Origin of the sequence: Hydrogenophaga sp., assembly GCF_019264445.1 — a bacterium.
In the GTDB taxonomy this organism is placed as follows: domain Bacteria; phylum Pseudomonadota; class Gammaproteobacteria; order Burkholderiales; family Burkholderiaceae_C; genus Hydrogenophaga.
In genome coordinates this window covers 1-42,577 of the sequence record NZ_JAHVAB010000013.1, presented here as the reverse complement: position 1 = coordinate 42,577, position 42,577 = coordinate 1, and the positions used below count along the sequence as shown (strand labels likewise).

General features: G+C 67.8%; 42 protein-coding genes and 1 pseudogene. 13 read left to right on the top strand and 30 right to left on the bottom strand.

Annotated elements, in window-relative coordinates:
- Positions 1-23: 23 nt before the first annotated feature.
- The 7 genes from KXJ60_RS01470 to KXJ60_RS01440 form a co-directional block, all read right to left on the bottom strand.
- The gene (locus tag KXJ60_RS01470; protein WP_291123634.1) at positions 24-2,243 is read right to left on the bottom strand and encodes a xanthine dehydrogenase family protein molybdopterin-binding subunit; all 2,220 of its coding nucleotides are present in this window, start codon (positions 2,241-2,243) and stop codon (positions 24-26) included.
- A gap of 70 nt (positions 2,244-2,313) precedes the next feature.
- Positions 2,314-2,775 (bottom strand): 2Fe-2S iron-sulfur cluster-binding protein, encoded by a 462-nt coding sequence (locus tag KXJ60_RS01465; protein ID WP_291123632.1) that lies wholly within the window; start codon positions 2,773-2,775, stop codon positions 2,314-2,316.
- A 98-nt stretch (positions 2,776-2,873) separates the two neighbouring features.
- The gene (locus KXJ60_RS01460; protein ID WP_291123631.1) at positions 2,874-3,446 is read right to left on the bottom strand and encodes a TetR/AcrR family transcriptional regulator; all 573 of its coding nucleotides are present in this window, start codon (positions 3,444-3,446) and stop codon (positions 2,874-2,876) included.
- Positions 3,447-3,592: 146 nt separating this feature from the next.
- Positions 3,593-4,309 carry a hypothetical protein gene (locus tag KXJ60_RS01455; RefSeq protein ID WP_291123630.1) on the bottom strand — a complete coding sequence of 239 codons (717 nt, stop codon included), beginning with the start codon at positions 4,307-4,309 and terminating at the stop codon, positions 3,593-3,595.
- Between the two features lie 44 nt (positions 4,310-4,353).
- Complete coding sequence (locus tag KXJ60_RS01450) at positions 4,354-4,764, bottom strand: GNAT family N-acetyltransferase (RefSeq protein ID WP_291123629.1); 411 nt, start codon at positions 4,762-4,764, stop codon at positions 4,354-4,356.
- Positions 4,765-4,803: 39 nt separating this feature from the next.
- Entirely contained in the window at positions 4,804-5,253 is a 450-nt protein-coding gene (locus KXJ60_RS01445) for a hypothetical protein (protein WP_291123628.1), read from the bottom strand.
- A 54-nt stretch (positions 5,254-5,307) separates the two neighbouring features.
- Positions 5,308-6,114, bottom strand: coding sequence for a UPF0149 family protein (locus KXJ60_RS01440; RefSeq protein WP_291123627.1), 807 nt, complete (start codon positions 6,112-6,114; stop codon positions 5,308-5,310).
- Positions 6,115-6,191: 77 nt separating this feature from the next.
- Between KXJ60_RS01440 and KXJ60_RS01435 the strand changes: the two genes are divergently transcribed.
- Positions 6,192-7,811, top strand: a complete 1,620-nt coding sequence (locus KXJ60_RS01435) for an FMN-binding glutamate synthase family protein (RefSeq protein WP_291123626.1) — start codon at positions 6,192-6,194, stop codon at positions 7,809-7,811.
- Here KXJ60_RS01435 and KXJ60_RS01430 read toward each other — a convergent pair.
- The 16 genes from KXJ60_RS01430 to metC all read right to left on the bottom strand — a co-directional run bounded on the left by KXJ60_RS01430 (position 7,769) and on the right by metC (position 23,856).
- A complete protein-coding gene (locus tag KXJ60_RS01430) occupies positions 7,769-8,512 on the bottom strand; it encodes a hypothetical protein (protein WP_291123625.1) in 744 nt (247 codons plus the stop codon). The genes KXJ60_RS01435 and KXJ60_RS01430 overlap by 43 nt on opposite strands.
- Positions 8,513-8,596: 84 nt before the next feature.
- Positions 8,597-9,061, bottom strand: a complete 465-nt coding sequence (locus KXJ60_RS01425) for an anthrone oxygenase family protein (RefSeq protein WP_291123624.1) — start codon at positions 9,059-9,061, stop codon at positions 8,597-8,599.
- A 38-nt stretch (positions 9,062-9,099) separates the two neighbouring features.
- Entirely contained in the window at positions 9,100-10,233 is a 1,134-nt protein-coding gene (locus tag KXJ60_RS01420; protein WP_291123622.1) for a hypothetical protein, read from the bottom strand.
- Complete coding sequence (locus KXJ60_RS01415) at positions 10,223-10,645, bottom strand: putative toxin-antitoxin system toxin component, PIN family (RefSeq protein WP_291123620.1); 423 nt, start codon at positions 10,643-10,645, stop codon at positions 10,223-10,225. Before KXJ60_RS01415 ends, KXJ60_RS01420 begins: the two co-directional genes overlap by 11 nt.
- A gap of 49 nt (positions 10,646-10,694) precedes the next feature.
- Positions 10,695-12,065 (bottom strand): THUMP domain-containing protein, encoded by a 1,371-nt coding sequence (locus KXJ60_RS01410; protein WP_291123618.1) that lies wholly within the window; start codon positions 12,063-12,065, stop codon positions 10,695-10,697.
- The gene (gene rpoN, locus KXJ60_RS01405; protein WP_291123616.1) at positions 12,062-13,693 is read right to left on the bottom strand and encodes an RNA polymerase factor sigma-54; all 1,632 of its coding nucleotides are present in this window, start codon (positions 13,691-13,693) and stop codon (positions 12,062-12,064) included. The genes KXJ60_RS01410 and rpoN overlap by 4 nt, the downstream gene beginning before the upstream one ends.
- 4 nt (positions 13,694-13,697) lie before the next feature.
- Positions 13,698-14,441: an LPS export ABC transporter ATP-binding protein gene (lptB, locus tag KXJ60_RS01400; protein ID WP_291123633.1), complete on the bottom strand. Its 744-nt coding sequence runs from the start codon at positions 14,439-14,441 to the stop codon at positions 13,698-13,700.
- Positions 14,442-14,494: 53 nt separating this feature from the next.
- Positions 14,495-15,127: a lipopolysaccharide transport periplasmic protein LptA gene (gene lptA, locus KXJ60_RS01395; RefSeq protein ID WP_291123614.1), complete on the bottom strand. Its 633-nt coding sequence runs from the start codon at positions 15,125-15,127 to the stop codon at positions 14,495-14,497.
- A 132-nt stretch (positions 15,128-15,259) separates the two neighbouring features.
- Positions 15,260-15,913, bottom strand: a complete 654-nt coding sequence (locus tag KXJ60_RS01390) for a thiol:disulfide interchange protein DsbA/DsbL (protein WP_291123612.1) — start codon at positions 15,911-15,913, stop codon at positions 15,260-15,262.
- Between the two features lie 74 nt (positions 15,914-15,987).
- Entirely contained in the window at positions 15,988-16,680 is a 693-nt protein-coding gene (locus KXJ60_RS01385; RefSeq protein ID WP_291123609.1) for an SPOR domain-containing protein, read from the bottom strand.
- 14 nt (positions 16,681-16,694) lie between these two features.
- Positions 16,695-18,368, bottom strand: a complete 1,674-nt coding sequence (gene argS / locus KXJ60_RS01380) for an arginine--tRNA ligase (RefSeq protein ID WP_291123607.1) — start codon at positions 18,366-18,368, stop codon at positions 16,695-16,697.
- 37 nt (positions 18,369-18,405) lie between these two features.
- Positions 18,406-19,674 carry a D-amino acid dehydrogenase gene (locus KXJ60_RS01375; protein ID WP_291123605.1) on the bottom strand — a complete coding sequence of 423 codons (1,269 nt, stop codon included), beginning with the start codon at positions 19,672-19,674 and terminating at the stop codon, positions 18,406-18,408.
- A 24-nt stretch (positions 19,675-19,698) separates the two neighbouring features.
- On the bottom strand, positions 19,699-20,715 hold the full coding sequence (locus tag KXJ60_RS01370; RefSeq protein ID WP_291123599.1) for a tripartite tricarboxylate transporter substrate binding protein: 1,017 nt from the start codon (positions 20,713-20,715) through the stop codon (positions 19,699-19,701).
- 88 nt (positions 20,716-20,803) lie between these two features.
- A complete protein-coding gene (locus tag KXJ60_RS01365; RefSeq protein WP_291123597.1) occupies positions 20,804-21,583 on the bottom strand; it encodes an SDR family oxidoreductase in 780 nt (259 codons plus the stop codon).
- A 24-nt stretch (positions 21,584-21,607) separates the two neighbouring features.
- A complete protein-coding gene (locus KXJ60_RS01360; protein ID WP_291123595.1) occupies positions 21,608-22,543 on the bottom strand; it encodes a 4-hydroxy-tetrahydrodipicolinate synthase in 936 nt (311 codons plus the stop codon).
- A gap of 125 nt (positions 22,544-22,668) precedes the next feature.
- The gene (gene metC, locus KXJ60_RS01355; protein ID WP_291123593.1) at positions 22,669-23,856 is read right to left on the bottom strand and encodes a cystathionine beta-lyase; all 1,188 of its coding nucleotides are present in this window, start codon (positions 23,854-23,856) and stop codon (positions 22,669-22,671) included.
- A 126-nt stretch (positions 23,857-23,982) separates the two neighbouring features.
- On the opposite strand from metC, the gene KXJ60_RS01350 reads away from it, so the two are divergent.
- Both KXJ60_RS01350 and KXJ60_RS01345 read left to right on the top strand, forming a co-directional pair.
- Positions 23,983-24,444, top strand: a complete 462-nt coding sequence (locus KXJ60_RS01350; protein WP_291123591.1) for an Lrp/AsnC family transcriptional regulator — start codon at positions 23,983-23,985, stop codon at positions 24,442-24,444.
- A gap of 10 nt (positions 24,445-24,454) precedes the next feature.
- Positions 24,455-26,761, top strand: a complete 2,307-nt coding sequence (locus KXJ60_RS01345) for a molybdopterin-dependent oxidoreductase (RefSeq protein ID WP_291123590.1) — start codon at positions 24,455-24,457, stop codon at positions 26,759-26,761.
- 19 nt (positions 26,762-26,780) lie between these two features.
- Here KXJ60_RS01345 and KXJ60_RS01340 read toward each other — a convergent pair whose 3' ends face one another.
- Complete coding sequence (locus tag KXJ60_RS01340) at positions 26,781-27,692, bottom strand: LysR family transcriptional regulator (RefSeq protein ID WP_291123588.1); 912 nt, start codon at positions 27,690-27,692, stop codon at positions 26,781-26,783.
- A gap of 112 nt (positions 27,693-27,804) precedes the next feature.
- Between KXJ60_RS01340 and KXJ60_RS01335 the strand changes: the two genes are divergently transcribed.
- Genes KXJ60_RS01335 through KXJ60_RS01325 form a run of 3 tightly spaced genes read left to right on the top strand, consistent with a single transcriptional unit; the run spans position 27,805 to position 29,722 of the window.
- Positions 27,805-28,674, top strand: coding sequence for an alpha/beta hydrolase (locus KXJ60_RS01335; protein WP_291123586.1), 870 nt, complete (start codon positions 27,805-27,807; stop codon positions 28,672-28,674).
- Positions 28,675-28,709: 35 nt separating this feature from the next.
- A complete protein-coding gene (locus tag KXJ60_RS01330) occupies positions 28,710-29,090 on the top strand; it encodes a GFA family protein (protein WP_291123584.1) in 381 nt (126 codons plus the stop codon).
- The gene (locus KXJ60_RS01325) at positions 29,087-29,722 is read left to right on the top strand and encodes an NADPH-dependent F420 reductase (protein WP_291123582.1); all 636 of its coding nucleotides are present in this window, start codon (positions 29,087-29,089) and stop codon (positions 29,720-29,722) included. Before KXJ60_RS01330 ends, KXJ60_RS01325 begins: the two co-directional genes overlap by 4 nt.
- Before the next feature lie 9 nt (positions 29,723-29,731).
- Here KXJ60_RS01325 and KXJ60_RS01320 read toward each other — a convergent pair whose 3' ends face one another.
- Genes KXJ60_RS01320 through eat form a run of 4 tightly spaced genes read right to left on the bottom strand, consistent with a single transcriptional unit; the run spans position 29,732 to position 34,275 of the window.
- Positions 29,732-30,655 (bottom strand): HTH-type transcriptional regulator ArgP, encoded by a 924-nt coding sequence (locus tag KXJ60_RS01320; protein ID WP_291123581.1) that lies wholly within the window; start codon positions 30,653-30,655, stop codon positions 29,732-29,734.
- A 41-nt stretch (positions 30,656-30,696) separates the two neighbouring features.
- Complete coding sequence (eutC, locus tag KXJ60_RS01315) at positions 30,697-31,476, bottom strand: ethanolamine ammonia-lyase subunit EutC (protein ID WP_291123579.1); 780 nt, start codon at positions 31,474-31,476, stop codon at positions 30,697-30,699.
- A complete protein-coding gene (locus tag KXJ60_RS01310; protein WP_291123578.1) occupies positions 31,473-32,861 on the bottom strand; it encodes an ethanolamine ammonia-lyase subunit EutB in 1,389 nt (462 codons plus the stop codon). Before KXJ60_RS01310 ends, eutC begins: the two co-directional genes overlap by 4 nt.
- Before the next feature lie 22 nt (positions 32,862-32,883).
- Positions 32,884-34,275 (bottom strand): ethanolamine permease, encoded by a 1,392-nt coding sequence (gene eat / locus KXJ60_RS01305; RefSeq protein ID WP_291123576.1) that lies wholly within the window; start codon positions 34,273-34,275, stop codon positions 32,884-32,886.
- 217 nt (positions 34,276-34,492) lie between these two features.
- On the opposite strand from eat, the gene KXJ60_RS01300 reads away from it, so the two are divergent.
- A complete protein-coding gene (locus KXJ60_RS01300) occupies positions 34,493-35,467 on the top strand; it encodes a helix-turn-helix domain-containing protein (RefSeq protein WP_291123574.1) in 975 nt (324 codons plus the stop codon).
- Positions 35,468-35,478: 11 nt separating this feature from the next.
- Here the strand turns inward: KXJ60_RS01300 and KXJ60_RS01295 are convergent, their stop codons facing one another.
- A complete protein-coding gene (locus tag KXJ60_RS01295; protein ID WP_291123572.1) occupies positions 35,479-36,108 on the bottom strand; it encodes a hypothetical protein in 630 nt (209 codons plus the stop codon).
- Positions 36,109-36,146: 38 nt separating this feature from the next.
- Complete coding sequence (locus tag KXJ60_RS01290; RefSeq protein ID WP_291123570.1) at positions 36,147-37,019, bottom strand: hypothetical protein; 873 nt, start codon at positions 37,017-37,019, stop codon at positions 36,147-36,149.
- 216 nt (positions 37,020-37,235) lie between these two features.
- Between KXJ60_RS01290 and KXJ60_RS01285 the strand changes: the two genes are divergently transcribed.
- The 6 genes and pseudogenes from KXJ60_RS01285 to KXJ60_RS01260 all read left to right on the top strand — a co-directional run.
- A complete protein-coding gene (locus KXJ60_RS01285; protein ID WP_291123568.1) occupies positions 37,236-37,865 on the top strand; it encodes a LysE family transporter in 630 nt (209 codons plus the stop codon).
- A 16-nt stretch (positions 37,866-37,881) separates the two neighbouring features.
- Positions 37,882-39,558 carry an NAD(P)/FAD-dependent oxidoreductase gene (locus KXJ60_RS01280; protein WP_291123567.1) on the top strand — a complete coding sequence of 559 codons (1,677 nt, stop codon included), beginning with the start codon at positions 37,882-37,884 and terminating at the stop codon, positions 39,556-39,558.
- Between the two features lie 86 nt (positions 39,559-39,644).
- Positions 39,645-40,523 carry a class A beta-lactamase gene (bla, locus tag KXJ60_RS01275; RefSeq protein ID WP_291123564.1) on the top strand — a complete coding sequence of 293 codons (879 nt, stop codon included), beginning with the start codon at positions 39,645-39,647 and terminating at the stop codon, positions 40,521-40,523.
- A gap of 3 nt (positions 40,524-40,526) precedes the next feature.
- On the top strand, positions 40,527-41,468 hold the full coding sequence (locus tag KXJ60_RS01270; protein ID WP_291123562.1) for a carbon-nitrogen hydrolase family protein: 942 nt from the start codon (positions 40,527-40,529) through the stop codon (positions 41,466-41,468).
- Between the two features lie 140 nt (positions 41,469-41,608).
- A complete protein-coding gene (locus tag KXJ60_RS01265) occupies positions 41,609-42,328 on the top strand; it encodes an SLATT domain-containing protein (protein WP_291123561.1) in 720 nt (239 codons plus the stop codon).
- 48 nt (positions 42,329-42,376) lie between these two features.
- Positions 42,377-42,577: pseudogene (locus tag KXJ60_RS01260) on the top strand (helix-turn-helix domain-containing protein); the annotation flags it as partial.

Here is a 42,577-nt window from a genome sequence, read left to right as displayed (position 1 = left end):
GCGGCGCAGGGGGGAGCCCCCCGTCAAGCCATCTTGAACGGCAGCTCGCGCAGTGGCTTGCCCGTCAGGCGCGCAATGGCGTTGGCAAACGCGGGCGCCAGCGGCGGCAGGCCAGGCTCACCCACGCCGGTGGGCGCGTCGGCGCTGGGCACGATGTGCACGGCGATGGCGGGCATGTCGGTGATGCGCGGCACGGCGAAATCGCCAAAGTTGCTTTGCTCCACCACGCCGTCTTTCAGGGTGATGGCCGCGCCCGGCAGGCACATGGACAGGCCCATGAGCGCGCCGCCCTGGATCTGCGCTTCCACGCTCTTCGGGTTCACCGCAAGATTGCAGTGCACGCCGGCCGTGACCTGGTGCAGCTTGGGCGTGCCGTTGTCCACCGAGGCTTCCACCACGTAGGCCACCACTGAGTCGAACGACTCGTGCACCGCCACGCCCCAGGCGCGCCCGGCCGGCAGGGTTTTCTTGCCGTAGCCGCTCTTGTCCACAGCCAGCTGCAGCGCGGCGCGGTGGCGCACGGCCTTGCTGTCCATGAGCTTCATGCGGTAAGCCACCGGGTCTTGCTTCGTGGCGCGCGCGATCTCGTCGATCAGCGTCTCCATCACATAGCCCGTGTGCGTGGAGCCCACACTGCGCCACCACAGCACCGGCACATTGAGCTGGGGGTGGTGGGCCGAGAGGCGCATGGGCACGTCGTACGGCTTGCCCATGCCTTCGACCATGGTCTCGTCCACGCCGTTCTTGACCATCATGGGCGCGAAGAACGTGCCGGCCATGATCGACTGGCCCACGATGACGTGGTCCCACGCGAGCACCTTGCCCTGCGCGTCAAAGCCGATTTCGGCGCGGTGCACGTGCATGGGGCGGTAGTAGCCGCCGCGCATGTCGTCCTCGCGGCTCCACACGGTGCGCACCGCCGCGCTCAGGCCGGCGGCCTGCGTGGCTTTGGCGATGGTGCAGGCCTCGGTCACGAAGTCGCTGGTGAGCAGGCCGCGACGGCCAAAGCCACCGCCGGCCATCTGCACGTTCATCGTCACCTGCTCGGGCTTGATGCCCAGCGTGCGTGCTGCAGCGGCGGCGTCCAGCCCGGGCATCTGCGTGCCGGTCCACACCGTGGCCTGCGCTGAGGCGCCGCTGCCCTGGATCTGCACCGTGCAGTTCAGCGGCTCCATGGGCGCGTGCGCCAGGTAGGGGAACACGAACTCGGCGCTGATCTTGTTGGGCGCGGTGGCCAGCGCGGAAATGTCGGCGTCGTGCTTGAGGTTGCCGGTTTTGGCGGCGAGTGCGCGGTAGCTGGCAAGCTGCTGCGCGCTGTCGACCTTTTCGCGGCCGGCGTCGTTCCACTGCACCTTGAGGGCGTCGCGGCCCTGCTTGGCGGCCCAGTAACCCGTGGCCACCACGGCCACGCCTTCGCCACCGTCGTGCAGCGGAACGCGCATCACGGCCTTCACGCCGGGCACGGCGCGGGCGGCGGCATCGTCGAGCGCGGCCACCTTGCTGCCGAACACCGGCGGGTGCGTGAGCACGGCAGTCAGCATGCCGGGCAGGCGCACGTCCATGCCGAAATCCTGCTGGCCGCTGGACTTGGCTTGTGAGTCCAGCCGCGTGGTGGGTTGGCCAATGAGCTTGAATCGCGCGGGGTCCTTGAGCGTCACTTCCATCGGTACCGGCTGCTGCATGGCGGCCTCGGCCAGCTCGCCGTAGCCGAGCTTCTTGCCTCCGGGGCCGATCACCACGCCACGCTCGGTGGCCAGCGACGAGGCGGGCACGTTCCACTGCTTGGCGGCGGCGGCCACGAGCATGGCGCGGGTGCGCGCGCCGAGTTCGCGGTACTGCGTGTACGAGTGCTTCACCGCGGTGGAGCCGCCGGTGATCTGCATGCCGAAGGCCGGGTCGTTGTAGGCCGGGTCGGCGTTGCCGTGCACCGCCTTCACGCGGCTCCAGTCGGCGTCCAGCTCTTCGGCCAGCACCATGGCCAGGCCAGTGTGCGTGCCCTGGCCAAACTCCAGGCGGTTGATGGTGACGGTGACCACGCCATCGCGGGCGATCTTCACGAACGCGGCGGGCTGGCGGTCGGCCTTGAGGCCGGCGGCGGCCGGTGCCACGCCTTGCTGGGCGCCGGCCACCAGCGGGAACGCGCCGAGCGCAAAGCCCGATGCGGTGGCGAGCTTGAGGAAGCTGCGGCGCGCCAGGCCGGCGCCGTCGTCATCGGCGTTGCGCGCGGAAAAACGCTGCGCCATGGCCGGCGGCAGCAAAGACTGGATCTGGTCGGCAGAAAGATGGGTAGGCAGGTGCATGGGGGGTTCTCCTTCAGGCCAGCGAACGGGCCGCGTCCTTGATGGCGATGCGCACGCGCGCATAGGTGCCGCAGCGGCAGATGTTGCCGGCCATGGCGGCGTCGATGTCGGCGTCGCTGGGCTTGGGGTTGGACTTGAGCAGCGCGGTGGCGCTCATCACCTGGCCGCTCTGGCAGTAGCCGCACTGGGCCACGTCGGCCTTCACCCAGGCCTGCTGCACGGCCTGGCCCACGCGGTCCGTCGCCACCGCTTCGATGGTGGTGATCTTCTGGCCCGCCGCCGCCGAAATCGGCGTGACGCAGGAGCGGATGGCCGCGCCGTTCATGTGCACGGTGCAGGCGCCGCACAGCGCCGCGCCGCAGCCGAACTTGGTGCCCGTCATGCCCAGCGTGTCGCGCAGGGCCCAGAGGATCGGGGTGGATTCGTCGGCGTCGACGCGCACGTCCTTGCCGTTGATGTTGAGCGTGGTGGCCATGGGTGCTTTCTCCTGTCGTGGGGGTGGTGAGGGCTGGTTAATGAATGAACATTCATTCGGCATGTCAACGGAAAAGCTCGGGTTGTCTCATGCTCGGCTCAGGCCTTGATGCCATCCCAGCACAGGCCAAACGCCTGCGCCAGGGCCGCTTCGGTATCGGGCAGGTCGCCGCTGCGCAGCAGGCTGGCGGTGTCGCGCACCGAGCCAAAGAAGTGCGCCGCCAGCATCATGGTCGGCGCGTCCTTCACGATCTGCTGCTCGCGGGCCTCATCAAAAAAACGCAGGCACCCCGCCGCAAAGCGCGCGGAAAACTGCCGCGACGCCTCGCTGAACCAGGGGGAGTTGTAGTACTGGTCCATGAACACCGCCTCGGGCCCATGCGCCAGCCGGTGCCGCAGCAGCCGCGTCCAGTTCATCTGGAAGCGCGTGCGAAACGGCGTGGCCGCGTCGATGTCCACATCGATCAGCCCCACCAGCGCCCCCTTGACCTGCTCGTACAGCGCGTTGAGCAGCTCTTCCTTGGAGCGGTGGTAGACGTACAGCGTGCCGGTGGCAATGCCGGCCTCGCGCGCAATGCCAGCCATGGTCAACCCGCTCAAGCCAACGCGCTCGACCAGCGCCAGGGTGGCGCGGGCGATCGCCTGCTGCTTGTCGTCGTCTTTGGGTTTCATGGGTGGGCGCGATCTTAAGCGAATGAATGTTCAGTCGTCAATCGCGCGCTTGACGGAATGCCGACGACGTGCAGCACGCCAAACAAATCGGCAGCACTCCGCAAGCCAAGTGCTATTCCGATGGATGCCCCTGCTTTAGTAGAGAGCTAGCGATCTCCTGAAGGCCAGAAGTAGTGTGCCGGGCCGCATGGCCAGACAAGGCGTTCATTCGGCTCGCATTGCCGCTGGTGAAGGTCGAGTGACCATTCGCCCAATAGACCCTTGAGGGCGGCGAGTGCAGACACCGCGGCATCCCATGCGTGCTCAGTCGCGGTAACGACTGGGACTCCCAGTGCATCGCACAGAAGTTCTTCCATCAGAGCACGATCATCTTTGAAGTTATAGCGTCGACCTGACAAGTGCCAGTGCAGCACTTTGGGATGCGCCTCGGTTACAAGCAGTGCTGGCAGTGCAGCTCGGCACTGCAGTACAACTGCTGGTCCATTGAGCCCCATAGAACCATACAAGCCATTGGGGGTAACGACGCTTCGCGCTACCTGTGGATATTCGAATCGGAGGAATCGATCAGCGGGACGCCAACCACCAGGGCCGGTGCTCCAACAGGTCAATGTGTCCACACCGATAGCAGAAAGCCCTCGCAGTTGCAAAAAGAACTTGATGGTCTCTTCGGTAGTCTGCAGCGTTTCCGTTTGAAGCTGGACCGGTATCCCATCACGAAGACGCAGAACGGCAACACCGTGGCTCCCATCGCCGCCTGGGTCATAACCGACTACGCAACGATCGACGTTTGGCATAGGTAGAAAAGACTGTGTGCAGATGTTGGCCTTCTCGCGGAGCATTTCGTACTGCGTGAAGGCAATCATGCCTCCACGGCCTTGCTGTACGCAAAGAACACCTCATCGCGCTGCTATCCCAGTGCTTCGTAGGCAGCTTGAGCAGCCATGTTGGATTTGGCCGTGGTGAGGTCCATCCTGGATTTGCCCCGCTCAACGGCAAGCCTCTCCGCCGCTTTCAGAAGCACTGTGCCAGCGCCGGAGCGTCTCGCCTCGGGAACGACAAACAGGTCATAGAGCGAATAGATCGGCTTGGCTTCGACCGAGCAGAAAGTGGGATACAGCTGACAGAACCCCACAGCCTGCCCGTCTTCGCCAAAGGCCAGAAGCACAACCGATTCGTCGTTCCTCAAACGCGCATCGATGAACGCCCTGGCCAACATCAAGTCTGGTGCTTGCTCGTAAAACTGCCGGTAGGCGTCAAACAAAGGGGCTATGACATCCACGTCGGCAACAGTGGCAAGGCGGGTCTGGACGGAGCTCATTTGTTCAGGTGGTCGACGGTCGCTAGCAAGGCGCAGGCGCTATTTCTTACCTGCATTGTTTGGTCTTTCGATAGCCTTGGCTCCCAGTTCATACGAACCTGTCTCGGCGGGCAAAACGTGTTGCATCTTGCCGTCACGCTCCACCAACGCAAAGCCACCACCACTCTTGACGACTCGCCCCGCATTGGCTCCGCCTCTGGTCGCCGTGTTTTGCGAGTCGCAATTGGGGCAAAGCAATCGGAGGTTTGATGCACGGTTGTCTGTATTGACGCCATTCGCGTGCTCAAGAATCAACGCTAGAGGCGCCTCATTCCATATCAAGGGCGCAGAGAAAAAATGACAGCTGGGGTTGTCACACCGCTCGGGTACGGGCGGCTGTTGCGCGCTTCGCCAAGCCAAGTACTGCTTCTTCGCAATCCCATTGTTCCGCTTGCCCCCGTGGTAGCGCAGCGCATAGAACTGTGCCTTTTTTTCCCGATGTTTTGTCATGCTGAGATGCAGTCGCTCACAGGGCAGGGGTTGGGCTGCAACACCTGCAACTCCTCAAGCCCCATGACACTTCTTGTACTTCTTCCCGCTCCCGCAAGGGCAAGGGTCGTTGCGCCCCGGCGTGGCTTCCTTGCGCACGGGCTCGGTGCGCGGGCCCAGGCTCTTGCCGATCTGGTGCAGGTCGTACACGGCCCAGATGGCGGCGCCGAAGTCGTTGAGGCGGTCGTCGCTCACGCTGGGTGGGCCGTCTTCCGCGTGCATGTTCACGGTGGGCTTGCCGGTGTCGTCTTCGGTCAGGGCGACGATGCGGTCCAGCGCTTCGTCGAGCCAGGCGGCGGTGTCCTTGTCGCGCGGGGGCTCCCAGTCTTCGCCCCAGTTTTCCACCACGAACATGAAGCCCAGCGCCCACACCTGCGCATAGGCCGGCAGCTCCTGGTCTTTGAAGTCGGCGCGCTCGGCTTCAGGCAATGCAGCCACTGCGCCGCGCACGTCCATCAGCTCGGGGTGGTAGCTGCGCTCGTCTTCGAGGGTGTCCACGTTGGCGGCGAGCGAGGCGGCCACTTCCGCGCTGCGGCGTGACCACAGCTGCATGAACTGCTCGTATTGCGCGGTGTTGCTGAAGTGCGTGCCGTCTTCCTGCGGCGCGGTGGGCAAGGGGCCGGTGCCCAGCAGCACGGGCAGCCATTCGGCGGGCTCGATGGGGCGGCGCGTGCACAGCAGCGCGGCCATGGCGCCTTCGCAGAACTCCCATTGCGGCACGTCTTCGCCGCGTGTGCGCAGGTCGTCCAGGATGGCGTCGAGCGCGTCGTAGTCTTCGTGGTCCAGCGTGGCGGCGGGGTCGGAGGGGGTTTGGGTGGTCATGGTCTGCAAAGGCTGGGCGAGAGGCCGGGTTTTATGATGCCCCGCAGTGTATTCCCCACCCCCTCACGAAAGCCCGCATGCTGGACCGACTCAATGCCCTCTACCCCGTGCGCTACACGGCCTTTGCGTTGTGCGTGCTGATCGCGCTGCTGAGCCTGTTCGCGTGGGTGATCACCGGTGAGGGCGGGCTGCTGTTTCTGGTGTTCGCGGGCTTGTCGGCCGTGGGCGTGTGGGATGTGCGGCAGACCAAGAGCTCGGTGCTGCGCAACTACCCGGTGATCGGGCACCTGCGGTTCATGCTGGAGAAGATTCGGCCCGAGATTCGTCAGTACTTCCTGGAGAACGACACCGACGCCACGCCGTTCTCTCGCAGCCAGCGCAGCCTGGCCTACGCGCGTGCCAAGGGCGAAACCGACAAACGCCCCTTTGGCTCGCAGCTCGACATGAACGCCGACGGCCACGAGTGGCTCAACCACTCCATGCAACCCAGCACGCTGAGCACGCACGACTTCCGGGTGCTCATTGGCGGTGACGCCTGCAAGCAGCCTTACGACGCGAGCATCTTCAACATTTCTGCCATGAGCTTTGGCGCGCTCTCGGCCAACGCCATTCAGGCGCTGAACGCGGGCGCGAAGCGCGGGCGCTTTGCGCACGACACGGGCGAAGGCTCCATCTCGGCCTGGCACCGCCTGCACGGCGGCGACCTCATCTGGGAAATTGGCTCGGGCTACTTTGGCTGCCGCGACGAGAACGGGCGCTTCAGCCCCGAGCGCTTCCAGGCCAACGCAATGGACGCGCAGGTGAAGATGATCGAGATCAAGCTGAGCCAGGGCGCCAAGCCGGGCCACGGTGGCGTGCTGCCCGGCCCCAAGGTCACGCCGGAAATTGCCGCTGCGCGCGGTGTGCAGGTGGGCGTGGACTGTGTGTCACCGGCCTCGCACAGCGCGTTTTCCACGCCGCTGGAAATGATGCATTTCATCGCACAGCTGCGCGAGCTCTCGGGCGGCAAGCCGGTGGGCTTCAAGCTGTGCATTGGCCACCCCTGGGAATGGTTCGCCATCGTCAAGGCCATGCTGGAGACCGGCGTACGCCCGGACTTCATCGTGGTGGACGGCGCCGAAGGCGGAACGGGCGCAGCGCCACTGGAATTCACCGACCACGTGGGCGCGCCCCTGCAGGAGGGCCTGCGCCTGGTGCACAACACGCTGGTGGGCGTGAACCTGCGCGAGCACATCAAGGTGGGCTGCGCCGGCAAGGTGGTGAGCGCCTTCGACATCGCGCGCGCCCTGGCCATCGGCGCGGACTGGTGCAACAGCGCGCGCGGCTTCATGTTTGCGCTGGGCTGCATCCAGGCGCAGAGCTGCCACACCGGCCAGTGCCCCACCGGTGTGACCACGCAAGACCCGGTGCGCCAGCAGGCGCTGGTGGTGCCTGACAAGGCCGAGCGCGTTTTCCACTTCCACCAGAACACGCTGATGGCGCTGCAGGAACTGGTGCAGGCCGCCGGCCTGCAGCACCCCAGCCAGATCACCTCGCACCACTTGGTGCGCCGCGTGAGCGAAAACGAAGTGCGCCTGCTCGCCAACCTGCTGCCGTCCACGCCACCGGGTGCGCTGCTCACCGACCTGACCGCGCAGCACGCGGTGTTCACCACTTATTGGGAGCGGGCCAGCTCAGAACGGTTTGGACTGGCCTGAACAGCAGCGGGGGGCTCGACTCTGAGGTCATGAGACACCGCTGAAGCCTCCGACAGCAAAGGCTTCGGATGTCGGAACGCATGACCGTTCTGCGGAAAGTAATAGACCATGTGCGTGACCGGATCCAAACCAGCACAATTGCGAGCACCGCAAGTCAGGTACAGCAGGCGGCGCGATTGCCCGTCGATCTGAACCGTCACGATTGTGGAGTCGGGCAGAGTCCCCTCTAGTTGGGTCAGCACCTTTTCTGCAGCACGTTTCCCAAGACGATCAAAGTGCGCCAGCGAGTAAATGACGCACATGGCAATAGCCAAACTACAAAGCGCATGTCCGGCCAGTCTTCTTTGTGCGACTTCCATTGGAGTTCTGCCCTTGCCCCGCAAAAGCACTTTCTTCAATCTCAGAAAGGCACGCTTTCTTGGCCAGTTGCGGCGCAAGAAGCCATCGATGGCTGGTGTGGCCAGCACTGCAGACGCAAAGAGGGTGACGCTTGCGATGGCCAGCAACTGAAACGCAGGTACGAACGCGGTCAGGAAGCCGTGGTAAAGCGTCTGATGAAAGTTGCGGTCCAGCACGTCTGCATCGAGCCGCAAGACACCCATGAATCCACCGTAGTACGCAGTACTGACGCAATACAGGGCAGCCGTCACCAGCGCCAACGCCGTGCCACCATTCCAAAGTCGCCCTTTAGCTTCTGACATTTTGGTCCTCCCTCAACAGCGCCACATCATCGTGCAACGACTGATTGCCCTGTCTACAGCGCTGCGGCTTGCAGCAAAGACGGCTCAGGCGTACATCCCCAACAGCATGCAAAGGGATGATGCCAGCGCCGCCACCGTGCGCACATGGTTCCAGCGCGTCCATTCGCGCACATAGATCGGCCAGTAGGCGGTGGCTTCAGGCGTGTCGGCGCCCAGGCGCGCCAGGCGCTCGTTGCGCGGCACGTTGAAGGCCACGGTGACACCGAAGGTGCCCATGGCGTACAGCAGCCCGGCGGCGAGTTGCAAGGGGTGCGAAGACTGCAGCGCGAGCACCACGCACGCCACCGACAGCAGCAGCGTGCCGATGAACACGCCCATGAACCACGGGTTGATCACCACCACGTTGATGCGCTGCATGGCCGCCACGCCTTGTGCGGCGGGCAGCTGGGCCAGGGCCCGCATGACGAAGCTGGAGAAGGCGAAGAACACGCCGCCCACCGTGGCCGCGCCCAGGGCGGTGGCGAGCGACAGCAGGTCGATGGGGCTCATGGTCCGGCGTCTTGCGCGTGTGTGAAGGCTGTGCGCTCTCAGATGCGCGAGCCGTCTTCCAGAAAACGTTCTTCGCGCTCGAGCACGCCCTGCTCGGTGTAGCGCTTGCGCCGCTGGAGCACGCCGCGTTCGCCGTGCTCGTCTTCGCGGATGAGCACGCCGTCTTCGGTGTAGTACTTCTGCCAGCCCAAGAGGCGACCATTGCGCTCGAAGTTGACCGCTGCGGGCTTGCCGTTGTCCCAGAAGCTCTCGGTGGTGCGCTCCTGCTCGCGGCCCTGGCGGCGGATCTGCTGGCGCAGCTTCTGCTGGCCGTTCAGGTACCACTGCTGGATGCGTTGCTCGTAGCCGTCGGCCCAGGCGGTCTCTTGCGTGAGCTGGCCGCTCTCGGCCCATTCGCGCGCCACGCCTTCGCGCCCACCGGCGCTGTTGGGGTCGCGCTCGATGAAGTCGGTTTCTGAGCGCGGCTTGCCCGACGCGTAGAACACGCGCTTGATGCGCCGGCCGTCCTTGAGCTCTTCGGTGCGCACCAGGCGGCCTTCGCGGTCAAGCACGCTCTGGCGCTGCATCTGGCCGCGCAGGAAGCTCACCGTGCCTGCCGGTTTGCCGGCTTCGCGGTAGAGCGTGACGTCGCTCGCGCGGCCGGTGTGGCCGCACACCTCGCGGTCTTGCGGCACCACGCTCTGGGGCGCGCAGCGCAGCTCGGTGAGCGCGCCGTCGGCCAGGTAGCCGATGGTGAGCACCGTGCGGCGCTCGGCGGCAAAGTACAGCTCTTGCAGGTGGCCGGCTTCGGCAAAGTTTTTCTGCACGCCTTCGGCGCTGCCGTTGTCGAGATTTTCTTCCTTGCGCAGCGTTCCCTTGCCATCAAACGTGCGCGCCAGGCCGTGGCGGTTGCCGCGCTCGTTCACGCTGTATTCGCGCCGCTCGCCGCTGGCCAGCACCATCACCACGGGGCCCACAAACCGGCCATCGCGCAGGGTTTGCTCGCGCAGGCGCACTTGGCCGTCGTCGTCCACGCAGCGCATCACGCCGGTCTTGCCGGCGGTGGTGTTGCCGTTGTTGGGGCTCACGCTTTCGCCGTTGAGTTCACAGCGCGGCACGGCCAGGGCGTGGCCCGAGCACAGGGCCAGCACCAGCGCGAAGCTCAGCGACAACAGACCGCGTTCATGGCGCATGGGTGGGTCTCCATTCTCGACAGACATGCACGCCCACGCGAGCGAGGCGACGGGCCATGCAGAGCACGGCGTCGTCTTTGCTCACGAGGATGGCGCGGTGTTCGGCGGCTAGGTCGATGAACTTCTGGTCGTCGGCGTCCTTGCAGGTGTAGGCGGCCTTGGGGGCATCGGGCACGAGGCGCACGCTGCGGTCAAAGGCGTCGAGCACGGCCTGCGCGGGCCGCGCCTGCACCATCAGGCGGCGCGCGATCTGCGGATAGGCCAGCACGCGCGCCAGCTCTTCGCGCATGGCGGCGGTGGCGATCCATTCACCAGGCGTGCGCTCCAGCGCGTCACGCAGGGGCGCGGTGGCCGGGTCCTGAAACACGAAGAGGTCGAGCGCGATGTTGGTGTCGAGCACGAGCGGGTTCACGAGCGATGCCTCTTGGTCCAGAGATGCCGCGGATCCGGCTGCGCCGGTCCTAGGCATCGCCCCCTTGAGGGGGTCGCGCGGAGCGCGGCGGGGGTGTTTCTTGCCTTCGTGCCGTGAGGTCAAAGCGGAACAGGCGGCATTCGATGGGGCCGTTCCACAGCGGCACGCGGCGCGATTCCTTGAAGCGCATCTTGCCCGGCAGCTTGAGGTCGGGCGTGAGCAGCCAGGCGCTCCAGCCGGCGTAGTGGGTTTTCCAGTGGGCGGCGAGCTGGCTGAAGAAGTCGCTGCCGTCGCCGCCATCGGCCATCTGCGCGCTCTCGCGGCCCTGGCCCGCCGCAGGTGGTGGCGGCGCGCCCACGGTGAAGGTGCGTGGCGCGCGCGGGGCCATGCGCTGCGAACGCGCGCTGGCGCGGTCTTCGGCGTTCTGGCCGGCCACCCCGGCGGCGGCAATGCGCTCGCCATACGGCGGGTTGAGCAGCATGAGGCCAGGGCGCGCGGTAGGCGGCGTGCGCTGCAGGGCATCGCCACCGCGCAGCTCCACGGCGTGCGACACGCCCGCACGCTCGGCGTTGCGCTGCGCGAAGTCGACCATGCGGAAGGACACATCGCTGCCAAACACGATGGGAGCGTGGCCCTGCGGCCATTCGCGTTGCTGTTGCTTCGCGTCGGCCTTGATGGCCTGCCACACATGGGGCTGGAAGGGCAGGAGCTTTTCAAACGCGAAACGGCGCAGCATGCCCGGCGCGATGTTGAGCGCGAGCTGCGCGGCTTCGATCACCACCGTGCCGCTGCCGCAGCAGGGGTCGTACAGCGGCACGATCTCGTCCAGCGGCGTGTCGGCGCCGGCTTGCCAGCCGGTGGCCGCGATCATGGCGGCCGCCAGCGTTTCCTTCAGGGGCGCATCGCCCTTGTCTTCGCGCCAGCCGCGCTTGAACAGCGGCTCGCCCGAGGTGTCGATGTACAGGCTCACCGTTTCGGTGGTCAGGTGCACGTAGATGCGCACGTCGGGCCAGGTGGTGTTGACGCTGGGCCGCTCGCCGCGCTTGGCGCGGAAGCGGTCGCAGATGGCGTCTTTCACCTTGAGCGCCGCGAAATTGAGCGAGGTCAGCGGGCTGTGCTGCGCGGTGATCTCGACCTTGATCGTTTGCGCCGGTGTGAACCAGATTTCCCACGCCACGTCGGACGCGGCGTTGTACAGATCCTGCTCGTTGCGGTAACCGCCATGCCAGAGCTGCACCAGCACACGCTGCGTGAGGCGGCTGTGCAGGTTCAGGCGCATGGCATCGCGCCAGGAAGCATTGAGCGCCACACCGCCGCGCGCCTTGTAGGGCGAGGCTTCGCCGGTGATGCGCTGCACCTCGGCGGCGAGCATGTCCTCAACGCCAGCGGCGCAGGGAAGGAAAACTTGGAGTTGGTTCAAAGTGCTTTGCGCAGATTGGCGGGCGCTATGCGCAGCGCCTCGCGGTACTTGGCCACCGTGCGGCGCGCGCACTCGATGCCCTGCTCACGCAGGAGGTCGGAGAGCTGGTTGTCCGACAGGGGCTTGGCGGGCTCTTCGGCGGCAATGAACTGCTTGAGCAGCGCACGCACCGCGGTGCTCGACGCGTTGCCACCGGTCTCGGTGCCGAGCGACGAGCCAAAGAAATACTTGAGCTCGTAGGTGCCGAACGGCGTGGCCATGTACTTGGCGGTGGTCACGCGGCTGATGGTGGATTCGTGCAGGCCGAGTTCGTCGGCAATCTCGCGCAGCACCAGCGGGCGCATGGCGAGCTCGCCGTGCATGAAGAAGTTGCGCTGGCGCTCCACGATGGCGCTGGAGACGCGCAGGATGGTGTCGAAGCGCTGCTGGATGTTCTTGATGAACCAGCGCGCTTCCTGCAGGCGCTGCTGCATCGCGGCGTGACCGGCTTCGCCGCCGTTGTCGCGGCCGCCGCGGTTCTGGCGCATGGCGTTGGCGTACACGTCGTGCACGCGCAGGCGCGGCATCACGTCCGGGTTCAGGATCACCTTGAAGCCCCGGCCGGCGCGCGTGACGATGACGTCGGGCACGACCACGTTGCGCTCGACGTCGATGAAGCGGCGACCGGGCTTGGGCTCCAGGCGCGCAATCAGCCCGAGCGCGGCGCGCACGGTTTCGTCATCGATGCCGCAGAGGTTGCACAGGCGCTTGACGTCGCGCTTGGCCATGAGCTCCAGCGGCTGGTTGCAGATGGCCAGTGCGGCGCGCGCTTCGGCGGTGTTGCGCAGTTCCAGGATCTGCAGGCGCAGGCATTCGCCGAGGTCGCGTGCGCCCACGCCCGAAGGCTCCATGTGCTGCAGCAGCTGCAGCGCCACGGTCAGGCGCTGCTCGATGGCTTCGCGCGCTTCCAGCGCGTCGTTGGGATCGCCCGCGAGCTGGGGCATGCCCGAGAGGTGCAGCCAGGCGTCGGCGAGTTCGGCCAGGCTTTCTTCCAGGTAGCCGTCTTCGTTCAGCGACTCGATCAGGAAGTACAGCGCCGCGCGGTCTTCGTCGGACAGGCGCAGGCAGCGCGCCTGGTCGTGCAGGAAGTCTTGCAGGCTGACGGGGGCGCGCGCGAGGTCGGCGGCGCTGGCGGTGTCGTCGCTGTCGCCCGAGCCGTTGTTGCGCGCGGGCGCGTCGCCGCCCCACTCGCTGTCGTCGGGCGCCATTTCCACGGTGCCGTCGCCTTCCCAGCTTTCCTCCACCGGGGTCGCGCCATCGAGCTTGCTCTCCAGACCGTCGCCCTCACCGGCTTCGCTGCTGGTGCTGGTGGTGACCTCGGAGGGCGAGAGCAGCGGGCCTGGCGCATCGGGCAGCGAGGCCTCGGCGATCTGCTCGCCCGCGCTCACCGGCACATCGGTCTGGTCCAGCCCGAAGGTCTCGCGCTCGGCCATGTCTTCCGAGCGTTCGAGGAAGGGGTTTTCGTCGAGCATCTGCTCGACCTCCTGCGCCATCTCCAGCGTGGAGAGTTGCAGCAGGCGGATCGATTGCTGCAACTGGGGCGTGAGCGCCAGGTGCTGCGAAACCCGCAGGGAAAGGCCTTGCTTCACCGCCTCACATCCGGAAGTGTTCGCCGAGGTACACGCGGCGCACGTCGGCGTTTTCCACGATCTCCGAGGGGGTGCCGCTGGTGAGCACGTGGCCGTCGTTGATGATGTACGCGCGGTCGCAGATGCCCAGCGTCTCGCGCACGTTGTGGTCGGTGATCAGCACGCCGATGCCACGCGATTTGAGGAAGCCGATGATGCGCTGGATCTCGATCACGGCAATCGGGTCGATGCCGGCGAAGGGCTCGTCGAGCAGGATGAAGCGCGGGTCGGTGGCCAGGGCGCGGGCGATCTCCACACGGCGGCGCTCGCCACCGGAGAGCGCAGGCGCGGGCGAGTCGCGCAGGTGGTCCACGTGCAGGTCTTGCAGCAGGGCGTCCAGCCGGCTCTCGATGGTGGCCTTGTCCAGCGACTTGCCGTGCTCGTCCACCTGCAGCTCCAGCACCGCGCGCACGTTGTCCGCCACGCTGAGCTTGCGAAAGATCGAGGCCTCTTGCGGCAGGTAGCCCAGACCGAGGCGCGCGCGGCGGTGAATCGGCAGGCTCTGGATGGGTTGACCATCGAGCAGGATTTCGCCGGCATCGGAGCGCAGCAGGCCCACGAGCATGTAGAACGACGTGGTCTTGCCCGCGCCATTGGGGCCCAGCAGGCCGACCACCTCGCCTTTGAAGACCGCGAGCGACACGTCCTTGACGACCTTTCGGCTGCCGTAGGACTTTTGCAGGCCGCGCGCTTCAAGGCGGCTGACCACCGGGTTGGCGGGGCGGCGCTTGGGCGGCGCCGCCGGACTGGCTGACGCTTGCGTCACTGGCGCCCCTCTTCGAGCTGCGGGCTGGGCTTGAGCGTGGCCGGCGGCACAGGCACCGGTGCGGGGGCCGGCGCGCCTTCCTTCGGCACGGGCGTGAGCATGGCGCGCACGCGGCCGGTGGGGTTGAAGGCGGTGCGGTTGGCGGTGCCGCCGTCGACGGTGAACACGTCGGTGGTGTTGTTGTAGACGATCACGTTGCCCGTGGTTTCGTCGTTGAGCTGGGTGCCCTTGAAGCGCTTGAGCACGGCGTTGCCGGTGAAGCGCACGGTGTCGGCCTTGCTGTCGTAGTCGATGCGCTGCGCCGTGCCTTCAATGAACTCGTCCACGTTGTCGCGCTTCTGGCGGAAAAAGCCGGGGTTGCCGTTGACGATGCCGAACTGGTTGCCCTGGGCGTCCTGCCGCACCTCGACCTGCGCGCCGCGGATGACGATGGTGCCTTTGGTGATGACCACGTTGCCAGTGAACACGCTGGTCTGTCGCGCGTCGTCGTAACGCAGGGCATCGGCTTCGGCGTTCAGGGGCAGGTTGCGATCGGCCTTCTCCGCTTGCGCGGCACCGATGCACCACAAAGCGGCAGTGAGGCAGACCACCCGGGGCAGGGCGCGGCAAACAGAGGTGAATGAGGGCATGGGATTTGAGGGCACGAAACTTGCATTCATTGTAGCGGCGTGAACCCCGCTTACGGGGCCAAAGGGGCTCAGAAATCACAAGGCCCGCACGAGGCGGGCCTGGACTGCGAGACGGCGCGAGAGGCGCGGGGCTCAGCCTTTGGCGCGCACCTCGGCGATCAACGCATTGGCCACCACCAGCGTGCGCGGGCCCTGCCCCTGCAGGTAGTACCGGCCGGCGATACCCAGGGCCGGCGTGCCCTCGACACCATAGGCATCCTGCAGCTGCGCCGCGCGCTGGGCCTTCTGGCCGGTGGCGCCGCTGTTGAACATCTCGGTGAACTTCGCGCGGTCCACGCCCTGCTTGGCCACCCAGTCGATGATCGCGGGCGGCGTGGTCAGGGGCAGGCGCTCGGTGTGGATCGCCTCAAACGCCTTGGCGTGCAGCTTGTCCACCAGGTTCATGGCCTCCAGCGAGTAATACAGACGCTGCATGGGCACGAAGGCCGGGCTGAAAGCCACCGGCACGCGCTTGACCGTGACATGGGCGGGCTTCTTCTGGATCCACTCTTCGAAGGCGGGTTCGAAGTTGAAACAGTGGATGCAGCTGTACGCAAAGAACTCCAGCACCTCCACCTGACCCGCCGGGCTCTCCACCGGCACAGGCTTGGCGATGCGGACGAAGTCCGTGCCCTCTTTGGGGCCGATGCGTTGGGCCAGTGCCGGCGTGAAAGCCAGGCCACCAGCGGCCCCGACGGCGGCGGTGCCAGCGGCCAGCAGGGAACGGGAAAAATCGCGACGTTGCATGGAATGACTCCAGGGGGAACAAGCCCGGTTGGGGCGTGAGGGGCGGGCAAAAGTTCCCGCCCGCCGGGCGCAGCTCAGCGCTGCACGCGCACCAGGGCGGATTCGATGTTGTTGACCTGCAGCTGCTCCAGCGTCAGGTCGGCCATGGCCTTCTGGTTGAACGGCCCGACGCGCACGCGAAACACCGTGCGGCCGTTCTGCTCGCGTTCGCTCACCTGCGCGTCGATGCCGAGCATGGCGAGCTTGGCCCGCTGCGACTGGGCGTCTTCCGGTGTGCGGAAGGCACCGGCCTGCACGAAATACGTGAAGGGATCGGCACCCGGGGCGGGCGGCGTGGCCGCAGCCGGTGCGGCGGGCGTGGCGGCGGCGGGCTGGCCCGCGCGCGACTGCACCAGATCACCCAGCGGATCGCCAGCCGGGCGGCTGGCGCCTGCCGTGGGCGGCGGCAGCGCCTGGCCGTCGGCCGGTGGCACCACGATGGCACCGGGCGTTTGCGCGGCAGGCGCCGCAGGCGCTGCGGGCGCCGCCGCTCCAGGGGGGTTGGCTCCGCTGAGCGCGCGGTTGGGGTTCCAGCCCTTGTTGCGCTCAGCCTCCAGCGCGTCCTGGTCGGCATTGCGCGACACGTTGCGGTCGACAAACGGAATCGGCACGCGGGTGACGTACACCGCCACAGCGAGCGCAGCGCCCAGGCCCACGAGCAGGCCGATCACGAAACCCATGAGGGTGCCGCCGAAGCTGCTGCGGGTCGCGGAAGGTTTCTTTTTCATTGCGGGTTTCACCATCACATCTTCTGCGGAGCACTGACGCCCAGCACTGCCAAACCATTGTGCAACACCTGCGCCGTGGCCTTCACGAGCGCAAGGCGCGCTTTCTTGACGGCTTCATCGTCCACCAGAATGCGCTCGGCGTCGTAGTAACTGTGGTAACTGGCCGCAAGCTCGCGCAGGTAGAAGGTGACGTCGTGCGGCGCGAAGTCGCGTGCGGCGTCGCTCAGCATGGCGGGGTACTTGGCCAGCAGCAGCATCAGGGCCTGCGCGGGTGCGCTGTCGAGCGCGGCCAGGTCTGCGTCGGCCAGCGAGGCGGCATCGCCCCCCCACGACGCCAGCACCGAGCAGATGCGCGCGTGCGCGTACTGCACGTAGTACACCGGGTTGTCGTTGTTCTTCTGCACGGCCAGGTCCACATCGAAGGTGTATTCGGTGTCGGGCTTGCGGCTGAGCAGGAAGAAGCGCACCGCGTCCTTGCTGGTCCATTCGATGAGGTCGCGCAGCGTGACGTAGCTGCCCGCGCGCTTGCTGATCTTGACCTCTTCGCCGCCCTTGACCACGCGCACCATGGTGTGCAGCACGTAGTCGGGGTAGCCCTGGGGAATGCCCACGCCTGCGGCCTGCAGGCCGGCGCGCACGCGCGCGATGGTGCCGTGGTGGTCGGTGCCCTGGATGTTGATCACCTTGGTGAAGCCCCGCTCCCACTTGGCGATGTGGTACGCCACGTCGGGCACGAAGTAGGTAAAAGAACCGTCGGACTTGCGCATCACGCGGTCCTTGTCGTCGCCGTAGTCGGTGGACTTGAGCCACAGCGCGCCGTCCTGCTCGTAGGTCTTGCCGGCGTCCACCAGCTTCTGCACCGCCGCCGCCACGCGGCCGCTGCTGTACAGGCTGGACTCGAGGTAGTAGTGATCGAACTTGACCGCGAAAGCCTGCAGGTCCAGATCCTGCTCGTGGCGCAGGTAGGCCACGGCGAACTGGCGGATGCCGTCGAGGTCCTGCACGTCACCGCTGGCGGTGAACTCGCGGTCGTCGGCCTTCACGGTTTTCTTCGCCAGGAAGTCGTTGGCGATGTCCTGGATGTAGTCACCGTTGTAAGCGGCTTCGGGCCACTGGGCGTCGCCGGGCTTGAAACCCTGGGCGCGCAGCTGGGTGGAGTTGGCCAGCGTGCCGATCTGCACACCCGCGTCGTTGTAATAGAACTCGCGGTGCACGCTCCAGCCCTGCGTGCTGTAGAGGTTGCAGATGGCGTCGCCCAGCGCGGCCTGGCGGCCGTGGCCCACGTGCAGCGGGCCAGTGGGGTTGGCCGACACGAACTCGACCATGAGCTTGTGCCCGTTGGACGCCTGCGTGCCGAACGCCTCGCCGGCCTGCAGCACCTCGCGCACGATCTGCTGCTTGGCTTCGGGCTTGAGGCGGATGTTGAGAAAGCCCGGGCCGGCCAGGTCGATGTCGGACACCCAGCGCTGGTACACCGGCTGCGCCAGCAGCAGCTCGCGCAGGTTCTCGCCGAGCTGGCGCGGGTTGAGCTTGAGGGGTTTGGCCAGCTGCATGGCGGCGGTGCTGGCGAAGTCGCCATGGGCGGCGACCTTGGGCGACTCGAACGCGGCCCTGGCGCCCGCGCCGGGTGAAAGGCTGTCGAGCGCGCTGGCCAGGCCGGCCAGCAGTTCCTGTTTGATCTTGAGCATAGGGGCGCAATTTTACGGGGGCGCCCGCTGGCGCGTGTCAGCGCGGGGCGATGCCGAAGCGCTCGCCCGTCAGGCCGTCGAGGTCGATCTCGGGCACACCGCCACCCACCAGCGTGGCCACGATGCGGCTGGTGCCGCAGGCCTGCGTCCAGCCGTTGGAGCCGTGGCCGCTGTTGAGGAACAGGCCGCGCCAGCGCGTGGGACCGAGGATGGGCGGGCCATCGGGCGTCATGGGGCGCAAGCCCGCCCAGAAAGCCACGTTCGCCTCGTCCATGCCGTGCGGCACGAACTCGCGCACCACGCGCAGCAACATGTCACGGCGATCCGGGTGCGCCTGCAGCCCGTAGCCACCCAGTTCGGCCATGCCGGCGGCGCGGATGCGCGTGCCCAGGCGCGAAATCATCACCTTGTTGTGCTCGTCCATGAGCGCGGGGCGGATGTCGGGCGCGTCGGCGAGGCAGGGCACGGTGATCGAGTAGCCCTTGAGCGGGTACACCGGCAGGTTCATCCCCAGCGGCCGCAGCAGAAAAGGCGCTTGGTTGCCCAGCGCCACCACATACGCGTCGGCCTGCAGCCGGCCGGCCGAGCTGCGCACCCCGCTGACGCGGTCGCCCTCGGTCTCCAGGGCGTGCACGGTCGTGTTGAAACGGAAGTCGACTCCGCGCGCGCTCAGCCGCTGCGCCAGCGCCTGCGAAAACCGGTGGCTGTCGCCCGACGCGTCGGCGGGCAGCAGCAGCGCGCCGGCAATGGCCGCGGTGCGGCGCGCAAGTGCGGGCTCGCGGGCATCGACCTCATCGGGCTCCAGCCAGCGCCAGGGCACCTCGAAGTCGTCGAGCGCGCGTGTGGCCAAGCGGCCCAGTTCGGCTTCTTGCGGCGTGCGAAACAGCCACAGCGTGCCATCGGCATGAAAGTCGAAGTCGTGCAGGTTGGCCTCTTGGGCCAGGCTGCGCAGGCAGGCCAGGCTGTAGTGCGCCACGCGCTGCATGCGCAGCTTGTTGAGGCGGTAGCGCTCGGCGTTGCACTCGCCCACCCAGCGCGCGATCCAGCGCCACTGGTGCAGGCTGGCCTGCGGGCGAAAGCGGATGGGCGCGTCCGCCTGCAGCAGCATGCGCATGACCTTGCCCACCATGCCGGGCGCGGCCCACGGCCCGGCAAAGCTGGGGCACAGGCCGCCCGCGTTGCCGAAGCTGGTTTCGTCGGCGGGGCCCGCGTGGCGCTCGACCACGGTGACCTCGTGCCCGTCGCGCCAGAGGTACCAGGCCGTGGCCATGCCGACCACGCCGGCCCCAAGCACCAGAACTTTCATGTGCAGCTCAACGCGACCGGTGCGTCACTCGATCTTGATGCCGGCCTTGTCGATGATGGTCTGGTACTTGGCCGTCTCGTTGACGATGTACTTGTTGAAATCGGCCGAGTTGCGGAAGGTGGCTTCAAAGCCCAGGGCATTGAGCTTGCTCTTGAACGCGGGCGCCTTCGAGGCGCGCTCGGTGGCAGACTCCAGCGCCTTGAGCACGGGCACGGGCAACTTGGCCGGCGCCCAGATGCCGTACCACGAATAGAACTCGAAGCCGCGCAGGCCCGCTTCGCGCATGGTCGGCACATCGGGCAGCAGCGGGCTGCGTTCGCGGCCCGTTTGCGCAATCGCGCGCAGGCGACCGCTCTGCACATGCGGCAGCGACGACAGGAACGGGTCCATCATCGCGTGCACCTGGCCGCCGATGAGGTCTTGCAGCGCGGGCGCGGCGCCCTTGTACAGCGCAATCGGAATGCCCTTGTCGGCCAGGCCCACGTCGGCCATGAACTGCGCAATGCCCAGGTGGCCGGCCGAGCCGTAGCCACTGGTGACGAAGCTGTACTTGTTCGGGTTGGCCTTGACCACGTTGATCAGGTCGAGCACCGTGTTCGCCGGCACCTGCGGGTTCACGCTGAAGATCAGCGCGCCTTCGGCCACCATGCCGATGGGCGTGAAGTCCTTGATGGCGTCGAACTTGACCTGGCTCTTATAGAGCAGGGGCGCTGCGGCGTGGATGGACGCATTGAAGTACAGCGTGTAGCCGTCGGGGTCGGCACGCACCACCGATGCCGCGCCGATCAGGCCCGAGGCCCCGGGACGGTTTTCCACCACCACGCTCTGCTTGAGCTCCTCGGCCAGTCGCTCGGCCAGGGTGCGCGCCACGCCGTCCACCGCGCCGCCAGCGGCGTGCGGCACCACGATGACGATGGGCTTGGCCGTGGGGTACGGCACCTGTGCCAGGGCTTGGGGCGCGTGGAGCACGCCGGCGGCAGCCGCCAGGCCGGCAAGCGCGACGCCATAACGGGTGAACGCGCGGCGATGGATGGATTTCATGGAAGACCTCGAATGGTTGGCGATAGGAACGATGAGAGGGAAATCTGTCTCCACGCACACCGGTCGAACGCCGGCTTGAGACCGGGTATCAGAAGGTGCCGGGGTAGGCACCTCCGTCAATCAGGATGTTCTGTCCGGTGATGTAGCCCGCGCGAGCCGAGCAGATGAAGCCGCAGAGCGCGCCGAGTTCGTGGGCCTCGCCATACCGGCCGGCCGGGTTCTGCGTGCCGCGCTCGTGCCAGAGCTGGTCGAAGGTCTTGCCCGTGGTGTCGAGCATGCCCTGGATGTGGTGGCGCTGCGCGTCGGTGGCGAACACACCGGGCAGCAGGTTGTTGATGGTCACGTTGTGGCGCACGGTCTGGCGCGCCAGGCCGGCCACAAAACCCACCAGGCCCGAGCGCGCGCCGTTGGACAGGCCCAGCTCCAGCTGTGGCGTCTTGACGCTGCGCGAGACGATGTTGACGATGCGACCGAAGCGCCGCTCGATCATGCCGTCCACGGTGCGGCGCATCATTTCAATCGGGCCGATCATCATCGAGTCCACCGCGCGGTGCCAGTCGGCCGGCGCCCAGTCCCTGAAGTCGCCCGGCGGCATGCCGTCGGCGTTGTTGATCAGGATGTCGGGCGCCGGGCAGGCGGCCAGCGCTGCATCGCGCCCGGCATCGGTGGTGATGTCGGCCGACACCCAGCCCACCGGCGTGCCGGTTTCGGCGGCGATCTCCGCCGCCGCCTGCTCCAGCGTGGCCACGGTGCGCGCGGCAATCACCACGTGCACGCCTTCGGCCGAGAGCTCGCGCGCGCAAGCGCGTCCCATGCCCTTGCTGCCACCAAACACCAAAGCCTTGCGGCCCGCAATACCCAGATCCATGTCAGCGTTTCCTGGTGGGGGGCTTCAGGCGGCCTTGAGCTCGGGCGAGCTCCAGCCGTACTTCTTGTCCAGCCCCAGTTCCTTCACGATGCGCAGACCCTTGAGCAGCGCCTCGCCTTCGAGGTTCTTGAGCGGCTTGCGCAGGTTGCCTGCGGGCAGGCCCACCGCCTTCATCAGCGACTTGATGGCCACCGGGTTGATGGCCGAGTACGAGTAATGCAGCATCGGCAGCAGGCCAAGGTAGGCGTCGCGGAAGCTCACGGACACGTCGGGCGTGGTCCAGGGCTTGGAGATGGTGACCAGCTCGGCGGGCGCGATGTTGCCGGTCATGTTGGCCGTGCCGTGGCCGCCCAGGCTCATGGTGGGCACCACCAGACCCAGGTTGGGCGAGTCGCAGCACATCACCGACACGTCGGGCCGCGCCTTGAGCACCTGCGCCACCTGGCCCACGCGCGTGGTCGACTCCTTGTGCACCACGTAGTTGGGGTGCTTGAAGATGCGCAGCAGGTGGTCCCAGTGCAGGTCGGTCTTCACGCGCGGTGGGTTGTTGTAGAGGCCCAGCGGCAGGTCGGTGGCGTCGGCCACTTCCAGGAAGTAGTCGGCCAGGTCGTCTTCGGGGCCGCAGATGTAGGCCGGCGCGGCCAGGATGGCGCCGTCGGCACCGTTGGCCTTGGCGAACTTCAGGTAGTCGATGGTGGTCTGGGTGTTGTTGCCGGTGCAGCCGTAGAAGAACTTCATCTTCCCGGTCTTGAAGCGTGCGGTCTCGGCAATGATGGCCTCGCGCTCCCTCTGCGACAGCATGGACACCTCACCGGTGGAGCCCATGATGAGAACGGCGCTGGTGCCGTTGTCTTCCTGGAACTTCAGCAGGCTGCGGAACGCGCCGAAGTCGGTGGTGCCGTCTGCGTTGAACGGCGTGATCAGGGCCACGAAGGAGCCTTCGATTTTCATTTTGCTCATGGCGAAATACCTGGAGAGGGGTGGAACGAAGAAGAGGACCGTCAGTATGTGCCAAGGGGAGCGATGGTAGTCGTCACCCGGGCATTTGGCCGCGGCGCCTCAGACAGACTGGAAAGAAGCTTATGTCAGGCCGCGCGCAACCGGCGCGACATCGCCACCAGCGCTTGGTCGAGGTCGGCGATCAGGTCCTGGGGATCTTCCAGGCCCACATGCAAGCGCAATGCCTGACCGCGCCACGGCCAGCGCGCCGCGGTGTGGTCGCCGCCCGGCGTGAAGGGCACCACCAGGCTTTCGAAGCCGCCCCACGACACGCCCAGCCCGAAGAGCTGCAGGGCGTCGACGAAGGCGTGCATGTCCTGCACCGAGGTGGTTTTGAGCACCACGGAAAACAGGCCGCAGGCGCCCAGGAAGTCGCGCTTCCACAAGGCGTGGCCAGGGTGGCTGGGCAGCGCCGGGTGCAGCACCGCCTCGATGGCTGGATGGCCTTCGAGCCAGCGGGCCACCTCCAGGCCCGCCACATGGTGCTGGCGCAGCCGCACACCGATCGTGCGCAGGCCGCGCAGCGCCAGGTACGCGTCGTCGGGGCCGGTGGTCTGGCCCAGGTCTTGCGCGGCCTGCTTGATGAGGGGCCAGGTCTCGCGGGTGCAGGTGGCAATGCCGAGCATGGCGTCGGAATGGCCCACGATGTATTTGGTAGCGGCCTGAATGGACACGTCCACACCGTGCTCGAACGGCTTGTAGAACAGCGGCGTGCCCCAGGTGTTGTCCATCACCACATGCGCACCGTGGCGGTGCGCCACCTCGGCGATGGCGGGGATGTCCTGGATCTCGAAGGTCTCGGAGCCAGGCGACTCCACGTACACGACGCGGGTGTTGGGGCGCAGCAGCGCGGCAATGCCGGCACCGATGCGCGGGTCGTACAGCGTCATCTCGACACCGAAGCGCGCCAGCACCCGCGAGAGAAAACCGCGCGTGGGACCGTAGGCGCTGTCGGTCACCAGCACGTGGTCGCCCTGCTTGAGCAAGCCGGTGAGCACGGTGGTGATGGCCGCCAGGCCCGAGGGAAACAGCTGCGCGCGGTGGCCGCCTTCGAGCTGCGCGATGGCGTCTTCCAGGGCGTGCGTGGTGGGCGTGCCGAAGCGGCCGTAGGTGGTGGCGCCGGGCACATCGGCGGCGCGGTCGGCCTTGCGCTGCTCCCACTCGGCCATGCTCGACGACAGGATGGTCGAGCCACGGAAGATGGGGGTGTTGACCAGGCCACCGAAACGCTGGGGGTCGCGGCCCAGCAAGGCCAGGCGGGTGTTTTCTTGCATGTGATGGAACTCCTTGAGCAGCCAGTCTAGGAGCGGGGGCGCGAACGATTTTTTCGAAATTGATGGCGCATCCGCCCAGCAAGTGAAAAAAATTTACCATCGCCCCACCCACACTCAGAGGCCCTTATGGACAAGAAAGACCGAGCCATCCTCGCCCTGCTCCAGACCGACGCGCGGCTGGCGGTGAGCGACATCGCCGAGCGCGTGAGCCTCTCCACCACCGCGTGCTGGAAGCGCGTGCAGCGGCTGCACGAGCAGGGCTACATCCGCCAGCAGGTGTGCCTGCTCGACAGCGCCAAGCTCGGCCTGGGTGTGACGGTGTTCGTGTCCATCAAGACCAGCCACCACGACCTGCAGTGGCTGCGCCGCTTCGCACTGGGCGTGCGCGACCTGCCCGAGGTGGTCGAGTTCTACCGCATGAGCGGCGACACCGACTACCTGCTCAAGGTGGTGGTGCCCGACATCGCGGGCTTCGATCTGGTCTACAAGAAGCTCATCCAGATCGTGGAGCTGTTCGACGTGAGCTCCAGCTTCGCGATGGAAGAAATCAAGTACACCACGGCCCTGCCCCTCAACTACGCCACCTGACCCCCGCACCATGAACCAGCCCCGCCAGCGCTTCCCGTCCCTCTCGCATTGGGGCGCCTTCACGGCCGTGGTGGAGGGCGGGCGGGTGGTGGACTGCGAGCCCTTTGCGCGCGACCCGGCGCCCTCTCCCATCCTGCGCTCCATGGCGGGTATGGTGCATTCGCCGCTGCGCGTGGCGCGGCCTGCGGTGCGCGAGGGCTGGCTGCGCCAGCGCGAGGGCAGCGACCGCGCCGCGCGCGGCCACGACCGCTTTGTGGAAGTGGACTGGGACACCGCGCTGACCCTCGTGGCCGACGAGCTGGCGCGCGTGCGCACGCAACACGGCCACGACGCCATCTTTGGCGGCTCCTACGGCTGGTCGTCCGCGGGCGGCCTGCACCACGCGCGCACGCTGGTGCAGCGCTTCCTGCACAGCGGCGGCGGCTGCGTGGGCCAGGCGGGCAACTACAGCTGGGGCGCGGCGCAGTTCCTGCTGCCCCACGTGATCGGCACCTTCACGCCGGTCACGGGCCGCGTGACCGACTGGCGCAACCTGCTCGCCCACACGAAGCTGTTCATTGCGTTCGGCGGCCTGCCGCTGCGCAACACGCAGGTCACCTCGGGCGGCGCGGGTGAGCACAGCAGCGCGGCGTGGATCGCACAGGCGGCGCGCGCGGGCATCGAGTTCGTGGTGATCAGCCCCACGCGCAACGACGTGCCCGAGGGCATGGCCGCGCGCTGGATCCCGATTCGCCCCAACACCGACACCGCGCTCATGCTGGGCATGGCCCACACGCTGCTGGCCGAAGGCCTGCACGACGCCGACTTTCTGCAGACCCACTGCAACGGCTTCGAGGCCTGGGCGCGCTACCTGCAAGGCACCGACGACGGCGTGCCCAAAAGCGCCGCGTGGGCCGCCGCCATCTGCGGCGTGGAGGCCGACACCATCGCCGAGCTCGCGCGCAGCGCCGCGCGACAGCGCACCCTGATCAACTGCACCTGGTCGCTGCAGCGCGCCCACCACGGCGAGCAACCCTACTGGGCCAGCATCGCGCTGGCCGCCGTGCTCGGCCAGATCGGCCTGCCCGGTGGCGGCTTTGCGTTTGGCCACGGCTCTGTCAACGGTGCCGCCACGCCCCGGCCCGACGTGGCCGCGCCCCGGCTGTCCGCCGGCACCAACCCGATTGGCCGGCAGATCCCCGTGGCGCGCCTGGCCGACATGCTGCTGCACCCCGGGCAGGCGTACGACTTCAATGGCCGCACGGGCACCTACCCCGACACCCGCCTCGTCTACTGGGCCGGCGGCAACCCGTTTCACCACCACCAGGATCTCAACCGCCTGCTGCGCGCCTGGCAGAAGCCCGAGACCATCGTCGTGCACGACAGCTGGTGGACGCCCACCGCGCGGCGCGCCGACATCGTGCTGCCCGCCACCACCACACTGGAGCGCAACGACGTGGGCGGCTCCTCGCGCGACCGCTACCTGCTCGCCATGAAACAGGCCATTGCCCCGGTGGGCCAGAGCCGCAACGACTTCGACATCTTTCGCGAACTCGCCGCGCGCGCCGGGCACGAAGCCGCCTACACCGAAGGCCGCGACGAAGCCGCCTGGGTGCGCGCCATTTACGACAACACCGCGAGCAACTGGCGCGCCGCCGGCTTCGACCTGCCGGACTTCGACACCTTCTGGGCCAATGGCACGGCCGAGCTGCCCGAACCCGAGCGCGACATGGTGCTGTTTGAAGCCTTTCGTGCCGACCCGCAGGCGGCGGCGCTGGGCACGCCCTCGGGCCGCATCGAACTGCACTCGGCTGCCATCGCCCGCTTCGGCTACGCCGACTGCCCGCCCCAGCCCACCTGGCTGGCGCCCGAGGAATGGCTGGGCGCCGACGGCGCGCGCCAGTGGCCGCTGCACCTCATCAGCTCGCAGCCGGCCGACAAGCTGCATTCGCAGCTCGACGCCGGCGTGCTCTCGCGCGAGCACAAGCTGCACGACCGCCAACGCGTGCGCCTGAACCCGGCAGACGCGCAGGCGCGCGGCATTGCCGACGGCGATCTGGTGCGCGTGTTCAACGCGCGCGGCCACTGCCTGGGCGGCGCCACGCTGGACGACGCGGTCATGCCCGGTGTGGTCGTGATGTCCACCGGCGCGTGGTTCGACGGCCACGGCGACGACCTGGAGCGCCACGGCAACCCCAACGTGCTCACCGCCGACCGCGGCACCTCGCGCCTGGCCCAGGGCTGCAGCGCCATGACCGCGCTGGTGGACGTGGCGCGCTGGCAGGGCGATGCGCCGCCGGTGCGCGCCTTCGACGCGCCGGCGCTGGCCACCGCCTGAGCCGCACGGCGGCGGCGTTTCAGGCTGCGGTATCCGGCGCCTCGTCGGCGTCGAACGATGCCACCGCGTGATCGATAAAGGTGCGCACCTTGGGCGCGAGGTAACGGGTGCTCGCGAACACCGCATGCACCGGCACGGGCGGCGGCTGCCAGCCGACCAGCACCGGCACGAGCCGCCCCTGCGCCAGCGGCAGCTCCGCCACCTGGTGTGGCAGCAAGCCGATGCCCAGTCCCTGCACCGCGGCATCACAGACGGCAAACCGGCTGTTCACCCGCAGCCGCGCCCTGCCCTCGGTGTTGACCGGACACGCCTCGTCGCCACGGCGCAGCAACCACACCTGGCGCTGGCTGCCCGCGTTGAACGCCAGCAGGGCGTGCTGCAAAAGCTCTTGCGGCGCCTGGGGTGAGCCCTGTCCGGCGAGGTAGCCCGGGCTCGCGTACAGCCCGTAGCGCAACTCACCCAGGCGGCGGGCTGCCAGACTGGAATCGGGCAGCGTGCCGACGCGAATGGCCAGATCAAACCCTTCGTGAACGAGGTCGATCAGGCGGCTGGTGAAGTCGGCCTCAACCGACACCTGGGGATACCGCGCCAGATAACCGTGCACCCAGCGCTGCGCGGCGATCTGCCCGAACTCCGCTCCGCAACTGAGCTTGAGCAACCCGCGCGGCTCGGCGAGCGTGGCCTGGGCCGCGCGCTCGGCTTCTTCCACGGCGCCCAGGATGCCCACCGCGCGTTCATAGAGATCGCGCCCGACCTCCGTCAGCGACAGCGAGCGCGTCGAGCGCTCCAGCAGCCTCACGCCCAGCTTGCTTTCCAGCCCAGACACCACCCGGGAGACGTGGGCCTTCTGCGTGTTCATGGCCAGCGCGGCACCGGTGAAGCTGCCGGCCTGCACCACTTTCACCAGCGTGTTGAGTTCCTGAATGTCCATGTCGGCCCCTGCGATTTGTTGCCTGAAACAGCAACAAGCTGTGTTTGATTGAGCTATTTATCTTGGCCATTAAAACCTTAAAACTCAGTTCTCCCCAGCCTCTGGAACCCTCATGAGCCCGAAAGACAACAACCCTCGCGCCAAGCCAGCCGCCCAGCAGAATTTTTTGGCCACGGCCGCCAGCGTCCTCGCGTTGACCACCCTCAGCGCTTGCAGCACCGTCGCGCCGGCGATGCCGACGGCAGCCACGGCCACGGCGCGCCCCATCGTGCTGGTGCACGGCGCCTGGATGGGCGCCAGCGCCTGGGACCGCGTGGCGAGCGACCTGCGCCAGCGTGGGTTTCGCGTCACTGCGGTGGAGCTGCCCGGCCACGGCGCAGACACCACGCCAGCCGCGCAACTCTCGCTCGACGGCTATGTGAAAACGGTGCTTGCCGCGTTGCCGGCACAGGGTCAGGCCATCGTCGTGGGGCACAGCATGGGCGGCATGGTGATCTCGGCCTTGGCCGAGCAAGCACCCGAGCGTGTGGCCGAACTGGTGTACGTGGCGGGCTACCTGCCGCAACACGGTGAAAGCCTCTACAAGATCGCCATGACCGACGCCGACAGCCGCGTGGGCGCGTACTGGACGCAAGCCGATCCCAAGGCCTACACCCCCGCCAGCCTGCGGCCCGAGGGCATCGCCGAAGTGTTCTGCGCGGACTGCAATGAAGCCGACCAACGCACCCTGGTGAGCAGCCACAAAGCCGAAGCCGTACCCCCGCTGGGCACGCCCGTGTCGCTGAGCGCCGCACGCTTTGGCCGCGTGCCCCGCAGCTACGTGCACACCCGGCAGGACAACGCCGTGTCGTTCAAGCTGCAGCAAAACATGCTGGCGCGCGCCGGCGGTGTGCGGCAAACCTGGGAGCTGAACACCTCGCACCTGCCCATGCTCACCCAACCCCGTGCGCTGGCCGACATCCTGGCCGACGTGGCGCGCTGACCCCGACAGACCGACCTCTTTCACAAGGAACTCCCATGGACAAACTTCAAGGACATTGCCATTGCGGCGGTGTGCAGGTGAGCGCCCCGGCCAGCGCGTTCGGTGTGGTGGCCTGTCACTGCGAGGACTGCCAGCGCCTGCACGGCAACTACTTCGCGATGCTGGTGGCCCCGGCGAGCGACGTGGTGTGGTCGGGCGATCTCGCGCCGCAGTGGTACGACTCTTCGGCGCAGGCGCAGCGTGCTCACTGCCCACGCTGCGGCTCGCGCCTGGCCAAACGGCCCGTGGGCGGCGAGCGCGTGATGCTGAGCACCGGGCTCTTTGGCCGCCACCTGCAGCGGCGCATCGAAAAGCAGGTGTGGACCGAGTCGCATCCCGCTTGGTACGCGTTGCCGGCCCCGAAGGAGGCGCCATGAACATCGCCTTCATCGGTCACGGCCAGGTGGGAGCGCCACTCGCAGACCACCTGCAACGCGCGGGCCACCACGTCACGCTGGCGGCCAAAGACCCCGCCTCGGCCAGCACGGTGCGGGCGCTGTGGCGCAACCCGAACCTGCAAGTGGCCACACCCGGCACGGCGGTGGCGGGCGCCGACGTCGTCTTTCTCGCCACGCCCTTTGCCGCCAACCAGGCGGCGCTCTCGGAGGTGTCGGACGCGCTCCGAGGCAAAGTGCTGGTGGACTGCACGAACCCCGTCGGTCCGGCCATCACCCACGCGCTGGGCAGCGCCCAGTCGGGCACCGAGGCCGTGCAGGCTGCTGTGCCCGGCGCGCGCGTCGTCAAGGCGTTCAGCATCTACGGCTTCGAGAACTTCGAGGACAACGCCTATCCCGGCCACAGCGTGCGGCCGGTGATGATGCTGTGCGGCGAAGACGCGCAGGCCAAAGCCACTGTGAGCACCCTGGCCGGCGAGCTCGGCTGGACGCCCCTGGACGTGGGCGGCCTGGCGCAGGCCTTGCACCTGGAGCACATGACGCTGCTGTGGGTGCGCATGGTGCGGGTGCAGGGCGTGTCGCCCCACACGGTGTGGGGCATGTTGCAGCGCTGAGCGCTGGCGTCAGCCTGCGCCCGCCGAGGCCGGCACCGGCCGCAGCCGCTGCGCCGCCGCGGCTTTCACCGCCGCCGTGAGCCGCTGGGCCGAGGGCGACTCGTGCGCCCAGTGCTGCCAGTACAGCAGCACATCGACCGTGGCGCCGGGCAGGATTTCCTGCAGCTCGGGGCGCTGCGCCAGGTGCTGCTCGGGCACCATGCCCCAGCCCAGGCCGAGCTCGATGGCGGTTTCGAACGCCTCCACGGCGGGCGCGAAGTGGCGCGGGTAGTGCGGCTGGCGCAGGCCGAAGTGCTGTTCCAGAAACGCGTCTTGCAGCGCGTCCTTGCGGTTGAAGATGATGGCCGGCTGCGCCAGCAGCTTGTGCACCGACACCGCGCCGCGCGGCGTGCGGCAGCGTTGCGCCACGGCGGGGGCGGCCACGCAGCGGTAGCGCATCACGCCCAGCGGCTCGGCCACGCAGCCGCGCATGGCGGTGGAGAGCGCGGTCACGCAGCCCATCACGTCGCCGCTCTTTAGCGCGCTGTGCGTGTGGTCCTGGTCGTCGATCATGATGTCGAGCAGCAGGCGGTGGCGCTGCAGCATGGCGGCCACGCCGGGCAGAAACCAGCCGGCCACCGAGTCGGCGTTGATCGCCACCGACAGGCTCTGCCAGCGCACACCGCCCTTGGAAGGCGCACCGCCTTGCAGGCCATCGAGCAGGTCGGCCTCCATCAGCCGCACCTGCTTCACATGCGCCAGCAGCGCCTGCCCGGCGGGCGTGGCATGCACCTGCTTGCCGCGCACCAGCAGCCGCTGGCCCAGCGTGTCTTCGAGCGACTTGATGCGCAGCGACACCGCCGCGAGCGTGAGCGAGAGCGCTTTGGCGGCCGGGCCAAAGCCACCGTGTTCGATCACGGCGTTGAGGGCCTCGAGTTGGCGGGCGTCGAGCATGGCGATTGAGAAAAACTCAACCCGATGGGGTTTGGTTCTGTTCAGTTTAAGCCGGGCAGCGCCGCCAGCGGCAGGCCGCTGTGGTCCTTGAGCCCCACGCCCGTGAGGCCCAGGCGGCGGCTCTCTTCAAACAGCCAGACCAGGCGGCGCGCGGCGGTCTCCACGTCTTGCCCGGCGGGGCGCACGTTGGAGATGCAGTTGCGCTGCGCGTCGCTGCAGCCCACGCGCGGCGCATGGGTGAGGTAAATGCCCACGCTGTCGGGCGAGCTCAGCCCGGGCCGCTCGCCCACCACCATGGCCACCGCGGCAGCGCCCAGGCGCTCGCCCACCTCGTCGGCCACCGCCACGCGCGCCTGGCGCACCACCACCAACGGGCCGAGGCGAACGGCGGGGTGGAGCGCGCGGCGGATGGCGCCGAGCAGCGCCGCGCCGTGCAGCTGGATGCCCAGGGCCGAGAGGCCATCGCCCACCACCAGCACCAGGTCGGGCGCGGGGGCACCCGTGTCGCCCGCTGCGCCGAGGCGCGCCACGCTGTCGGCGTCCAGCCGCCGTCCGAGGTCGGGGCGCAGCAGGTATTCGTGGCGGTCCCGCGCCTGGCTGTGCAGCAGCACGGGCGGCGACGGCCAGCCCTGCGGCGCGAGTTCGGCGCACAGGGCCTCGGTGTCCAGCGGCAGGTGAATGGCGTCGCGGGCCTGCGCGTGGGCCAGCGCGAAGTCGAGCACTTCGCGCGTGGGCAGGCTCACGCCGGTGCGCCCCAGCGCGATGCGCGCCGGGGTGTGCTGGCGCAGGTGCGCCCAGAGGTCGCGGCGGGGTGTGGTCATGGGGGCAGCGTCCAGAGCGAGGACGGCAGCGCGGGCTGGCGTGGCGCGGGCAGCAGCTGGCCCTGCGCGTCGCTCACGCCCACGCGCTGCAGCCAGGCCTCGAACTCGGGCGCGCGCTTCAGGCCGAGCATCTCGCGCAGCACCAGCGCGTCGTGAAACGAGGTGCTCTGGTAGTTCAGCATGATGTCGTCCGCGCCGGGCACGCCGATCAAGAAGTTGAGCCCCGCGGTGGCGAGCAGCACCATGAGGTTGTCCATGTCGTCGCTGTCGGCTTCGGCATGGTTGGTGTAGCAAATGTCGCAGCCCATGGGCAGGCCCAGCAGCTTGCCGCAGAAGTGGTCTTCCAGCCCCGCGCGGGTGATCTGCTTGCCGTCGTACAGGTATTCCGGCCCGATGAAGCCCACCACGGTGTTGATGAGCAGCGGCTCGTAGCGGCGCGCCACCGCATAGGCGCGGGCTTCGCAGGTCTGCTGGTCCAGGCCATGGTGGGCGTTGGCCGAGAGCGCGCTGCCCTGCCCGGTTTCGAAGTACATGACGTTGCGCCCCACCGTGCCGCGCCCCAGCGCCTGCGCCATGGCGTGCGCTTCGTCGAGCAGCGCGAGGTCAATGCCGAACGACGCGTTGGCCGCCTGCGTGCCCGCGATGGACTGGAACACCAGGTCCACCGGCGCGCCGTGCGACATGGCCTGCATGGTGTTGGTGACGTGGGTGAGCACGCAGGTTTGCGTGGGGATCTCGCCGCGCGCCAGCACATCGGCCAGCACGTGGTTGAGGCGCACGAGGTCGGGCACGCTGTCGGACACCGGGTTGATGCCCACCACCGCGTCGCCCGCGCCGTGCATCAGGCCGTCGATCATGCTGGCCACGATGCCGGCGGGGTCGTCGGTCGGGTGGTTGGGCTGCAGGCGCACCGAGAGGTGGCCGCGCAGGCCCTGCGTGTTGCGAAAGCGCGTGACCACCTCGCAGCGTTTGGCCACGAGCATCAGGTCCTGGTTGCGCATGAGCTTGCTCACGGCGGCCACCATTTCGGGCGTGAGGCCCGGGGCCAGCGCGCGCAGCGCACCAGGCGTGGCCTGGGCCGAGAGCAGCCAGTCGCGAAAGCCGCCCACGGTGAGCGAGGCCACGGGCGCGAAGGCCTGCGCGTCGTGGCTGTCGATGATCAGCCGCGTGACCTCGTCGTCTTCGTAGGGAATGAGCGCTTCGTTGAGAAAGGTGGACAGCGGCACGTCGGCCAGCACCCAGCGCGCGGCCACGCGCTCTTGCTCGGTGGCGGCGGCCACGCCGGCCAGGCAGTCGCCCGAGCGCAGCGGCGTGGCCTTGGCCATGACTTCGCGCAGGCTGCCAAAACGGTGGCTGCGCGCTCCGAGGTTGACGCTCAGGTTCACAGGCGGGTGGTCCTTGTGGCGTTCACTCCACCACGCCCAGCATGGCGTCGAGCGGGGCCGCGTCGCGCTGCGCGGTGGTGAAACGGAAGTACAGGTAGGCCAGCGCCATGAGCACGAGGAACAGCACGGAGATCATGGCGTTGAAGTACACCACCGCAAACAGGCACACCACCCCGCACACCAGCGCAATGCCGGGGAACAGCGGGTAGAGCGGTGCGCGGTAGGGGCGATCGAGCTGCGGCTCGCTCTGGCGCAGCTTGAACAGCGAGGCCATCGACACGATGTACATCACCAGCGCGCCGAGCACGGCCATGGTGACGATGTTGGCCGTGAGCGGCTGGCCGCCGAAGGTGATCCACTGGTCGCTGAACACCGCCACCACGCCCACCACACCGCCGCCCACGAGCGCGCGCACCGGCGTCTTGAAGCGCGGATGCACCTTGGCGAAGTAGGCCGGCAGGTAGCCGGCGCGGGCCAGCGCAAACATCTGGCGAGAGTAGCCCAGAATGATCCCGTGGAAGGAGGCGACCAACCCGAACAGGCCGATCCAGATCAGCATGTGCAGCCAGCCGCTGGACTCGCCCACCACCATCTTCATGGCCTGGGGCAGCGGGTCGTTGATGTTGGAGAGCTTGGTCCAGTCGCCCACACCCCCGGCCATCACCATCACGAGAAACGCCAGCGCCACCAGCGTGAGGATGCCGCTGATGTACGCGATGGGAATGGTGCGGCGCGGCTCCTTGGCTTCTTCGGCGGCCATGGCCGCGCCCTCGATGGCGAGGAAGAACCAGATGGCAAACGGGATGGACGCGAAGATGCCGGCCCAGGTGCCCATGGTGAATTCGCTGGAGCCGGCCCAGCCGTTGGCCGTGAAGTTGGCCAGCGACCAGCCCGGCGCCACCACGCCGGCAAACACCAGCAACTCGGCCACGGCGAGCAGGGTGACCACCAGCTCGAACATGGCGGCAATGCCCACGCCCAGCGCGTTGAGGGTGATGAAGATCACATAGGCACCCAGCGCCGCCACCTTCGGGTCGAGCGAGGGGAACTGCAGGCCGAGGTAAGCGCCAATGGCCAGCGAAATGGCCGGCGGCGCAAACACGAACTCCACCAGCGTGGCAAAACCTGCAATGAAACCACCGGTGGGCCCGAAGGCGCGCCGCGCATAGGCAAACGGCCCGCCCGCGTGGGGAATGGAGGTGGACAGCTCGGTGAAGCTGAAGATGAAGGTGGTGTACATCAGCGCCACAAACAGCGTGGCCACCAGAAAGCCCAGCGTGCCGGCGCTGGCCCAGCCGTAGCTCCAGCCGAAGTACTCGCCTGAAATCACCAGGCCCACGGCAATGCCCCACAAAGAGAAGGCGCCCAGCACGGGCTTGAGTTCCCGCGAGACCAGCTTGGGTGTTGTTGACATGTTGTTGCTCGCATCAAGAGGATGACGCCCGAAACGGCTCGGGCAGCCGGCTCGCATCTTGTGCGGCGCGCCGCGCGGGCCGGTATCCCGTTTGGGCAAGCAGGGGGCGGCCGGTGGCGTTTTTTCCGATTCGGGATAGCGCACCGGCACGGGGCGTGCGGTGGCATGAAACTTGATGCACCCTGGCCGTTGGGAAACCGCCGGGAAGGAGCACGCCATGTTGGTGCAGCCAGACGCTGCCGCTGCCTGCTTTCGCATCAAGCGCACGCAGGACGTGGACATTCACGCCCGCAACCTCGCGTCGTGGGAACAGCACTACGAACAGACCTCGCCCGGCGCCTTTGAAGGCGAGGTGCGCGAGCTGCTCGACCACGACCTGCAGGTGTTTGAAGAAGCCGCCAGCTGCGCCACCAGCCAGCGCTGCCGGCCATGGCAAGGCGGCGTGTGGGTGGGCCTGGCCGTGCCCGAGCACGGCGCCGGTCTGCGCTTCATGGGCCGGCCATCGCACGGGCTGCAGCTCATGCTGGCCGGTGGCGACACCCCGTTTGACCTGCAGGTGCCCGCCGGCCACGGCCTCTACGGCATGGTGCTCGACAAGCAACAGCTCGCCCGCCACATACAGGCCCTGCACCAGCAAGCCCTGCCCGCCGACTGGGCCGACGTGCCCCGCGTGCAAGCCCTCACCGCGCTGCAGCGCTACCGCCTGGCCGGCATGGTGCGCGAAGTGCTGCGCTGCCTGCAGGCCCAACCCGAAGCCCTGCACCACGAAGCCAGTCGGCGCTCACTGCGCGAAGCGCTGCTCACCGTGCTGAGCGACGTGCTCGTGCCCCACATGCTGAGCAACGCCGTGAGCCCGCGCCAACTGCGCCGCCAGGAGCTGGTGCACCGCGTGCGCGAACTGGTGTTTGAACACCCCGAGCAACCCCTGAGCGTGGCCGAGCTGTGCACGCGCCTGCACGTGACGCGGCGCACGCTGCAAAACGGATTTCAGGAAGCACTGGGCACCAGCCCCGCCACCTACCTGCGCACCGTGCGCCTCAACGCCGTTCGCCGCGCCCTGCGCACCCAGGGCACCGAGGCCACCATTGCCGACACCGCCGCCCGCTGGGGCTTCTGGCACATGGGCCACTTTTCGCAGGAGTACAAGGCACTGTTTGGGGAGACGCCTTCGCGGACGCGGGTGGTGGGGTGACGCAGCGCTGGTCAACCCCCGGCCGTTTGCGCCGCCGGTTTTTGACCCGCGCACACCGACGCAGCGTCCGCGGCCAGGCCAGACAGGGCGTCGGTCATGGCATGGTTGAGCGTGGTCATGAACTCACCGTTGCCGTTGGCCCAGTTCAGCTTGGTGCCCAAGCCGTGGTAATGGCGAACATCCTCGGATCCACCATTCGGATAGCGCGCGCGCAGCACCACGTGGGACAAGAGGTTGAGGCCCGCCGACCATGTGTGCGCCAGCTGGAGATCGACGGCGACAACCGCCAGGGCAGTGCCTGCTCCAGCGGGCTTCTCTCCGATGTAAGGCTGGAATCCGCGCCCCTTGAGCGTCTTGAGCGCTTCAACGGTCCAGTCGCGCCCACTGGCGCCGCGAATCGACTGCATGAACAGCGGCGTGGACAAGGGGCCGGGCATCGCAAAACTGACGTTACCGACATATTCGGGATAACGACGCAGGTCCTCCACCTGGGTCACATACAACGCGCAGCCGTTCACCAACCGCACAGCGTTTGCAGCGGCGGGCGTGCCTGGCGAAGCGGGCGCGCCCGCCTGGACGGGCTCTTCGTAGCGCATGGGCAGCGGCTCGTCGTCGGTCAGGGCATGGGCGGCGAGTGGCAAAGACAAACACACCACAAGCGCGTGGCGACCAGGCAATTTCATGATTCGGTCTCCGTGCCGATGGACAACAGCGCGCCCTCGTCGCTGCGAAGAAACTGGCGCACAGGTGTTTCGTCTATGAGCCTCATGTCCTTGACCGGTACCCAGACGCCCTGCGTCCAGACGCTGGCCGAACGGAGTGGCCCACTGCGGGCCGCGCTGGCGGCTGGTGCAGCCGCCAGATCGGCGGCAACCATGCGAAGGCTCTCCTGCATCGATTCGCGCATCAGCGCTCGCAGCCGGCTGCCCTGGTTGTCGGTCAGGCGTTTCATGAGCGCCTCTCGGGTGCCGCCGGTCAGTCGGGTCTGGTAGACCACGCCGGCTCGATAGGTCGATTCGGGCTTGCCGTCCTGCCAGAGCTGCACCGTGCTGCGTGTGCTGAAAACGCTCAGGTCGGCTGCGATTTCGTAGTGAACCCACATGAGCAGATAGGAAGGCGATTTGCCCGTGGCCGCGATGCGTGCCTCGTGCTCGCGCCGGCCGGGCATGCCGGCGAGCACCTGGGCCGAGCTGAGCTTCAGCGGAAAGGCGGTGGTCTGCTGGAGCGCATTGACCGCGGCAGTGGCTTCGACGCGGTAGTCCACCTCGAGCAGCGGACCCACCGTGGCCTGGATCTGCGACGCCATGTCCTTCTGCCGCGATCGCTGGACAGACGAGTCGATCAGTGCGCCGATCAGTCCGCCACCCAGCGCCGCGCTCACATTGGAACCTTGAGCGGTGAACATGAAGGTCTCTTGCGCCACCACGACACGCAGATCGGCTTCCTTGATGCGTGCCCGTTCCTCGGAGGCCAGGGGTTTGTAAAAGGGTGCACACGCGCCCAGAGCCATCAGCGCACTGACCGCCACCAGCCAACGAAAGACGATGCTCATTCGAATCCTTGGTTGTGTTTGCCTGGCAGGAGGCCGAAGCATGCGCGGGAGGATACATCAGGTAACAAATGGCCTCGTCACCCTCCAATATCAAGAAGAATTTGATCAACCAAATTTCAAATTGATTTCATTTAATCAAATACAGCAAACAGGCACACTCCCGCCCATTCACCCGCCACCCCCTGCGTGGCCCCCCAGGTTTCCGGAGCTGTTGTCATGACCCTCGCCTTCCCCACTTTCACCGCCGGCATGGTGCTGAGCATGTCGCTGATCATGGCGATTGGCCCGCAAAACGCGCATGTGCTGCGCATGGGTCTGCAGCGGCAGCACCTGTGGCTCACCGTGCTCACCTGCGCCCTGGCCGACGTGGTGCTGATTGGCCTGGGGGTGCTGGGGCTGGCGCAGCTCGGTGGCCTGTCGGACAAGCTGATGGGCGCCCTGGTGGGCGCTGGCGCGCTGTTCCTCACGGTGTACGGCTGGCAGGCATTTCAGCGCTTTCTGCGCCCGCGCGCCCTGGAGCTGGACGACAGTGGCCGCGTGGCGGCCGAGCCGGTGTCGCCGCGCAAGGCGGTGCTGTCTGCGCTGGCTTTTTCTTTCCTGAACCCGCACGCCTGGCTCGACACCGCCGTGCTCATCGGCACGGCTTCGCTGGCGTATGGCCAGGGCAGCACCACCTTTGGCCTGGGCGCGGCCACCGGCTCGCTGGTGTGGTTCGTGACCCTGGGTGCGGCGGCTTTCTGGCTGGGCCGCCGGCTCAATTCGCTGCACGTGTGGCGCGCGCTGGACGGCCTGGTGGCCTTGATGATGTGGGGCACGGCCCTCTGGTTGCTGCGCAGCCTGTTCTGAACCCGGAGGCGCCCGCATGCCCAGCACCCCGCGCAGCGCCTGCGCGCCCGTCACCCTCTTCGGGCCCGACTTCCCGTTTGCCTTTGACGACTGGATCGCCCACCCGCAGGGCTTGGGCGAGATTCCGCCCGAGCGGCTGGGGCAAGTGGTGGCGATTGTGGGCGCGGGCATGGCCGGCATGGTGGCGGCTTATGAGCTGATGAAGCTGGGCCTCAAGCCCGTGGTGTACGAGGCTTCGCGCATGGGCGGGCGGCTGCGCTCGCAAGCGTTTGAAGGCGGCCAGGGTGTGGTGGCCGAGCTGGGCGGCATGCGCTTCCCGGCGTCGAGCACCGCCTTCTTCCACTACGTGAACCGGCTCGGCCTGCACACGCGGCCGTTCCCCAACCCGCTCACGCCCGCCGCCTGCTGCACCGTGGTGGATCTGGAAGGGCAAACCCACTGGGCGCGCACGCTGGCGGACCTGCCGCCGCTGTTTGCCGAGGTGGCACAGGCCTGGGCCGAAGCGCTGGAAGAAGGCGCGGGCTTCACCGGCCTGCAGCAGGCGCTGCGCGAGCGCGATGCACCCGCCCTCAAAGCCCTGTGGGACCGGCTCGTGCCGCTCTGGGACGACCGCACGTTTTACGACTTTGTGGCCACCTCGCAGGCGTTCTCGAAGCTGTCTTTCCAGCACCGCGAGGTGTTTGGCCAGGTGGGCTTTGGCACCGGCGGCTGGGACTCGGACTTTCCCAACTCCATGCTGGAAATCCTGCGCGTGGTGCTCACGGGTTGCGACGAGAACCAGCACCTCATCGTGGGCGGTGCGCAGCAGGTGCCTCTGGGCCTGTGGCAACACGCCCCCGCCGCCAGCGAGCTGCGCCACTGGCCCGCCGGCACCACGCTGGCCAGCCTGCACCGCGGCGCGCCGCGCGCGGGCGTGACAGCCATTGCCCGCGCCGCGAGCAACGAACTCGCCGTGACCGACACCTGGGGCCACACGCGCACCTACCCCGCCGTGCTCACCACCTGCCAGAGCTGGCTGCTGACGACGCAGATCGCGGTGGAAGAGTCGCTGTTTTCGCAGAAGCACTGGATGGCGCTGGACCGCACGCGCTACATGCAGTCGTCCAAAACCTTCGTGATGGTGGACCGCCCTTTCTGGAACGACCTGAAGGCCAACGGCTGGCCCACCATGGGCATGACGCTCACCGACCGGCTCACGCGCGGCACCTACCTGTTTGACAACGGGCCCGACCAGCCCGGCGTGATCTGCCTGAGCTACGCCTGGATGGGCGACGCGCTCAAGATGCTGCCGCACAGCACCGAGCGACGCGTGCAGCTCGCCCTGCAGGCGCTGCAAAAGATCTACCCCGACGTGGACATCGCGAGCCACATCATTGGCGACCCGATCAGCGTGTCGTGGGAAGCGGACCCGCATTTCCTGGGCGCCTTCAAGGGCGCGCTGCCCGGCCACTACCGCTACAACCACCGCATGTACAGCCACTTCATGCAGGACGACTTTGCGCCCGCAAAGCGCGGCATCTTCATCGCGGGCGACGACGTGTCGTTCACACCCGCGTGGGTCGAAGGCGCGGTGCAGACCTCGCTCAACGCGGTGTGGGGCATCGTGAAGCACCTGGGCGGCCACACGCACGCGAGCAACCCCGGGCCGGGCGATGTGTTTGCCGAGCTGGGGCCGATGGCGCTGCCCGACTGAGGCCCATGGCCGCTCGTACGCCGTTCGCCCACACACCGTTCACCCTGAGCCTGTCGAAGGGCCAAAGCCCAGCTAGAGTGCGCACCATGATCCAACGCCGCCACTTCTCCACCGCCACCGCGCTGGCCCTGACCAGCGCCTTCTTCGTCCCCACCCGCGCCCGCGCCGCTTCTGACCTCAGCGCGCAGCTGCAGCAGCTCGAAACCACCGCGCAAGGCCGCCTGGGCGTCACCATCCTCGACACCGCCACCGGCCAGCTGCACGGCCACCGCGCCGACGAGCGCTTCATGATGCTCAGCTCCTTCAAGGCGCTGGCCAGCGCGCTGGTGCTCGCGCGGGTGGACCGCGGCCAGGAGTCGCTGGAGCGGCGCATCACCTACACCAAGGGCGAGCTCGTCACCTACTCCCCGGTCACCGAGCGCTTCGCCGACACCGCGCAGGGCATGAGCCTGGGCGGCCTGTGCGAAGCCACCATCACCACCAGCGACAACAGCGCGGCCAACTTCATTCTGGACAGCTACGGCGGCCCCGCCGCGCTCACCCGCTTTGCGCGCGAACTCGGCGACGACACCACGCGCCTGGACCGCCGCGAAACCGAGCTCAACACCGGCACCGCCGCCGCCCTGCTCGACACCACCACGCCACGCGCCATGGCGCTCACGATGCAGAAGCTGCTGCTCGGCAACGCGCTCTCGCCCGCGTCGCGCCAGCAGCTGCAGCAATGGCTGGTGGCCAACACCACCGGCGACAAGCGCCTGCGCGCGGGCCTGCCCACCGGCTGGCGCGTGGGCGACAAAACCGGCACCAACCGGACCGACGCCAACGACATCGGCATCGCCTGGCCCACCCACGGCCGCGCGCCACTCATCATCACCGCCTACCTCGCCGAAAGCACGGCGAGCAGCACGGTGAAAGAAGCCACCCTGGCCAGCGTGGCCCGCCTGGCCGCCAGCCTGGTGGCCTGACCCATGCCCACGCCTCCCGCCGTTCGGGCCGAGCCCCCTCCCGCTGGAGCCGAACCTGCTTCCGTTCGGACCGAACCTGTCTCCGTTCGTGCCGAGCCCACCTCCATTCGAGCAGCGTCCACCTCCGTTCGAGGCGAGCCCACCTCCGTTCGGGCTGAGCCTGTCGAAGCCCTCACCCTCGCGCTCTGGCAGAGCCCCTACGCCCCCACACCCGCCCACGCACTGGCCGCTCTCGACACCGCCGCCGCCCAAGCCAGCGCACAAGGCGCCGCCCTGCTGGTGTGCCCGGAAATGTCGCTCACCGGCTACCAGATCGGTGCCGCACACATCGCCGCGCTCGCCGAGCCAGCCGACGGCCCGCTCTCGCAAGCCGTGGCCACCCTCGCGCAGCGCCACCGCGTAGCCATCGTCTACGGTTACCCCGAACGCCACACCGAAGGCCGGCCCTACAACGCCGTGCAGTTCATCGACGCGGCCGGCCAGCGCCTGGCCCACTACCGCAAGACCCACCTGTTTGGCGACGTGGACCGCGCGCAGTTCAGCCCCGGCCCGCAGGCACCCGCCGTGTTCGCGTGGCGCGGCTGGCGCCTGGGCCTGCTGGTCTGCTACGACATCGAATTCCCCGAACCCGCGCGCATGCTCGCGCTGCAGGGCGCCGACGCCGTGCTCGTGCCCACCGCCAACATGATCGAGTTCGACGAAGTGCAGCGCGTGCTGCTGCCCGCCCGCGCCCTGGAAAACCGCCTGTACGTGGCCTACGCCAACGCCTGCGGGCCAGAAGGCAGCACCACCTACGGTGGCCTGAGCACCGTGTGCGGACCGATGGGCGCCGTGCTGGCGCAGGCGGGGCGCGGTGAAGCGCTGCTCCTGGCCACGCTGGCGCGCAACGACCTGACAGAAGCCCGCCCCAGCTCGCAGCTCCCGCACCGGCGCACCGATCTGTAGTCGGCCGCCGGGTCTGGCCAGGCGCCCAAACACTGGGGCAAATTTCAGGGTTAATACCTAGACCAAAAGTGTCTATTTCTCAAGATCATTGAGCGCGACAGGCGGCGGATGTGACCCCGCGCCCCCATCCAGCAGCGCTCATGCAACCGACCCCCCACCCACTCGTTCACGCCGCACAGCGCCTCTGGGGCTGGCTCATGTCGTCGCACACCTCGCCCCACACGGGCAACAACCCGACCGAGCGGTTCATCGAGTCGATGAAGACCACGGCCAGTGCGCGGTTTGCGGCGTCGGTGCGGCTGCGCTACAAGAGCAAGGCCTACTTCATCACGTCCACCATCTTTTCCCTGGGCCTGATCCTCATTGCGCTGCTGCAGCTCACCGGCATACCGCTGAAGTTCAACAACCAGGTGCTGACCGCAATGACCGCCTTTCTGGCGGTGTCGGTGCTGGTGTACTCGGTGACGGCCGGCACCGCCCACCACGAGGTGCGGGCCGAGCAGCTCAACGAATGCGGCGACCGCATCAAGAAGCTGGTGCGCTCCATCGAACGCGAATACAACGCGGGCGGCAACCAGCTGGCGAGCGACAAGCAGGCCGTCTACGAGCACGAGTACCACCTCATCATCACCGACACCGAACCCCACCACCGCAACGACTTCCGCCGCACCCTGCTGGACATGAAGGGACCTGCCGGCGTCACCGGGCTGGTGCGCCTGATCGAACTTACGCAGTACTACTTCCTGCGCTTCATCGAGCACATTCCGCATCTGGCTTTGCTCAGCATCGAGATCGTCTTCATGTCGGACATGCTGGGCTACAGCGCCATGCTCAAGCCCTTGCTCAACGCACCGATCTAGCCGCACACCCATCGCCATCACCCAGGCCGGACGGTGTAGCCTGCGGCCATGGACTCCCTGATCTCCGCCAGCGCCCGGGCCCTCGCCGCCGGCGATGCGCTCGGCGCGCTCAAGCGCGTGGCGCTGCGCGACGACCCGCCCGCGCTGGCCTTGCGCGGCATTGCCATGGCGCAGCTGGGCGAGCACCCGCGCGCGCGGGAGCTGCTGCGCCAGGCGGGCCGGCGCTTCGGGGCACACGAAGCGGTGGCC

Bases quoted from the DNA above. Each gene is read 5' to 3' on its own strand.
- KXJ60_RS01465 (WP_291123632.1), bottom strand. From the start codon at position 2,775: ATGGCCACCACGCTCAACATCAACGGCAAGGACGTGCGCGTCGACGCC.
- KXJ60_RS01425 (WP_291123624.1), bottom strand. From the start codon at position 9,061: ATGAGCCCCATCGACCTGCTGTCGCTCGCCACCGCCCTGGGCGCGGCC.
- eutC (WP_291123579.1), bottom strand. From the start codon at position 31,476: ATGACCACACCCCGCCGCGACCTCTGGGCGCACCTGCGCCAGCACACC.
- KXJ60_RS01280 (WP_291123567.1), top strand. From the start codon at position 37,882: ATGCCCAGCACCCCGCGCAGCGCCTGCGCGCCCGTCACCCTCTTCGGG.
- KXJ60_RS01460 (WP_291123631.1), bottom strand. From the start codon at position 3,446: ATGAAACCCAAAGACGACGACAAGCAGCAGGCGATCGCCCGCGCCACC.
- KXJ60_RS01330 (WP_291123584.1), top strand. From the start codon at position 28,710: ATGGACAAACTTCAAGGACATTGCCATTGCGGCGGTGTGCAGGTGAGC.
- KXJ60_RS01285 (WP_291123568.1), top strand. From the start codon at position 37,236: ATGACCCTCGCCTTCCCCACTTTCACCGCCGGCATGGTGCTGAGCATG.
- KXJ60_RS01265 (WP_291123561.1), top strand. From the start codon at position 41,609: ATGCAACCGACCCCCCACCCACTCGTTCACGCCGCACAGCGCCTCTGG.
- KXJ60_RS01290 (WP_291123570.1), bottom strand. From the start codon at position 37,019: ATGAGCATCGTCTTTCGTTGGCTGGTGGCGGTCAGTGCGCTGATGGCT.
- KXJ60_RS01345 (WP_291123590.1), top strand. From the start codon at position 24,455: ATGAACCAGCCCCGCCAGCGCTTCCCGTCCCTCTCGCATTGGGGCGCC.
- KXJ60_RS01335 (WP_291123586.1), top strand. From the start codon at position 27,805: ATGAGCCCGAAAGACAACAACCCTCGCGCCAAGCCAGCCGCCCAGCAG.
- KXJ60_RS01325 (WP_291123582.1), top strand. From the start codon at position 29,087: ATGAACATCGCCTTCATCGGTCACGGCCAGGTGGGAGCGCCACTCGCA.
- KXJ60_RS01445 (WP_291123628.1), bottom strand. From the start codon at position 5,253: ATGACAAAACATCGGGAAAAAAAGGCACAGTTCTATGCGCTGCGCTAC.
- eat (WP_291123576.1), bottom strand. From the start codon at position 34,275: ATGTCAACAACACCCAAGCTGGTCTCGCGGGAACTCAAGCCCGTGCTG.
- KXJ60_RS01320 (WP_291123581.1), bottom strand. From the start codon at position 30,655: ATGCTCGACGCCCGCCAACTCGAGGCCCTCAACGCCGTGATCGAACAC.
- KXJ60_RS01470 (WP_291123634.1), bottom strand. From the start codon at position 2,243: ATGGCGCAGCGTTTTTCCGCGCGCAACGCCGATGACGACGGCGCCGGC.
- KXJ60_RS01420 (WP_291123622.1), bottom strand. From the start codon at position 10,233: ATGCGCCATGAACGCGGTCTGTTGTCGCTGAGCTTCGCGCTGGTGCTG.
- KXJ60_RS01430 (WP_291123625.1), bottom strand. From the start codon at position 8,512: ATGTCAGAAGCTAAAGGGCGACTTTGGAATGGTGGCACGGCGTTGGCG.
- KXJ60_RS01340 (WP_291123588.1), bottom strand. From the start codon at position 27,692: ATGGACATTCAGGAACTCAACACGCTGGTGAAAGTGGTGCAGGCCGGC.
- KXJ60_RS01360 (WP_291123595.1), bottom strand. From the start codon at position 22,543: ATGAGCAAAATGAAAATCGAAGGCTCCTTCGTGGCCCTGATCACGCCG.
- KXJ60_RS01455 (WP_291123630.1), bottom strand. From the start codon at position 4,309: ATGATTGCCTTCACGCAGTACGAAATGCTCCGCGAGAAGGCCAACATC.
- KXJ60_RS01385 (WP_291123609.1), bottom strand. From the start codon at position 16,680: ATGAAAAAGAAACCTTCCGCGACCCGCAGCAGCTTCGGCGGCACCCTC.
- KXJ60_RS01365 (WP_291123597.1), bottom strand. From the start codon at position 21,583: ATGGATCTGGGTATTGCGGGCCGCAAGGCTTTGGTGTTTGGTGGCAGC.
- KXJ60_RS01390 (WP_291123612.1), bottom strand. From the start codon at position 15,913: ATGCAACGTCGCGATTTTTCCCGTTCCCTGCTGGCCGCTGGCACCGCC.
- KXJ60_RS01450 (WP_291123629.1), bottom strand. From the start codon at position 4,764: ATGAGCTCCGTCCAGACCCGCCTTGCCACTGTTGCCGACGTGGATGTC.
- KXJ60_RS01350 (WP_291123591.1), top strand. From the start codon at position 23,983: ATGGACAAGAAAGACCGAGCCATCCTCGCCCTGCTCCAGACCGACGCG.
- KXJ60_RS01300 (WP_291123574.1), top strand. From the start codon at position 34,493: ATGTTGGTGCAGCCAGACGCTGCCGCTGCCTGCTTTCGCATCAAGCGC.
- argS (WP_291123607.1), bottom strand. From the start codon at position 18,368: ATGCTCAAGATCAAACAGGAACTGCTGGCCGGCCTGGCCAGCGCGCTC.
- KXJ60_RS01440 (WP_291123627.1), bottom strand. From the start codon at position 6,114: ATGACCACCCAAACCCCCTCCGACCCCGCCGCCACGCTGGACCACGAA.
- KXJ60_RS01270 (WP_291123562.1), top strand. From the start codon at position 40,527: ATGCCCACGCCTCCCGCCGTTCGGGCCGAGCCCCCTCCCGCTGGAGCC.
- lptA (WP_291123614.1), bottom strand. From the start codon at position 15,127: ATGCCCTCATTCACCTCTGTTTGCCGCGCCCTGCCCCGGGTGGTCTGC.
- metC (WP_291123593.1), bottom strand. From the start codon at position 23,856: ATGCAAGAAAACACCCGCCTGGCCTTGCTGGGCCGCGACCCCCAGCGT.
- KXJ60_RS01375 (WP_291123605.1), bottom strand. From the start codon at position 19,674: ATGAAAGTTCTGGTGCTTGGGGCCGGCGTGGTCGGCATGGCCACGGCC.
- bla (WP_291123564.1), top strand. From the start codon at position 39,645: ATGATCCAACGCCGCCACTTCTCCACCGCCACCGCGCTGGCCCTGACC.
- KXJ60_RS01370 (WP_291123599.1), bottom strand. From the start codon at position 20,715: ATGAAATCCATCCATCGCCGCGCGTTCACCCGTTATGGCGTCGCGCTT.
- KXJ60_RS01435 (WP_291123626.1), top strand. From the start codon at position 6,192: ATGCTGGACCGACTCAATGCCCTCTACCCCGTGCGCTACACGGCCTTT.